The organism is Gordonibacter pamelaeae (assembly GCF_003340385.1).
GTDB lineage: Bacteria > Actinomycetota > Coriobacteriia > Coriobacteriales > Eggerthellaceae > Gordonibacter > Gordonibacter pamelaeae.
On the sequence record NZ_PPTS01000001.1, the window covers coordinates 517,322 to 574,211 of the forward strand.

Here is a 56,890-nt window from a genome sequence, read left to right on the forward strand (position 1 = left end):
TCGGCATCGAGTCGCTGCCCGTGGCATCGAAGCGGGTGCTCGTGGCCGAGCCGTTCGCCGGATCGGTGGTCTGGCGGCCCGACCGATCGGGCGGCGAGGTGTTCGAGCTGGCCTCCGGCGCCGAACCGACGGCGCTGGCGCGAAGGGGCTTCGACCGGCTGGACGACGGCCCCGCTGAATTGGAACGCGAGGTCCGCGCTGCCGTTGCGGCGGCGGGCGGGCCGGCAGAGAGGAAGGGTCCATGATCATGCAACGGGCAAGGGAGTGGACAGGCACGCCGTCAGGCTATGCCAGCCGCGCGGCCGCATCGGCGGCGACGGAGGGGCAGCCGGCCTCGACCGGGGGAGCGCGTGCGCGGCCCGATCGGCCCCCGGCGCCGCGCAGCCCGCAAGACCCCCGAAGGGTCAAGAGCCTGGCCGCCGTTGCGGCCGCCTCGGTGGCGGTCGCGCTGGTTGCTGCGGCCTATGGCACCTGGGCGGCGCTGTCCGCCCAGGCGGCGGTGGAGGCCGCGAACGCGGATGCGCAGCCCACGCTGGTGGCCGCCGACGACATACCGGCGGGGGAGGTGCTCGCGGCCTCGTCGTTCGAGGTGCGCTCGGTGCCGCGCAGCCTGCGCGTGCAGACCGCGCTCGGCGCCGATGCCCTCGAGGGCGCCGCATCGATCGTGGGGCAGCGCGCGCTGGCCGACTTGCCAGCTGGCACCCAGGTCACGCCGGCGGCGGTGTCCGGACGTGCGGAGGGCGCGCGCCTGTCGGCCGCGCTCGCGGCGGATCGGCAGGCCGTGACCGTGGCGGTGGACGCCGAGTCGGGTCTGGCGGGCCAGCTGCGCCCGTCGGACCGCGTGAGGGTGGTCGCCCTGGAAGGCGCGGCTTCGGGAGAGGCCTTCCTCTCTACCATCTGCGATGACGTGCGCATCGTCTCGCTCGACGGCGACCGCGTGGGCGGGGACGGCGCCTACACGTCCGTGACTTTGGAGGTATCGGCGGAGCAGGCCGATGCCGTGCGCGCCGCGCAATGGGCCGGGAAGGTGAGCCTCGTGCTCATGCCGGCGCTCGCGGAGCCTGCGGCAGCGGATGCTGCGGAAGACGGTGCGGCGAAGGAGGCCTCCGATGGATAAGATGCTCGAGCGTGCGCTCAAGGCCTCCGTGCGCGACGAGGTTGCGGCAAGGCTCGGAGGCGTAGCCGCAAGTCCCGCCCAGGTAGAGGAACTGGTGGCCGAGAGCGTAGGCGAGCTGAGGCTCGACTACGGCGCGCAGCTGGATCCTTCCGAGGCCCATGCTCTCGTCCGCGCGCTCATCGACGATTTCCTGTACTACGGCCCGCTCCAGCCGCTGCTCGACGACGGATCCATCACTGAGGTGATGGTGAACGGCGGCGGCGTGGACCTGTCCGATCCGTCGCTGCCGTTCCTGCCGCCCATCGTGTACGTGGAGCGGGCGGGACGGCTGGAGTACCGGCCGGACATAGCCTTCGACGATGCGGGCCACGTGCGGCGGATCATCGACAAGATAGCCGAGCAGGCCGGCGTCCGCTGCGACGAGGCCCACGCCATGGGCTGCGCCATGCTGCCGGGCGGCCGGGCGCGCGCCACGTTCGTCGTGCCGCCGCTCGCCCCCGACGGCCCGGCGCTCAACCTGCGCATGTTCAAGGAGGACCTGATGGGAATGGGCGACCTGGAGCGCGCAGGAGCGCTCACGCCCGCCATGTCCGACTTCCTCCGCTCGGCCGTTGCGGCGCGCTGCCCCATCGTTATCTCGGGCGGCACCGGCTCGGGCAAGACCACGCTTCTGAACGCGTTGTCGGAGTTCATCCCCGCGGGCGAGCGCGTGATCACGCTGGAGGACACGCCCGAGCTGCGCCTTCGCACGCCGCACACCGAGCGCATGCAGACGCGCGAGGCGAACGTGGAGGGCGAGGGCGCGGTGGGCATGCGCGAGCTGGTGGCCATCGCACTCAGGCGCCGCCCCGACCGCATCATCGTGGGCGAGTGCCGGGGCGCGGAGGCCTACGACATGCTGCAGGCCATGCAGACCGACCACCCCGGCTCCATGACCACCGTGCATGCGAACGACCCTGGCAACGCCATCAGCCGCCTGCGCACCATGGTGGGCTATGCCGACGGCGACTTGAACCGCGAGGTGATCATGCAGCAGATAGCCGAGTCGCTCTCCGGCGGGCTCATCGTGCACGTCGAGCGGCTGCAGGACGGGAACCGCCGGGTCACGAGCATCGTGGCCGTCGACCCGCTGCCCGAGGGCGGCGCGGTCATCCCGCGCGCGGAGCTGTTCGCCTACGACGTGGCCGGAGTGGACGACCACGGCTGGGTGGTGGGCGCCTGGCGGGCATGCGGCATCCAGCCCCAGCATATCAAGGAGCGCATGGTGGCCGCGGGCGTCTGGTACGACCCCGCATGGTTCTTCGCGGAGTAGCGGCCCCGGTTTGCCGAAGGCCCGCGCGGCAAGCCGGGCGAGGGTGCCGGATCGCCCTGCCGCTCTGGGCGGCTGGTGGTCGGCAAGGCTGTTTTGGACGAGGGAGGAAACGATGGTCTACCTGGTTGCATCGACCGCCATCGTGGCGGTATGCGCCGTCCTGGCGGCGAGGGTGATCGGCTGCGTGAGGGAGGAACGGCTCGCGCAGCGGGCCTGGGCTGCGCCAGCGGTCTCGGGCGGGACGTCCGGCGGCCCTCTTCGGGACGCGCACCCGGCCCGACGCGCGGCTGCCGGGCAGGAGCGCGACACGCCGCTTGGCAGGCGCCTCTGCGCCGCGGGCGTCGAATTGGCGCCACGGCAGTGGATCGCCGTCGTCGCCGGCGCGGCGGTTCTGGCAGGAGCGTGTGCGTGCGCGGCGAGCGGGGTTGCCGCGTTCGGGGCGATCGCGGCAGGCGCCGTGCCCGCGCTGGCCTGCGTGCAGGTGCGCCAACGTGCCCGCAAGCGCAGCGAGCTGCTGGACGTCCAGCTCGCCCACGCGCTTCCGCAGATAGCGGCCAGCCTGCGCAGCTCTCTCACGCTGGAGCGTGCGCTGCGCGTCGGCCTCGTGCATATGGACGACCCCCTGCACGGCGAGATCGCGCGCGTGCTGGCCGACGCGACCTACGGCACGCCCCTGCATGAGGCGCTGGAGGCCATGGCGCGCCGCACCCAGAGCGAGGACGTGAGGACCCTCGCCTCGGCGGCGCGGATGCGCCAGGGCAGCGGCGGCAGCGTGGCGGCAGCCCTCGCCCTGGTCTCGTCGCGCGTGAACGCCCGCCTGAAAGCGGCGCGCGAGCTCAAGGTAGAGGTGGCGGGGACGCGCCTGGCGAAATGGTTCGTCGCCGGGGCCATGCCCGCCATCTTCCTCATCATGTACGCGATGAACGCCGATTTCGCGCGCTTCTACACGACCGAGCCGCTCGGCTGGGCCGTGCTCGGCGCGGCGGCGGTTCTGGAAGCGGTCGGCCTCGCGTTGGCGCATGCCGTGACATCGCTCGATCGAAGGTAGGGGTCCGCGGGGCGGGCGGGAAGCGGAGGTGCGGAAGTGACGGGATCAGGGATAGCAGTCGTCGTGCTGCTCGTGTTGGGCGGCGGGGTGGCATGCGCCGTATACGAGGTGATGGTCAGAAAATTCGCCCCTCCGCGCACCGGCCGGGCGGCGGCGGGAGAGGCATCGGCCGGCAATCGGCCGCAGCCGCCGCATGAGGGTGCAGGTGCGCAAGGAGAGGAGGCAGGCGCGTCGTGCCGGGCGGCCGGGAGAGCGCATGATACAGGTGGGCGGAGAAGGGGTTGGAAAAGCGCCTTGCGAGGGCGCTCGGAGGCTCGGAGCGGCGCTCCCCGGCCAGGGGTCGGCGTGCACGGTGCATCGGGCGATGCCCGAACCCGCTTCCTCGGTGCAGCAACGCGGTGCGTGGAGCGCCTGCTGCCCATGGCCAGCGCCGACGGCGAGGCGTACCGGGCCGAGATAGCGCGTGCCGGGTGGGGTATCGAGCCTGAGACGTGGCGCGTGCTGCGCATCGTGGCCGCGGCAGGATGTGGGGCGATGGCGGGCGTTGGGGCGATGGCCTCGGGCGCGGCGCCGCCTGCATCGGGCACCGCCGTGGGCATGGCGGCCGTTGTCGGATGGACGGTGCCGCGCTTCGCCATCGCGCGGGCGGCTGACCGCCGACGTCGGGCGATCGAGGCGCAGCTACCCGACGCCATGGAGCTGCTGGGCATCGCGATAGCGGCCGGATCGCCGGTGGAGCAGTGCTTCAGGGAGGTGGCGCAGAACCTCCGGCCGCCGCTCTCGGGCGAGTTCGAGGCCGTCGACCGCGAGGTGAACCTGCTGGGCCATTCCCGCGAGCAGGCGCTCGACCATCTGGCGGCGCGGTGCGCGAGCCGGGACGTCTCGGCGTTCGTCGCCCAGCTCGCCCAGGCGGTGAGCCAGGGCTCCTCCATCGCCGAGGGCCTGTCGTCCCAGGCGGCCCTCGCCCGCGAGACGGCGCAGGCGGCGGCCCTCGAACGTATCCGCAAGATGCCGACCAAACTGGACGTGGTGCTGTCGTTCTGCTTCCTGCCGCCCACCATCGCGCTCGTCGTCGTGCCGACGGTAGTGGACCTGCTGGAGTTTCTGAACGACACGCTGCAATGAGGGAAGGAGGCCGCCATGGCCGGGCAGAAGGGGAACGGTGCGGCTTTCGATGCCGTGCAACCGCGTGATCGCGCCATCGCACGGCGCAGATTTTTAGGCTTAGGGGGTGCGGCGGCGCTTTCGCTCTTGCTGGCGCCGCGTCTGGCCTGGGGCGGCGTGGGGGGTGGCAGCTGGGGGAGCGCCGGAGCGACTGCGCACCCCGGATCCCATTTCGGCTACGACGGGGGCTGGGGGTATTCCAGCAACGGCAAGGTGTGGCTCGCGGTGAGCTGCAACGCCACCGTCGGGCGCATGACCGAGCTGTTCTTGGAAGTGAGCGTGACCTCTTACTACGCGAACGGCGGGGTGTGGTCGCCCACCTGGTTCACCGATTACCCCGACACGCACGTCGACTCGTTCGTGCGCAACGGGGCGGGGGTCTGGCTGTCCTCCACGAGCGGCTTTTACGACACCACGTACGATTGCGCATGGTTCCAAGGTCCCTATGCCACGCACCGCCTGCGCGTGGCACGGGAGGCCTGGGACTGGTGGTCGTGGGCCGGGGTGCGCGCCTGGTGCGACTCTCCCGACAGCGCCTACGGCATCAACACCACGGCCGAGGCATCGCAGCTGATCCCGCACCATCCGCTCGTCGACGACCGCTCGTGGCAGGGCAGGATCGTCACCTTGCGCCCCGAGGCTGCGCCCCACCTGCGTCTCGACGCCGCCGGGGGAGGCACGGCGAACGGGACCAACATCATAGGCTGGAGCGCGTCGGACTACACGAACCAGCACTGGCTCGTGCTCACGAGCGCCCAGGGCCGCACGTGCCTCGTGCCCGTGCACACGGGCGAGGCGCCGCTTTTCGCCGATGTGTCCAGCAATGACTGGAACGACGGCGACAACGTGCACCTCTGGAGCGGCACGGGCGGCTGGAACCAGTCGTTCTGGCTGCATGACCTGGGCACGGGCTACCATATGATCGTGCCCGAATGCTCTGGCTGCGCCCTCGACCTGGAGGGCGGCGGGCAGGGCAACGGCACGAACGTGGCGCAATGGAACTGCTATGGCGATTGGGGCAACCCCAACCAGCACTGGGCCTTGGAAGAGCCGCTGTTCCGCGAGCGGGAGCCGGGCGCGCTGACGCTCTCGGCAGCAGGCGGCACCGCCGATGCGGGTGCGGGTGGGGCCGGGGAGGTTGAGCCGGGTGCGGCGCTCTCGCCCACCGACCCCGACCTCGCTTGCCTGCCGCGCAACTACCCAGGAACGGCGGGCATGGGCTACCGGTACGCCTGGTATCGCGGTGGGGCGCCGGGGGAGCGCGCGGAATGCGTTCGAGGCCCGAGCGAGGAGCCGGCGTACGAGGTGGCCGAGGTTGATGAGGGCGCGTACCTCGTCTGCGTGGTGACGGCCTATGCGCGCTACGGCAACGTGTCGTACCGGGGCGAGGCCGAAACCGCATCGGTGCACGTCCGCTCCCTCCGTGCACGCGTGCGCTTCTTCGCCGACGCCGATGCAGAGCCGTGCTTTGCGGACCAGCTGGACCGCGGGAGCGCTTATACCGTGCCGCAAGCTGCCTGGCAGGCGGCGGCGAAGCCCGACTGTGCTGGCGTGGACGGCTGGTACCGCGATGCGTCCTGCACTGAGGCCTTCGTTGGGGGCGCTCTGGTCGAAGACGACCTCGACCTGTTCGCGTGCAACCGCGTGGAGCTGACGTACGCCCAAGCAGACCGCTCCTGCCTGCTGGCCTCGCCGCGCGCGTACTACCTCGACGAGGCATGCGAGCACCCGCTGCCCGACCCGTCGGCCTTGCTGCCGCCCCAGGCAATGCTCCGTTACGGCGGCCGCGTGTCCTTCGCCCGCGGGGCGAGCGCATGGTACGAGGATATGGGCCGCGTTCGCGAGGCGTCGTGCGCCCTGGGCGCCTACGCCGCCCCCGACGCGGCCGACCTCCCGCTCCGCAGCGCCCGACTCACTCGCAATACGACGGCCTACCTTTTGTGGCGCACCCCCGCCTACGACGGCATCTCGCTCTCATGATGTAAACCTTACTCTTGAGAAATACTTACTCGTGCGTTATAGTAAAAGGAGCGAAAAATGCCGCCTAAACCATCAAAAGTGTACCGTCGTCTTCTCAAGGAGGGTTGGCGGGATTCAGGATTGGGCAAAGGCTCGCACAGAGTGCTTACCAAAAACGGCGTAACGATAACCATTCCCTATCATGCCCGCGAGTTCAAAAAAGGGCTTTGGGAGACTATCAAGAAGCGCGCTGGCTGGCGATGAGGGTTTTGCTGAAAGGAGTCGACATGCGCTACACCTATCCAGTGCTCGTCATCGAGGACGAGCTTGGTGGCTACTGCACGTACCTGAACGATTTTGACCAGGTGACGCAGGGGGACAACATCGCCGAGGCCATCGAGATGGGGGCGGATCTTCTCGAGATCATGCTCGACGACTACCTCCAGCTCGACAAGCCCCTCCCCAAGCCGACGTACCCGACGGAGCACGAGGGTCTGCTCGTGGCTATCTCGGTTGACGTGAACACCGAGCGCGGTCTGCTCACCACGCGGATGGCCGCGATCGAGCTCGGCGTGAGCGACGCTCGCGTGCGGCAGATGGTGTGCTCGGGCCAGCTGGCCTCCAAGAAGATCGGCCGCGACAACTACGTCTACCTGTGGAGCATCCGCGAGCGCCAGGCCAACCCGCCGAGGCCCGGCCGCCCTAGGAAGAAGGCCGCCCCCGCCCCTGCGAAGGAGGCGGGGGCGGCAAGGTAGCGGCCGTCCGTCGGCGCCGGAAAAGCCCGCGCCGACGGACGGCGGGCCCCGGCGAAGCCCCGGCGCGGCCCCTTACGCCCCCGTCAGGCTCGCGGCCGCGTTGCCGCCGGCCTCGGCCGAGCGCATGCGCACGCGTCCCGCGGCCAACGCCACGGCGAAGACGGCGGCTGCGAACAGTACGATGACCCCGAGGTTCGCCAGAATGGGCGCGGCGGTCTCCCAGGTGACTTCGGCGAGGTGCGCGCTCTCGGTGACCGCCTGGGTGTACCAGTACGTGGGGAAGAACTTCGCCGCCGTCTGCATCTCGGCGCCGAGCAAGTCCAGGCTGATCCATGCGCCGCCCATGAACGCCATCACCATGCCGCCGATGTTGCCCACGGCGTTCGTGGTCGCCTCGCCCACGCCCAGCTGGCCCAGCAGGAAGCCCACCGCCAACGGCACGAGGGCCAGCGCGAACGCCGCCGCCAGCATGAGCGCGACGGCTCCGCCGGGAACGCCTTCCAGCGTGTATCCGAACGCCGCCAGCCCGATACCGCAGGTCACCGCGCACACCGCCACGGTCACCAGCAGGCTGGCCGCCGCTTTCCACAGACCCAGCCGCACGCTGCTCTGGGGCCCCACCTGCGTGCGCCGCAGCACGTCGGTGCGGTTGAACGCGCCCATGAGCAGGCTCACGCATACGATGATGGAGGCCATGAGCGTGTAGGAGCACCACATGAGGTAGAACGCGAAGCGGTCGGCCGGGATGGCCCCGTCCTGCGTCTTCACCGTCTCGACGGCGGCCGTCTGCGCGGCGGCATCGTCGGCGCGCGCCATCACGTCGGACGCAGGGGCGTCCGGCTCGAGCGCGGCCTCGGCCCGCACGAGCCCCAGGTACTGGTTCGCCTGCTGGTCGAGCAGCGTGCCGGCCATTGTCCCGTAGCTGTACGCCACCTCTACGGCGGGCGCGTCCTCGCCCGAGCGCGCGGCCTCCAAAAACGCGCGCTCGTACCCCTCGGGCACCACGAGCACGCACTTGACCTGCCCCGTGGCCACGGCGTCCTGCATCGCGAAGGACTCGTCGGCCACCTCCACCTGCTCGCCGTGCTCTCCCAGAAACGCGGCCAGGCGCTCGGAGAGCACGCTGCCGTCTCGGTCGACGACGGCGAACGGCGCCTTCACCGCCTCATAGCTTCCCGCGTTCGTGTCAGGGGCGACGCCCATGGCCACGAACAGCCCCAGCAGGCTCAAGAATCCCACGTACACGACCACGTACACGGGGTGCGTGAGCACCACGCGCAGGGCGGTTTTAAATACTTGCATAGCGCTGCCTCCTTATGAACAGGGCGGACACGGCGAACACGACGGCGGTCATCGCCAGCAGAAGCCCAACCTTGCCGAAGAAGGGCTCAAGCGAATCGTAGTAATACAGGCTGTAGAACGTGTCGGTGACCACCTTCGCAGGGTTGAGCGAGGCGAGCAGCGGATAGTCGCGCGCCAGCTGGTCGGCCATGTTCATCACGGGCTCGCCGTAGAGGCCCGCGAACAGCGAGAGCAGGCAGGTCGTGCCCGTGAGCAGGCCCGTCTTCACGCCGAATCCCACCTTGGGAAGCGATCCCAGAAGCGTGCCGAACGCGGTGGAGAACAGCGCGCACACCGCGATGGCTCCGATGCAGGCAACCTCCCTGCCTGCGAAGTCGATGCCCGCCGTGAAGCGCATGTAGGCCAGCGCCGCAAGAAGGCATGCCGTCGCCAGCACCCAGCTGGCCGCCAGCGCCGCCGCGAGCGTCTTGCCCCGGCTCACGGCGCCCACGGCCCGGCGCGCGCCGAGGGCCGAGAGGTTCGGTTGCGCCTCGCACACGGCCACCATCCCTATCTGCGCGCAGAACAAGCAGGCCATGCCCAAGAGCGCGTAGTAGAACCGCACCGACTGCGAGGGCTCGTTGTGCGTCAGCGACACCTGCACGGTGGCATCGCCCTGCGAGAGCGCGCGTTCCACCAAGCCGAGGTCGGCCAACGCCATCGGGTTGTCGTGCGCGATGCCCTGCAGCAGGTCGGCGTTGCGCACGTACGTGTCGGCCACCGTGTTCAGGATGGTGCGGCCGACCTGCATCGTGCTCACGCCCATGCCGTCGGAGACGGGCGACACCGCCAGGTGCGGCATGCCCTCGCTGTCCACGGACAGCACGCCAACCACGTCGCCCGCCTTGAGCGCCCCCCGCGCCTCCTCGGCGGTGGCGAACTCGCGCACGTCCAGCAGCTGGTCGTCGCCGGGCTGGGACAGCTCGTCCACCAGGGTGGAGAACCCCTCGTCGGCGCGGTACGCGTCGTCGGCCACCACCGCCGTGGGAACGGCCTCGAACGCCGTCGACTCGTCCAGGTTCGCGAACATGAACATGAACAGGGTGGACAGGATGATGGGGAAGATGAGCGCCCACATCGCCAGCTCCGTCTTCCGCGTGAGCACCGCGAGTGCCCCTCTGAATGCGTTCCACATGGCCGGCCCCCTAATCCCTCAAAGCCTTGCCGGTGATCTCGAGGAACACGTCGTTCAGCGTGGGAGGCTCGGCGTAGATGCGCCCCGTCGCCACGCCGCGCGCCGCCAGCACGCCCAGCACGTCGGCCACGTTGTGCGCGCCGTTGCCGCAGTCGGCCTCGAGCATCGTCCCGTCGAAGGACGCCCCCAGCACGCACGGCAGCGCCCGCAGGGCGGCCAGCGCCTCGTCGTCGCAGGCATCCACCTCCACGCGGATGCGCTCGCCCGTGCCGATCATGGCCTTGAGCTCGTCGTTCGTGCCGGTGGCGAGCGCCCGCCCCGCGTCCATGATCATGATGCGCGTGCAGATGTCCTCCACCTCCTCCATGTAGTGGCTCGTGTACACGATGGTCGACCCCTGCGCGTTCAGGCGCAGGATGCCCTCGAGGATGGAGTTCCTGCTCTGCGGGTCCACGGCTACGGTGGGCTCGTCGAAGAAGATGAGCTCGGGCTTGTGCGCAATGCCGCACGCGATGTTGAGGCGGCGCAGCAGGCCGCCCGATAGCTTGCGCGGGCGGAACTTCGTGTAGTCCTCCAGCCCCACGAACGCGATGGCCTCCTCCACGAGCTCCTGGCGGCGGCGCCTGTCGTCCACGTAGAGCGCGCAGAAGTAGTCGATGTTGCCGCGCACCGTGAGCTCCTCGAACACGGCCACGTTCTGCGGCACCACGCCGATGCGCCGCTTCAGGTCGTAGCGCGACGGCTTCATGTCCTCGCCGAACAGGCGGATGGCGCCCTTGTCGTAGGTGAGCAGCTGCAGCATGCAGTTGATGGCCGTGGTCTTGCCCGAGCCGTTGGGGCCCAGAAGGCCGAACACCTCGCCCGGCGCGATGTGCAGGCTGAAATGGTCGAGCGCGACCATGTCGCCGTAGCGCTTCACCAGGTTGTCGACCGCGATGATGTCTTCCATGGGGGATCTCCCTACCTTCTCCTCGATGATGCCTCCATAATGCCCGGTCTGCGCCCGCACCGCCAGTGAGCGCCGTCACCGATCGTCGCTGCCGGTATGACAAATGTCACGGATTCGCCTGCGGCCGCCCGTGCGGCGACGTGCGACCTGCTACCATGGCCCCATGGAGAGAATCGTCGACAAGGTCGTCGTGCTCGCGTGCTGCCTCGCATGCTTCGCCGTGCTGCCATGGGGGGTCGCGCTGCTGCTGGCGCTGCTGTGCTCCGTGGCCGCCTCGGCGCTCGGCGAGGTGCTGCCGCGGAGGCTCGCCTCCGTTCCCGCGCTCGCCTACGCGCTCGCGGCGCTCGTGTGGCCGCCCTTCGCGGCGTTTCTGGCCCTCGCGGCGTACGACCTCTCGCGCGACGACCACCCGCTGGTCCGCTGGTGCTGGCTGCTTCCCGCGCTCTCCGCGCTCGTGCGGCTCGATGCCGTGCTCGCTCTCCTCATGGCGCTGGCCTGCGCCTTGGCCCTTCTGCTGTCGTACCGCACGCGCCGCTTCCAGGCCGAGCTCGCCGCGTACCGCCGCCTGCGCGACGACGTGCAGGAGACGTCGCTCGCGCTCGAGGAGAAGAACCGCGGCCTGCGCGACAAGCAGGATCTCGAGGTGAGGCTGGCTACGCTGGCCGAGCGCGGGCGCATCGCGCGCGAGATACACGACAACGTGGGGCACCTGCTCACGCGCTCCATCATGCAGGTGGAGGCGCTGCAGGTGGTGCACCGCGACGACGAGCGGGTGCGCGGCGAGCTCGCCCAGGTGGGCGACACGCTGCACGAGGCCATGGGCTGCGTGCGCGCGAGCGTGCACGACCTGCACGACGACGCGTTCGACCTGGAGACGCAGATCCGGGAGGCGGCGGACGCCTGCGCGACGCTCGCCGTGGACATCGACTACCGTGCATCCGACGTGCCGCCCGACGTGGGCTACGGCTTCATCGCCATCGTGCGCGAGGCGCTCTCCAACGCCGCCAAGCACTCCGACGCCAGCCGCGTGTCGGTGTCGGTGGCCGCCTACCCGGCGTTCTACCGGCTGGTCGTGCACGACAACGGCTCGGTCCCGCCGCCGTCCGACATGCTGGGCGACGCGCCCCGCGCCGACGGGGGCATCGGATTGTCCACCATGGCCGATCGCGCCCGCGCGCTCGGCGGCCGTTGCCGTTTCGACTACGACCGCGGCTTCAAAGTGTTCGCCACCGTTCCGAAGGGGGACCCCGCATGAGCGAAGCGCCCGCCGCCGAGCCTCTCCGCGTGTGCGTCGTGGACGACGACCCGTTCGTCACCGCGTCGCTCGCCACCATCCTCTCCGCCGAGCCCGACATCGTCGTGGCGGGCGAGGGCCATGACGGCGAGGAAGCCGTGGCGCTGTTCGAGCGCGAGCGCCCCGACGTGCTGCTCATGGACATCCAGATGCCGGGCGTGGGCGGCCTCGAAGCGGCCGAGCGCATCCTGGCCGCGCACCCGGAGGCGCGCGTCGTGTTCCTCACCACGTTCTCCGACGACGAGTACATCGTGCGCGCCCTGCGCCTGGGCGCGAAGGGTTACCTTATCAAGCAGGAAGTGGCCACCATCGCCCCGGCGCTGCGCTCGGTGACGGCCGGCCAGAGCGTGCTCGGCGGCGAGGTGCTCGGCCGCGTGGACGCCCTCATGCGCGGAGCCGTCCCGCCCGCCCCCGAGCCCGCACGCCTCGAAGCGCTCACCGAGCGCGAGCGCGCCATCGTGGGGCTTGTGGCCGAGGGCCTGGACAACAAGGAGATCGCCGCGCGCCTCTACCTGAGCGAGGGCACCGTGCGCAACCACATCAGCGCCATCCTGCAGAAGCTCGCCCTCAAGAACCGCACCCAGCTGGCCATCGCGTTCTACCGAGGCGTGACAGAGGGACGTGACAGAGGGACGGGGATAATGTCACATTCTGCGACGCGGTAGGGCTTTGGCAGACATATTGGAATGTGACATTATCCCCGTCCCTCTGTCACGTCCCTCTGTCACGCCTCGCCCGCCGCAGCCGCCCTCCGTCCTGGCTGCCGTTGCCCGGCCGTTGCCGGAAACCTCCTGCGCGCCGCGCGCCGTTGTGCTATGATGGCCCCGTAAATGATACTAAAACTATACCATTTAAAGGAGCCATCATGTCCCAGCAGATCGAACTGAAGGTTTCCGGCGTCGACGTCGCCATCTCCTACGCCAACGAGCACGACAAGCCGGTCACGCAGCGCGAGATCGAGGCGTACCTCGACCGTGCGCACGCCCAGCACCCCGGCCAGGTGCTGCAGTCCCTCAAGCTGGACGTCGACGGCGAGGACGTAGGCATCTCCTACGGGTTCGAGGCCGTTCCGTTCGACCGCATCCGCCGCATAACGGGCTATCTGGTGGGCACGATGGATCGTTGGAACGATGCCAAGACGGCCGAGGAGTCGGATCGCGTCAAGCACGGCCTCTCCCGCGAGGATCGCGCTTTCACCTGCTCGAACGGCTGCTAGCAAGTCCGCAACGCACGCGAGCCCCGAGAAGCGGCCGCCCGGCTCCCCTCCGGGCAAGCGCCTCTCGGGGCTCGCTGTCTTCTCCTGTCGCCTCGCCTGCTTAGCATGCGAGGCGCTTCCCGCTAGCCGAGGATGCGGGCGAACTCCTTCTCGGCGTCTTCCTGCAGCTTCTTGTCGATGGCCACGTAGGCGTCGAGCAGCTTGTCGCCGGCCTCGGTCAGGGTGGATCCGTGCGCGCCGTCGCGGTCGAGCAGCTGGATGCCCAGCGCCGCCTCGGTGTCCTTAACGATGCGCCACGCCTTGCTGTAGGCCATGCCCATGCCCTTGGCGGACGCGTTGAGCGAGCCCGTCTCGCGCACGCCCAGGCACAGGTTCGCGATGCCGCGCCCGAACAGCGAGCCGCTCTCGGAGTCGGGGTTCATGATGGAAAGCCGGATGGTCGGCTTCAGGTTCGCAAGTTCGCTCATAGTCTGTCCTCGTCCTTCTCTTGTCGCGTCCGCCGCCGTTGCGGGGGACCGTCAGTCTCGATCGTCGCGTCCGGGCGCCGCTGCGCCCAGCTCCTCCAGGAAGCGTGCGGCCGCCGCCTCGATGCTGTCCGTGCCGCCCTCGATCACCTCGTCGAAGCGGATGGGCAGCGCGTCGAGCTCGGCCAGGCCGCGGGGGATGTCATGCTTGCCCGTCTCCTGCGCGATGAGCTCGTTCAGCTCGCAGCCGGAAAGCGCGGCCACGTCGGCGGGCAGCGCGGCACCCGGCTCAAGCCCGTGCAGCGCGCGGTACACGTTGTCGCCGAACTTGGCCCAGTGCGCCGTGCTCGCGATGAGCACGGGGTTCTCGCCCCGCAGGTTCTCGGCGGTTCGGTAGGCCACGGCCGTGTGCGGGTCCAGCAGGTAATCGTGCTCGTCGAACACGCGCTTGATGGTGTCCAGGCACGTGGCGTTGTCGATGGAATCGGAGGCGAACTGCTCCCTCACGCGGGCGAACGTGCCCTCGTCCACGCGGAAGCGGCGCTGCTCGCGCAGGTCGGCCATCCAGCCGGCGATGGCCTCGGCGTCGCGGCCCGTCAGCTCGAACAGCTGGCGCTCCAGGTTCGACGACACGAGGATGTCCATCGAAGGCGACGGCGTCAGCACGAAGGGGCGCTCGGAGATGTCGTAGGTGCCCGTGTTGATGAAGTCGGTGAGCACGCGGTTCTCGTTGCTGGCGCAGTACAGCATGCCCAGCGGCACGCCCATGCGCTTGGCGTAGTAGGCGGCCAGGATGTTGCCGAAGTTGCCGGTGGGCACGCACACGTCCAGCTCGTCGCCCAGTCCCAGTTTGCCATCGGCCACGAGCTGCGCGTAGGCCGACACGTAGTACACGATCTGGGGCATGAGGCGCCCCCAGTTGATGGAGTTCGCGCTCGACAGCGCCACGCCGTGCGTATCCTGCAGCTTTTCCGCGAAGGCCTCGTCGCCGAACACGTTCTTCGCGCCGGTCTGGCAGTCGTCGAAGTTGCCGCGCACGCCCCACACCTGCACGTTGCGGCCGCGCTGCGTGGCCATCTGCTTGAACTGGATGTCGCTCACGCCCCCGTCGGGGTACATCACGCCGATGGACACGCCGTCCACGTCGCGGAAGCCCTCGAGCGCGGCTTTGCCCGTGTCGCCCGACGTGGCCACGAGGATGAGGAAGTCGTGGTCGAGCTTGCCCTGCTCGCGCAGCTGGGCGGCGCTTGCGGAGAAGAACCGCGGCAGGCACTGCAGCGCCATGTCCTTGAACGCGCTCGTGGGGCCGTGCCACAGCTCCAGCACGTGGGTGTCGGCCGTGAGCGACGTGATCGGGCAGATGCGCTCGTCGTCGAAGTTGCTGCCGTAAATCTGCGCCATGAGCGCATCGACGGTCTCGGCCGGCAGGTCGGTGTCGAACGCCCGGTAGATGCGCGCCGCGCGCTGGGCGTAGGGCAGCTGCGCCAGCGCCGCGATGTCCTCCAGCGTAAGCTCCGGGATACGCTCGGGCACGTACAGCCCGCCGCCCGCCGCCAACCCGTCGACGACGGCTTCCGTGAACGTGACCGGACGGGGCCCTGCGCCCCGCGTGTCGATGTAGAGGTTCAAAGCCTTGTCCTGCGCTTTCTGCTCGAATTCGCACGTTTTGATTATCCATCCTAAGTATACTATGTTCCGAAAACAACCGGCGCGACGCGAGACCCTGTTTTTCTCCCTGAAAACTTGATTTGCCATGAACCATCTTGTCCGCTTCAGTTCGTGGTTGTCATGCGTCACGTGATGCGTTACACTCTCGCTATGATAAAATCGTTTGTCGATAAAGCTACCGAGCAGCTCTTCTGCGAGGGTTCTTCGAAGAAGCTCCCTGTGGATGTTGCCGGGCGCGCGTTGCGGAAGCTGGACATGTTGGATGCCGCGGTGTCGGTGGGCGATATGCGGGTTCCACCAGGAAACAGGCTTCATGCCTTGCAAGGCGATCGTGCTGGCCAGCACGCGGTGTCGGTGAATGGCCAATGGCGCATCTGCTTCAGGTTCGATGGTGAAGATGCTTACGACGTTGAAATCTGCGATTACCACTGAGGAGGTGGCGAATAATGGCCGAATCGAGGAACATGCTGATCGTCTCGCGGAAGCCCACGCATCCGGGCGAGGTGCTACGCGAGGAGTTCATGCCGGACTACGAGTTGAGCGTGGCGCAGCTGGCGAAACGGCTGGGCGTCTCGCGGCAGTCGGTGAACGAGCTCGTGCGTTGCCGTCGCGCCGTGACCTCCGATATGGCGCTGCGTCTGTCGCGGCTGTTCGGCACATCGCCCGAGTATTGGTTGAACTTGCAGCGCAACACCGATTTGTGGGAGTCGCTCGACCTCCATCGCGATGATCTCGAGCGCATTGAGCCGCTCGCCTTGGACATGGTGGGCTGAGCCCCTTTCGCCCGTCCGACCGCCTCGTTTCCGCTGCGCAACGGTTCGCCCTCGTACCGCGCGGTGCTGCTGCCCTGTCCTACGCTGGTGCCGATTAGGCAGGCGAGGCAACCGATGAAGGTGAGGCGAAGCGGATGGGCGGGCACGACGGAGTACGCGAGGACGGGCGGGGCGGTTCTTCCGGAAAGGGCGCCTCCGAAGGCGGCATGGCGATGCACGGGTCGGACCTCAAGCGGCGCTTCTTCGCGAGCCTCGTGCTCACGGTGCCTATCCTGCTGTTGTCGTCGCCCATGGGGCTTACGCTCCCCATCACGCTCACGTTCCCCGGGTCGGACTGGGTCGTGGCGGTGCTCGCCACGGTGCTGTTCGCCTACGGCGGCTGGCCGTTTCTGCGCGGTGCGGCCGACGAGCTCAAGCGCCGCCAGCCCGCCATGATGACCCTGGTGGCGCTCGGCATCACCACGGCCTACGCCTACAGCATCTACGCCTTCGTCCAGCGCTCGGTCCTGCACGCGGACGGCATGCACATGGACTTCTTCTGGGAGCTGGCCACGCTCATCGTCATCATGCTTTTGGGCCACTGGGTGGAGATGCGGGCTGTGATGGGCGCGGGCGACGCGCTCAAGGAGATGGCCGAGCTCCTGCCGGCGCAGGCGCACGTGGAACAGCCGGGCGGCTCTTTCGCCGACGTGCCGCTCGACGAGGTGCAGGTGGGGCAGACCGTCATGGTGGAGGCGGGGGAGAAGGTGCCCGCCGACGGCGAGGTCGTGCGCGGCGAGTCGCAGGTGAACGAGGCGCTCGTCACCGACGAGGCGCGCGACGTGGCCAAGGGCGCGGGCGACTCCGTGTTCGGCGGATCGCAGAACGGCGACGGCACGCTGTACGTGCGCGTGACCGGCACGGGGGAGTCGGGCTACCTGGCCCAGGTCATGAAGCTGGTGTCGCAGGCGCAGCAGGAGAAGTCGCGCGCCGAGGTGCTGTCGGACAAGGTGGCGCGCTGGCTGTTCTACGCGGCCGTGGGCGTGGGCATCGCGGCCTTCGCCGCGTGGCTTGCCGTCACGGGCAGCGTGGGCGACGCGCTCACGCGCATGGTCACGGTGTTCGTCATCGCGTGCCCGCACGCGCTCGGCCTGGCCATACCGCTCGTGGCGGCGCGCTCCACGTCCATCGGCGCGCGGAACGGCCTGCTCGTGCGCCGCCGGCGGGCGCTCGAGGTGGCGCCGCGCGTTAACGTGGTGATGATGGACAAGACCGGCACGCTCACCGAGGGCGACTTCCGCGTGGCGGAGGTGCGCGCGGTGGGGGAGGGACGCAGCGACGACGAGGTGCTTGCGATCCTCGCCGGGCTCGAGCAGTCGTCGTCTCATCCGCTGGCCGCGAGCATCGTGGCCGCTGCTCGCGAGCGGGGCGTGCGCCCCGAGCCCGTGCGCGACGAGCGCGCCGTGGCCGGCGTGGGCGTGGAGGGCGTGCTCGAGGACGGCCGGCAGGCGCTCGTCGCGAACGCGCGGCACCTGGACGAGCAGGGGATTCCCTACGATCGCGACCTGTTCCAGTCGCTCGCGGGCCGCGGCCTCACGGTGAGCTTCCTCGTGATCGACGGTGCCGCAGCCGGCGTGGTGGCGCAGGGCGACGAGGTCAAGCCCACGGCGCGCGAGGCGGTGCAGCAGCTCAAGGAGCGCGGCATCGCGCCCGTCATGCTCACGGGCGACAACGAGGAGGCCGCGCGCGCCGTGGCCCGCGACCTGGGGATCGACGAGTTCCATGCCGGCCTCGTGCCCCAGGACAAGGTGCGCCTCGTGCAGGAGCGCCGCGCGGCGGGGGACACCGTGATGATGGTGGGCGACGGCATCAACGACGCGCCCGCCCTCGCGAAGGCGGACGTGGGCGCCGCCATCGGCGCCGGCACCGACGTCGCCATCGACTCGGCCGACGTCGTGCTGGTGAAGAGCGATCCCGAGGACATCGTGCGGCTGCTCGACCTGGGCACGAGCACCACGCGCAAGATCAAGCAGAACCTCTGGTGGGGCGCCGGCTACAACATCGTGGCCATTCCGCTCGCCGCCGGCGTGCTCGCGCCCGCGGGCATCCTGCTCAGCCCCGCCGTCGGCGCCGTGCTCATGAGCCTGTCCACCGTCATCGTGGCCGTGAACGCCATGACGCTCAAGGCCGGCGACGAAGGGTAGGCTGGCGGCGCACGCGCCCCCCCCGAAAGGCGCGGGCAATCAGCTGCGCGGGCATGTGAGAGAAAAAGTTAACCAAGACTTCCATTTCTTAAAAGTTTGCTATAGAATACTTTTTGTTACATGAAGCTAACTGATGGGAGCCATATGGGCAATGCAACGGCAGCGGGCATGGGTAGGCAGGCGGGCGTGCGAGCCCGCGCGCATGCCGGCACGGGTATCGCATGCGTCGACGCGGGCACGATGCCCGGCGCCGCGTGCCGCCAGATGCCGCTCTCGTTCCTCGGGAGTGGCGAGACGGCCACGATTGCGAAAGTGCGCGGCAAGGGCGACCTGCACCACCATCTGGAGAACCTGGGGTTTGTGGAAGGTGCGCGCGTCACGGTGACGGCCGAGGCGGCGGGCGACCTCATCGTGGAGGTGAAGGGCACGCAGGTCGCGCTCAACAAGCAGATCGCGTCCCGCGTCATCACGAACGCCGTCGCTTAGGCGCTGCGGGTGCGTCCGGGTGCTTGCGCGCACGAGTCGCCGTCCATTTTTCCGTTACCCGATTTTTCGTACAAATGTTTCACGTGAAACATTCGAAAGCGGAAATTCGGGCTAACGGTAGCCGGATGGTCGACGGTGCGCTTCGGACGCCCCAAAGCCCTGCATGCACCCAAGGTCGCAAGCATCGCACGCGCCAAGGTCGCAAGCACCTAGGTCGTACGCGCCAAGGTCGCACGCTCGGCTTGCATACCTATTTCGCAGGTCCGACCGCCCAGGTCGCGCACTCGGCCGAAGTGTCCAGGCCTCATAATCCGGCCCGGTGCCCAGGACGCGCATGCGGACATGCCCGCGGGTTTCGCGTCTCCTGAAGTTGGCGAAGTCAGAAAGGGCCGGGCGCTGCAGGCGCCTGGCGAGGAAGGAAGGAGCGGTACATGGCAGAAGGCCAGGGCAAGACGCTGCGCGATGTCGCCATCGGCGAGTCGGCCACGGTGCGCCGCCTGACGGGCGAAGGCGCCGTCAAGCGTCACATCATGGACATGGGTATCACGAAGGGCACGGAGGTGTTCGTGCGCAAGGTGGCCCCGCTGGGCGACCCCATCGAGGTCACGGTGCGCGGCTACGAGCTGTCGCTGCGCAAGAGCGAGGCAGGGAATATCTTGGTGGCCTGACGCCCGACGGCTCGGAGAAAAGGCCGACGCCGCGGCTCGTCTCCGCCTGCCCGACGGCCAACGAAACGGGTCGACGCTGCGGCTTTCCGTGGCACTCCATCTTGCCGCGCTGGCTTGGGCTCACGTGCAAAAGCACGCTTCGCCCAACCCATCACGCCAATCTGGAGCACCACGAAAACCCTTGCTGGCATCGGCGGACCAGCGGCTTTGTTTTTTGGGATTGAGTTAGTTACAGTTAACTTTGTAGGGCACAGGAAGATAGAATCTTCCGGCGAGGGAAACGCCGGATGGAACGGAACAGCCGCACGGCGCGGGAACCGCCGGGCGGCACGGAGCGGGAAAGGCAGAACATGGGAATTCGCATAGCGCTTGCCGGCAATCCGAACTGCGGCAAGACGACGATGTTCAACGACCTGACCGGGGCCTCGCAGTACGTGGGCAACTGGCCGGGCGTTACCGTCGAGAAGAAGGAGGGCACCTACGCGCACGCTTTGGACGTCACCATCACGGACTTGCCGGGCGTCTACTCGCTCTCGCCGTACTCGCCCGAGGAGATCGTGACGCGCGACTACCTGCTGGGCGATGCGGCAGCTGCGGGCGGGAAGGGCTCCGGCCGTCCCGACGCGGTCATCAACCTCGTGGACGCCACAAACCTCGAGCGCAACCTCTACCTTACGACGCAGATCCTCGACCTGGGCCTGCCGGTGGTGGTGGCGCTGAACATGATGGACCTGGTGGAGAAGAACGGCGACAAGATCGATGTGGCCAAGCTGTCGGCCAGGCTGGGCTGCCCCGTGGTGGAGACGTCGGCGCTCAAGGGCCGCGGCATGGACGAGCTGCTGAAAACCGCCATCGACGCGGCGAAGAAGGGCACGCCGGCCGCGTCTGACCTGCGCTTCACCTCCGAGGTGGAAGAAGCGCTGGGCCGTGTCATCGACGTGCTGGGTACGCGCGTGACCCCGAACGTGGCGCGCTGGTACGCCATCAAGCTGCTGGAGGGCGAGCAGAAAACCATCGACAAGCTGGGCCTGCCTGCCGGTGACCTCTCGGCCGTTGCAAGCATCCGCGAGGCGCTCGAGAACAGCCAAGACGACGACGCCGAGAGCATCGTCACCGGCGAGCGCTACGACGCCATCGGCGACGTGGTGTCGGAGACGGTGAAGAAGTCGCTCAAAGGCGCCACCACCACGCAGAAGATCGACCGCGTGGTCACGAACCGCTGGCTCGGCATCCCCATCTTCATCGTCATCATGACGCTGGTGTACTACATCTCCGTGTCCACCGTGGGCACGCTGTTCACCGACTGGGCCAACGACGGCGTCTTCGGCGACGGCTGGCTCTACACCGGCACCGAGCAGTACGACGAAGCGGTCGGCGTTTGGGAAGAGAACGTGGCAGCCGCCGAAGAAGCCGGCGCAAGCGAGAGCGAGCTGGCGCTCTTAGCCGAAGAGGAGCCCGATCCCGCAGAGTTCGGCGTGTACATCCAAGGCCTCACGCCTGTGGCTACTGAGGCGCTGGAGTCCATCGGCACGGCACCGTGGCTCATCAGCCTCATTGTGGATGGCATCATCGCCGGTGTGGGCGCGGTACTCGGCTTCGTTCCCCAGATGATCGTGCTGTTCTTGCTGCTGTCCATCCTAGAGGCCTGCGGTTACCTGGCGCGCGTCGCGTTCATCATGGACCGTATCTTCCGCAAGTTCGGCCTGTCGGGCAAGAGCTTCATCCCCATGCTCATCGCGTCGGGCTGCGGCGTCCCCGCCGTCATGGCCACGAAAACCATCGAGAACGAGAAAGACCGTCGCATGACCATCATGACGACGACCATGATCCCCTGCGGCGCGAAGTTGCCCATCATCGCACTCGTGTTCGGCGCCATCGCTGGCGGTGACGCGGGCACCACCTGGTGGATCGCGCCCGTGTTCTACTTCTTAGGCGTCATCGCTATCATCGTGTCCGGCATCATGCTGCGCAAGACGAAGATGTTCGCCGGCGAGGCCACGCCGTTCATCATGGAGCTGCCGCAGTATCACATCCCCGCCGTGAAGAACGTGCTTATGGCCACGTGGGAGCGTGTGAAGAGCTTCATCGTGAAGGCCGGCACGATTATCTTCCTGTCGACCATCGTCATCTGGTTCCTCATGAACTTCGGCTTCTACGAGGGCGCGTTCGGCCTTCTCGACACGGAAATGGAAGGCTACATCCAGTACAGCCTCATGGCCGGCTTGGGCAACGCGCTGGCGTGGGTGTTTGCGCCGCTCGGCTTCGGCAATTGGGAGTCAACCGTCACCTCCATCACAGGCCTCGTGGCCAAGGAGAACGTCGTAGCCACGGTGGGTATCCTCACCAGCCTGGGCGATGCCGGCGAGGCCGACCCGTCCATGTGGATGGCGTTCGGGGCGCTTATGGGCGGCAGCGTGCCGGCGATCATGGCCTTCTGCGCCTTCAACCTGCTGTGCGCCCCGTGCTTCGCCGCCATCGGCACCATCCGTCGCCAGATGGCGAGCGCGAAGTGGACCTGGTTCGCCATCGGCTACATGACGGTGTTCGCGTGGGCCGTGGGCCTGATGATCTACCAGTTCGGCATGCTGCTGAGCGGTGGCGAGTTCAGCGTGTGGACTGCCGTCGCCGTCGTGGTGCTGGTGGGCATGCTGTTCCAGCTGTTCCGCCCCCTGCCCGAGTACAAGGACAAGGGCGGCGCGCCGCAGGCCGAGGCCGAGCAGGGTGTTGCGTAAGGCTCCTGCAGGAACCGAACGGCGGGCGCATCCTGCGCCCGCCGTTCGGTGCGTTCGGACTGACGCGAGCGCGTGAGGATATTTCTCGCGAATCATCTGTGCGAAAAGCAATGCGCCGGAAAGCGGCGCCGTGGAAAGGAGGCGGCTCGTGCTGCCATTGGAGATAAGTCCGGCAACCGTCATCATCGGCCTTGTTATTGCGGTGCTGGCCGTGCTAGCCGTGCGACGCCTGGTGCGCCGCGGCACCTGCGACTGCCACGACCACGGAGGAGGCCCGGCGAAGGGCGGCTGCGCGGCAGGAGGCTGCGCTGGGTGCACCGGGTGCGGAGTCGCAGATGCCCTGGTCGCCGACATTGAGCGCGCCGCCAAGCAGGGAAGCGCTCGGTAGGCGCTCGGCAGGCGCGGGCGCAGGGAAATCCAATATATGGAGGAATTGTAAACCAAGGCAAACTATCGCCCAGCACCCCTTGACCTCGCACGTAAGTTAGCATAGACTAACAAATGTCAGAAAGCGACAGCGAAGCTCCTCAAGCGCAAGGCAGGCGCCAACGGAACGCTCGAGCTCTCTGCCTCCTCTTCTTGCTGACACGGCGGCGAAGGCTCCTCTCGTCTGGTCATTCGCCGCACAGCATCGCCGACGGGGGATCCCCCCCCCTCTTCCCCCGTCGGCACTCCTCCCTTTCAGCCTCTTCTCATCTTCGCCTTCGGCGTTCTCTCGGATCTGCGTTTTCCTGTGGCAGGCTGTCAAACTTCGCGGCCCACCGTTTCGAGTGCGACCGGCCGCGACGCTTTCTGCCTCCCGGCGTGCAACGCTCGGGGACTACGGGGGGGGGCTGATGCCGCCCTTTCGGAGGGGGCGAGGGGTGTGGTACCATGGGCGAGGCGCGAAGGAGGGTTCCTGTGGAAAAAATGTCCATGTCGCACGAAGATTATCTCGAGGCCATCGTCATGTTGGGCGGTACGACGGAGGCGTCGGTTCGTTCGGTCGACATCGCGACGAAGCTCGGCGTGTCCAAAGCGTCGGTCAACAAGGCCGTGACGTCCCTGAAGGAGAAGGGCCTGGCCGACCAGCCGTACTACGGCGACATCACGCTTACCGAAGAGGGCTACGCCTATGGAACGTCGGTGCTCGACCGCCATCACATGCTGTTCTCGTTCCTCACGAAGGCCCTCGGCATTCCCGAGGAGCAAGCCGAGCGCGAGGCGTGCCTCATGGAGCATGCCATCAGCGACGAGTCGTTCGAAAAATGGAGTTCTTATATTAAGAAGCTCGATCTCTAGTCCTTGAGAACGCCGCCCTCGAGCGGCGTTTTTTACGGTTTCACCCGCGCTTCGGGCCGCGATTCAACGGTTTCTCAACGGGCCGGCTGTGCGCCTGCGTCCGGTGGCGGGGCCCCTGCTTCTGTGGTATCCTTGAGCAAGCTTCTGGCATTACACCCACCATCAACGAACCACGATGCTAAGAGGAGCGCACTCCATTGGGCAACCAAGCGAATATACTTTCGTTTGACGAGGTAAAACGCGATTCGGGCGCAAGGCGCTCGTCTGTCGCTGCGCCTTTGCGGCCCTCGCGGAGGCGCCCTGCCGGCAGCGTGGAGCAGGGCGTTTCCGCATCGGTGCGCCCAGCCGGGCGCGCGGGCGCCTCTGCCCGTTACGCGGCCTCGCGGCCCCTCTCGGATGCCGCGCGCATCTCCGGCACCGCACCGCGCACGGCTTCCCTCGTAAATCCTGCCCGGCCGCGTTCTATCGTCGATGATTTCCCCGCCTCCTCGGCGCGGGCCGCCGTTACCGCGTACGCCGACCGCGGTTCCCGCATCGAACCTGCCGGCACCGCGCCGCGCCGTTGCCGGGGCGCCCATGCCAGGCAATCCTTCGTCGACCTCGACGAGCCCGACGAGCGTTCCGCTGATCGCGGCGAGGCGGAGGACGAAGCCCCCGATAAGCGCTCGCGCCTGCAGGAGTTCCGCCGCAGGCGCCAGAAGGACCGTGCCGACAAGAAGTTCGACAAGCAGTTCGGCGGCAGCCGCGCAACCGATGCGCCGTCCGCGGGATCGCGCGCGGCCGTGTACAAGGGCGAGATGGGCTCCAACCACAAGCGCGCCGCGCGCATGCAGAACGACGCAGCCGGCAAGGCGCGCACGTTCTCGCTCGCATCGCTCAATCCGCTCGCACTGCTCTCCTCGGGAAAACAGTCGCCGAAGGCCATCGCCGGCCTCGGTTTTGTCGCGTGCCTTCTGCTCACGTGCTGGTTTTTGTACACTCCGACGCAGCAGCTGTACCATTCGGTACGCGAGCACGACCGGCTCCAGGCGGAGTACGCGGCCATCGAGCAGCGCAATGCCTCGCTCGAGTCCGAGGTGGGCACGCTGCAGACGGACGCCGGCATCGAGGACCGCGCGCACGAGCAGTTCGGCTGGGTGCCGGAGGGCGAGCAGACCGCCAACGTGCACGGCCTTGCCGCCGACGCCGGCAACGACGAGGGCTCGAACTTCACGGCGAACATCGTGGCCGGCAGCGTGGAGGCGCCCGAGACGTGGTACTCGCCGGTGCTCGACGCCCTGTTCGGCGTGAAATAGCCCCGTATTCGCGCGCGCCCGGCCCGCGCACGGGGCGGCCCGTGCGACCGAAGCATCCAAGGAGGAAGCGACCCTATGGCAACCCATCTGACGGATCCCGCGCCTACCTGCACGGCCCCCGGCACGCTGCGTCCCGGCCGCTATGCTGCCATCGACATCGGTACGGTGACGTGCCGCATGCTCGTGGCCGACATCGACGAGGCAGGAGCGCTGCACGAGCTGCGGCGCGAGTACGCCATCACGAACCTGGGCGAGGGCGTGGACGCCTCCGGCGTGTTGAGGCCCGAGGCCATGCAGCGCGTGGCCGACGTGGTTGCCCGCTACCAGGCCATCCTCGACGCGTGCGAGCCGGAGGACGGCGGCGGCATCACCGTGACGGCCGTGGCCACGTCGGCCTCGCGCGATGCCCGCAACGCCGACGAGTTCGTGGCCCTGCTGGCCGAGGCGGGCATCACGCTGACCGTCGTGCCGGGCGAGCGCGAGGCGGCGCTGTCGTTCGCGGGCGCGTCGTGCGACTTCGCGGGCGAGCGCATCCTCGTGGTGGACGTGGGCGGCGGCTCGACTGAGCTCGTAGCCGGGCGGGCGGGCGAGGCGCCCGTTCAGGCGCATTCGTTCGACATCGGGTGTCGCCGCGTGACCGAGAAGTTCCTGGAGGCCGATCCGCCTTCCGACGAGGAGCTCGGCCGTGCCCGCGCGTGGATCGCCGAGGAGATGCGCTCCTACTTCGACGACCTGGGCGCCGGCGGGTTCGCGCCCGAGCGGGTGGTGGCGGTGGCCGGCACGGCCACGAGCGTGGTGGCGGTGCACGAGCGCATGGCGGAGTACGACTCGTCGCGCGTTCATCGGTCCGTGGTGGAGCGCGCCGTGCTGGACGAGGTGTACGCCCAGCTGGCCAGCGTGGGTCTGGATGAGCGCCGCCGCACGGCAGGCCTCGATCCCGGCCGCGCCCCCGTGATCGTGGCGGGCCTTGTGATCTTGCAGGTGGTGCTGGACCTGGCCGGCATGCCGTCGTTCACGGTGAGCGAGTCCGACATCCTGCACGGCATCGTGCTGGAAGCCGCGCGCGCAGCCGTGTAGCATGCGTTGCGGCCGCATTGCCCCGTCCCGCCCGCGCCGAAAGTTTGCTACCATATACCGTACGCGCCGCCTGTTCGGGGAAGAGGCGCACGCGAAGGCGGAGCTACGTGGGGACGTGGCGGAATTGGCATACGCAGCGGACTTAAAATCCGCCGGCCTCGGTCTTGTGGGTTCGAGTCCCACCGTCCCTACCATTCTCCCGGCCGCCCTCGCCGCTTAGGTGCTTTTCGCGGCCCGCAAGGCTCCATGCACCGGTTTCGCATACTCCACCCCAGCCATGCAGTTTTCACGTAGATGATGCTGCCGGTCGCCTCGCCTGTTCATAGTGCGCGAAAACCTTGTGGTACGATTGCTCAAGCTATCGCGGCGAGCGCGATGAGCGCGTTTTGGGGCAGAGCCTATCCGTCGAGCGAAGAAAGCGTTATGGACAACATCAACGACATCATCGCGGCCATCGAAGAGCCGCCCGAGACCTTCGAAGAATACCTCACCCGCTACGCCGCCCAGGTGGGAACGCTGGTGAACTCGTACATCCCCCAGGGATCGCACCCCGACATGGACCGCTACCTGTACGAGCCGCTCAACGCGTACAGCCAGAACGGCGGCAAGCGCCACCGTCCGCTCATCTGCTTCGCGGCCTGCCGTGCGGTGGGCGGCGACATGGCGCGCGCCACGAGCGCGGCGGCCGCCATCGAGCATTTCCATACGGCGGCACTTATCCATGATGACATCGCCGACGAGGCCGAGCTGCGCCGCGGCGAGCCCTGCCTGCACCTCACCGAGGGCATGGGGCTGGCCATCAACATGGGCGACCTTGCGCTATCGTTGGTGAACGGCACGGTTATCAACGACCCGCTGCTCGACGATGCCACCAAGGTGCGCGTGGTGAACGAGCTCATAGAGATGACGCGCCGCACCATCGAGGGCCAGGCGCTCGACATCGGCTGGGCGCGCGACGGCCGCTACGACATCACCCCCGAGGACTACCTCGTCATGGCCACTCACAAGACGGCGCATTACTCCGGCGCCGTGCCGCTGGCCATCGGCGCCATCATAGGCGGCGGCACCGAGGCCGAGATCGAGGCGTTGCGCAACTACGGTCTGGACACGGGCCTGGCGTTCCAGATCCAAGACGACCTGCTGAACCTCATAGGTTCCGAGGAGTCCACGAAGAAGGACTTCCGCAACGACATCACCGAAGGCAAGCGCACGCTCATGGTGGTTCACGCGCTGCAGCACTCCGACGACCGCGACCGTCTCATCGACATCCTGTCGTCGAAGGAGAAGGACCAGGCCGTGCTCGCGGAGGCTGTGGACATCATGGAGACGTCGGGCAGCATCGAGTACGCCCGCAACTACGCCGAGAACCTCACGAGCATAGCGAAGAACCGCCTGGTGGACATGGTGCGCCCGTCCTCCTCGCGCGAGCTGCTCATCTCCATGGCCGACTGGTTCGTGAACCGCTTGAAGTAACGGGTTCCGGCGGCCTGCCGGCCCGCGGGACCCCGCCTACAGAAAGCAGCTCGCCACGATGACGATGGCGGTGGTCAACAGGCCCGACACGGCAATGCTCACGCCGCTCATGGCGCCTTCCAGCTCGCCCATCTCAAGCGCCTTCGTCGTGCCCACCGCATGGCTGCACGTGCCGATGGCCACGCCCTTGGCGATGCCGTCGCGCACGCGGAACAGGCGCGCCATGAGCGGGGCGGTGATGGCGCCTAGGATGCCGGTGACGATGACGGCTGCCACGGTGATGGACGTCACGCCGCCCAGCTGTTCGGACACCGCGATGGCGATGGGGGTGGTCACCGACTTCGGGATGAACGACAGCGCCAGCGCGTCGTCCAGGCCCAGCAGCTTGCACAGCGCATAGGCGCTGGTCATCGAAACGACCGATCCCACGAGGCACCCGGCGAAGATGGGCACGAAGTGGTCCTTGAGCGTCTGGCGCTGGCGGTACACCGAGTAGGCCAGCGCCACCGTGGCCGGTCCCAGCAGAAACGAGATGAGCTGCACGCTCTGCTCGTACGACTCCAGCGGGATGCGCAGCGCCACGAGCGTCGCGATGATGAGGGCGACCGTGACCAGCAGCGGGTTGAGCAGCGGTGACTTCACGCGCTCGTACAGCAGCACGGAAAGCCTGAACACCGCGAACGAGGCCGCGGTTCCCAGCAGAAGGGTCAGCCCGAGGTGCGCCATCGCCTCCATCTCCTACGCCTCCCCGTCGGTCGTGCTCACGTTGTGCTTCGCCAGCAGGCGCGACACGAGCATCACCGTGTACGAGGTTGCCAGGAACACGAGCACCGTGGTCACCACGCAGACGAGTGCGAACTTCGCCGCATTGCCCTCCAGCAACGACACGCATCCCAGGATGGCCACGCCGGCGGGGATGAAGAACAGCGACATGTTGTCCAGCAAGCAGTCGCACGCATCGCCCACGTGCCGCGCTTTCAGCAGGCCCGTCCCCAGAAGCACGAGCAAGAGCACCATGCCCACGATGTTGCCCGGCAGGTGGATGGGGAGCACCGACGCGAGCGCGCATCCGGCGGCGTACACCGCCACCACGATGGCGAGCTGCGCCGCGAACCGCGCGCCGCGCCTGCCGGCGCGCCCGGCCCTCGCGCGCCACGAGGCATCGTCGGGAGAGGATGCGCAAGCGCATCCGGAGACGCCCGAGACGGCGTCGTTCAGCTGTTCCATGATACGGATTCCTCACCTGTATGCGGGGGATATGCAGTGCTTCGTGCCGCACGCCCCGCCCGTTTTTTCCGCGCCTATTGTACGGCTGCACAAAAATATATGCGCGGCAAGCGCCCAGAATCCACGTAAAACGAAAGCGGCACCGCCGAAACCCGGCGATGCCGCGCGCAACCCGATGGCGTCCCTGCGCTAGTCTTTGCCTACCAAGGCGTTCACCAGGGCCGATACGATGCTGATAACGATGGAGGCCACGAACGCGCTGCCGAACGAGTCAATGACGAGCCCCACCTGGAAGATCTCGTTCGCCAGCCACGCGGCGATGTAGAGCATGAGCGTGTTCACCACGAGGTAGAAGATGCCGAGCGTGATCACGCTGATGGGCAGGCTCAGCACCTGCATGATGGGCTTGATGCTGATGTTGACGAGCGACAGGATCAGGCCGAAGATGGCGATGCCCACCCATGCGTCCGTGCCGCCGAGGAGCTCCATGCCCGGAACGAGCCACACGGCCACGCCCACGGCGACGGCGGTGACGAGCCAGCGGATGATGAAGTTCATGACGGGTCCTCTTTCTTGATGGCTGCATACGGATCGCACTATAGGGGCGAAAGGCAAGGCCGCGCGAAACGGTGGGGAAACCGTTACTGCGCGGCCTCCTTCGGGGCGCTTGCTAGAAGCGCAAGGAAAGGCAGCTCAAGCCGCCGTCGAGCTTGCGGTACTCGGACGTGTCCACGGTGATGGTCTCGTAGCCGGCATCCTGCACGGCCGCCAGGACGGCGGGGTAGCCCTCGGGCACGATGACGGTGCCGTTCACCCAGATGCAGTTGGCGGCGTAGGCCTCGTCCTCGGGGATCTCGATGCGGTGGTACTGCTCGAAGTCGGGCTTGGTCACGAATTCGCCGGACACCAGCATGTTGCCGTCCTCCAGGTAGTTCACGCCGGTCTTCAGATGCAGCACGTGCTCCAGCGGCACCTCGGAGCCCTCGAGGCCCCAGCCCTCCAGGATCTCGAAGAACTGGCGGATGCCCTCCTCGTTCGTGCGCGCGGAGCGCCCCACGTAGAAGTGGTCGCCCACCATCATCACGTCGCCGCCGTCGAGCGTGCCGGGGCTCACGATGTGCTTCACGCGGCTATCGTCGAAGAACTGGCGCACGGCGGGCTCGATCTCGTCCTTCTCGCCGTTGCGGCTGGCTGCGCCGGGGTTGGTGATGATGGCGCCGCAGCGCGTGACGACGGCCGGGTCCTCCACGAAGCAGGAGTCGGGGAACTGCTCGAGCGCAGGCAGCACCGTCACCTCCACGCCGCAGTCCTTGAGGGCCGCGATGTAGTCGTCGTGCTGCTTGCATGCCAGCTCGTAGTCCGGCTTGCCCAGCTCGGGTGCCGACGTGATGCCCTCCACCATGCTCTTGGCGGGGCGGCGGACGATAACGTTGGTGAACTTGGTCATGTGTGCTCCTTCAGTTGCGCGGTACGGGTACGCGTTTCGATGCGTATACTATAGTGTAGCCTTCCGCGATGACGATAGACGGGTTCGAAAATGACGAAACGGTTGCAAGACGCGCACGCCCCCCACGGTTCCGGCCGCCCTCGGGACGGCTCCGCGAGCGCCGGCGCAGGGACGCCCGCCTGCCCCCATGCCCGGGCGTGCGGCGCCTGCCAGCACGTGGACGAGCCCTATGCGGCCCAGCTCGCGCGCAAGGACGCGCGCGTGGCCGAGCTGTTCGGCGGGTTCGAAGGCGCCGAGCTGCGGCCTATCTTGGGCATGGACGACCCGTTCCGCTACCGCAACAAGGTGGTCTCCCCGTATGCGCCGGGCAAGAAGCTGCCAGGTGCGCCGGGCGGCAGGGCCGAGAAGGGCAAGGGCTCGCGCGGCGACCGCACCCGCGAGGCGCGCGACCGCCGCGCGAAGGGGCGGGCGCGCCACGAGATACTCTGCGGCATGTACGCCGCCCACTCGCACCGCATCGTGCCGACCGACGGGTGCCTCGTGGAGAACGAGCAGGCCAAGCAGGTGATCCTGGCCATCCGCTCCCTCATGCCCCGCTTCGGCATCGAGCCCTACCGCGAGGATGCGCACAGCGGCTTCCTGCGCCACGCCGTGGTGCGCGTGGGGCACACGAGCGGCGAGATGCTGGTGACGCTGGTGACGAACGGCCGGGAGTTCCCCGGCTCCCGCGCGTTCTGCCGCGAGTTGGCAAGGCGCTGCCCCGGCATCACCACCGTCGTGCAGAACGTGAACGAGCGCCAGACGAACGTGATCCTGGGCGAGCGCGAGCAGGTGCTGTACGGCCCCGGGTTCATCCTGGACCAGCTGTGCGGCTTGAGCTTCCGTATCTCGTCCCAGTCGTTCTACCAGGTGAACGCCGTGCAGACCGAGGTGCTGTACCGGCAGGCCGTGGAGCTGGCGCGCTTCTCCGGTACCGAGCGCGCGGTGGACGCGTACTGCGGCACGGGCACCATCGGCCTGGTGGCCGCCAAGCACGGCGCGGCGCAGGTGGTGGGCGTGGACTCCGTGGCGTCGGCCATCCGCGACGCGCGCGAGAACGCCCGGCACAACGGCGTGGAGAACGCCCGGTTCGTCGTGGGCGATGCGGGCGCCTTCATGCGCGAGGCCGCCGCCGGCGGCGAGCAGGTGGACGTGGTGCTCATGGACCCGCCGCGCGCGGGCTCGAGCGAGGAGTTCTTGGAGTCGCTGGCGGCGTGCGCGCCCGCGCGTGCCGTGTACATCTCCTGCAATCCCGAGACGCAGGCGCGCGACGTGCGGCAGCTCGAGCGCCGCGGCTATCGCCTGCGCACGCTGCAGCCGGTGGACATGTTCCCCCACACGGACCACATCGAGACGGTCGCGCTCCTGGAGCGCGAGGGAGGACGGTAGCCATGGATGGGCAGACGAGGGCCGGCGGTCCGGACGGCGCGTCCCCGGGCGCCGGGCGCACGGACGGGGAGCGGGCCGACGCCTACCGGTTCGCGCTCGACACGGTCCTCGACGGCATGCGCGCCAACGTGTACGTCACCGACCCCGCCACCGACGAGATCCTCTACATGAACCGCTACATGAGGGAGGACTACGGGCTGGACCGGCCCGAGGGCACGCTGTGCTGGCAGACGCTGCAGCGCAACCTCGACCGCCGCTGCCCGTTCTGCCCCGTGGACAAGCTCGAGGCCGCGGAGCCGGGCCGTTTGGTGGAATGGGAGGAGACGAGCTCGAAAACCGGTCGCGTGTACCGCAACTGCGACAGCCTCATCCGCTGGTTCGACGGCTCGCTCGTGCACCTGCAGCAGTCCGTGGACATCACCGATGTGAAGACGGCCAGCATCGACGAGCTCACCGAGCTGCTCACGCGGCGCGTCGGCAAGGGTCGCCTGCAGGCGCGCATGGACCGCGAGCGCGACGAGGACGACGTGTTCAGCGTGTGCCTGTTCGACATCAACCGCCTGAAGGAGATCAACGACCGGTTCGGCCATGCCGAGGGCGACGTGGTGCTGCGGGCTGCGGCCGACGCGGCGCGCAGCCAGCTCTCGGGCGAGGAGTTCGCCTTCCGCCTCTCGGGCGACGAGTTCGTCTGCGTGGTGGAGGGCGATGCCGCCGAGGCGCGCGGCAAGATGGAGCGTGCCGACGACCTGCTCTCGAGTCGCGTGAAGGGCGACCTTAGGGAGACGGGCTTCTGCTTCGGCATCGTCGAGGTGCACGGAAGCGACACGTCCGAGGTCAACGAGGTGCTCACCATGGCCGACGAGCGCATGTACGAGCAGAAGCGCCGCCTGCACATCGGGCGCAGCGAGGCGCGTGCACAGGAGGCGTTGGAACGCAACAGCGCCCTGACCGACGAGGACGTGGGCGCGTTCGCGTTCGACGTGGACTTGCTGTACGACGCCTTGGTGGACAGCACCGACGACTACCTCTACGTATGCAACATGAAGACGGGCGTGTTCCGCTACCCGCAGGCCATGGTGGAGGAGTTCGGCCTGCCGGCGCAGGTGGTGGCCGATGCGGCGGCCGTATGGGGCTCGCACGTGCATCCCGACGACCGCCAGGCATTCCTCGAGTCCAACCAGGACATCGTCGACGGGCGCACGACGCGGCACTGCGTGGAGTACCGGGCCCTCAACCGTGCGGGCGAGTACGTGTGGCTGCGCTGCCGCGGCATGCTCATGCACGACGGCAGCGGCGAGCCCAGCCTGTTCGCGGGCTTCATCGCCAACCTGGAGAAGAAGAACAAGGTGGACCACCTCACCGGGTTGTTCAACAAGTTCGAGTTCGAGGACGTGGTGCGCCGCGCCTTGGAGACGCGCCCCGACGAGCGGCTGGGGCTCATGGTGCTGGGGATCGACGATTTGCGCCACATCAACGACCGCTACGACCGCGGCTTCGGCGACGACGTCATCCGCATCATCGCGCATCGCATCCAGAGCGCGCTCGTGGGGCGCGCGCATGTGTACCGTCTGGATGGCGACGAATTCGCCGTCGTGGCGCGCGGGGACGACGCCGCCACCTTGCCCGACGTGTACCAGGCGCTGCACCAGTCCTTCCGCCGCCAGCAGACGCACGAGGGCAAGAAGTTCTACTGCACGCTCTCGGCCGGCTGCGCCCAGTACCCGGCGGACGCCGACACGTACGAGGACCTGGTGAAGTTCGCGAACTATGCGCTGGAGTACGCCAAGGCGCACGGCAAGAAGCGCCGCGTGCCGTTCTCGCCGGGCATCCTGGCGGAGCGCTCGCGCACGCTGGAGCTGGTGGAGCGCTTGCGCGACAGCATCGAGCACGGCTTCGAGGGCTTCCGGCTGGTGTTCCAGCCGCAGGTGAACGCCGCAGACGGGCGCGTGATCGGCGCCGAGGCGCTGGCGCGCTGGAGCTGCGACGCCTGCGGGGAGGTGCCGCCGCTGGAGTTCATCCCGCTGCTGGAGGAAAGCGGCCTCATCGTGCCGTTCGGCGCGTGGGTGCTGCACCGCGCCATGGAGACGGCCGCGCGCTGGCGCGCGTGGGACCCCGGCTTCGTCATGAGCGTGAACCTGTCGTACCGCCAGCTCGACGAGGCCAAGCTTGTGCCCAGCATCGCCGAGGCGCTGGCCGCCACGGGCCTGCCGCCGGCGAACCTGGTGGTGGAGATGACCGAGAGCTGCTTCGCCAGCAGCAGCGAGGCGGCGCAGAAGCTGTTCGCCGGCGTGCGGGCGCTGGGCGTGCGCATCGCCATGGACGACTTCGGCACGGGCTACGCGGCGCTGGGCATGCTGAAGCAGTCGCCGGCCGATATCGTGAAGATCGACCGCACGTTCGTGCGCGACATCCGCGACAGCACGTTCGATGCCACGTTCATCCGGTTCGTGGTGGAGCTGTGCCACGACGTGGGCATCCGCGTGTGCCTGGAGGGCGTGGAGGTGCCGGAGGAGTACGAGGCCGTGAGCGGGATGGGCCTGGACAGCATCCAGGGCTTCCTGTTCGGCCGCCCCTGCCCGCCAGACGAGTTCGAGCGGAAGTTCCTGGGGAAGGGGTAGGCTTCGAGGGCGCGGGGCGGATCGCGAAGATTCCGTGATGGCGCCTTCCCTTGCGCGACCGACGTGGTACGATTTCCTAAAACCCAGTAAAACACTAGGAGATTGACATGGCAGACCATATTTCGAAACTCATCGGCGAGACCCCGCTCGTGCTGCTTGACGCGCTCTCGCAGGAGACGGGCCTTCGCGTGCTCGCCAAGTACGAGGCGGCGAATCCCGGCGCGTCCATCAAGGACCGCGCGGCCCGCTCGATGATCGATGCCGCCGAGGAGCGGGGCGAGATAGCGCCGGGCCGCACGGTGCTCGTGGAGCCCACGAGCGGCAATACCGGCGTGGCCGTGGCCATGATCGGCGCCGCGCGCGGCTACGAGGTGGTCATCGCCATGCCCGAGTCCATGAGCCGCGAGCGCCGCGCGCTCATGGCCGCCTACGGGGCGCGGCTGGAGCTCACGCCGGCGGCGGCGGGCATGGCCGGCGCCGTGGCGCGTGCCGAGGAGATTGCGCGCGAGGTGCCGGGCGCGTGGATCGTCGGGCAGTTCACGAACCCGGACAACCCTCGCGCCCATGAGGAGACCACGGGGCCCGAGATCGTGCGCCAGCTAGGCGGCTTCCCCGACTACGTGGTGGCCGGCGTGGGCACTGGCGGCACGCTTTCGGGCGTGGCGCACCATCTGCGCGCGCAGGGGGCGCCCACGCGGTTCTTCGCCGTGGAGCCGGCGGAGAGCCCGCTCGTCTCGCAGGCGCTGTCCGGCGAGGAGCTTGCGCCCGCGCCCCACGGCATCCAGGGCATCGGCGCGAACTTCATCCCCGCCACGCTCGACCTGGACGTGCTGGACGGCGCGCTGGCGGTCTCGGCCGACGACGCGCTGGCCGCCGCGCGCGACCTGGCGTCCCGCGAGGGCCTGCTCGTGGGCATTTCGTCGGGCGCAAACGCCGCCGCCGTGCGGAAGCTCGCGGCCGAGCGCCCCGAGGCGCGAGGCGCGACCGTGGTCACCTTCGCGGTGGACACGGGCGAGCGCTACCTGTCCACCCCGCTGTTCGCGTAAGGAGCCCCCATGCCCGTGCCAGCCGTCATCGACCGCATGCGATCCACCCTCGCCGCGCGCGCCCTCGCCGGCCCGGACATGCCGGCGCTGCTCATGGTGTCGGGCGGGTCGGACTCCACGGCGCTCGCCTACCTGGCTGCCGGGCTGCGCGAGGCCGGCGAGCTGGGGCCGCTGGCCATGCTGCACGTGAACCACCGTCTGCGCGGCGACGCCGCCGATGCCGATGCGCGCTTCGTGGCGCAGCTGGCCGAGCTGCTGGGCATCCCGCTGTTCTCCTGCGAGATCGATATCGCGCGCGAGGCCGGGCGCACGGGCGAGAACGTGGAGGCCGTGGCGCGCCGCGAGCGCTACCTGGCGGCGAACGAGGCGCTGGAGAGCCTGTGCCGCCACGCGGCCGCACCGCTGGCCGACGGCCGCATCGTCACGGCCCATACGGCCGACGACCGGGTGGAGAGCTTCTACATGCGCTCCATCGTGGGCACGGGGCCGGGCGGCTTCCGTGCCATGCGGTACCGCAACGGGCCGGTCGTACGCCCGCTGCTGGATGCGAGCCGCGACGATCTGCGGGCCTACCTGGTTGAACGGGAACGGGCGGGGGAACCGGTGGCCGTGGACGCGGAGGGGGCCCTGTGGCGCGAGGATGCCACGAACGCCCACACGGACCGGTTCCGCGCCTACGTGCGCCACGAGATCGTGCCCCGTGCCAAAGAGCGCAACCCGCAGCTGCTCGACGTGCTGTGCCGCAGCATGAACCTCATCGCCGACGAGGACGATATGCTGGAGGCGCAGGCCGAGGCGCTTACGGACCGCCATGCGGCGTGGATCGAACGGTCGGAGGCCCTGGGCATCGATCACGGCGCCGGATGCGTGCTGGCCCCCGCGTTGGGCATCGAGCCGCGCCCGCTGCAGCGCCGCGCCGTCCTGCGCGTGCTGGGCCTCGTGCTGGGCGCCGAGGCGCGCGTGGAGGCGGCGTCGGTGGAAGCCGTGCTGGCCGCCTACGACGATGCCGGCGCCCCCCGCGGCGGCTACGTGGCGAACATCCAGGGAGACCTGGCCGTCAGCGCCAACAAGCGCGGCGTGCGCATCGAGCCCATGGCCGCGTTCCGCGCACGCCGAAAGCGGAAGTGACGGGAAGCCGGGTTCGCGCCCTTCTGCACCCGGCCTTGCGTTACAATACCGGGCATGGATAACGAACAGAACACCCACGAGGCGGCCGCGTGCAGCGCGGGGGCCGCCGCTTCCGGCGGGGAGCCCGCCCCCGACATCATCCTGGCCAGCGGCTCGCCGCGGCGCAAGCAGCTGCTGGAGGACGCGGGCATCGCGTTCTCCGTGCGCGTGTCCGAGGTCGACGAGACCTTGGAGCCCGACCTTTTGGCCGACCCGCCCGAGGCGGCGAAGAAGCTGGCCGAGCGCAAGGCCGGCGCCGTGGTGCAGGAGGTGCTGTCCGAGAACTACCTGGGCATGGCGGCCGTGCTGGGCGCCGATACCATGGTCGTGCTCGACGGCGAGATATTCGGCAAGCCCGCCAGCCTCTCGGACGCCAAGCGCATGCTGCGCCGCCTGTCCGGCCGCACCCACGAGGTGGTCACGGCCGTGTCGCTGTGGATGGTGGCCGCGCCGACCATCGAGGACATCTCCGTGGGCTTTCGCACGTTCGTCGACCGCTCCGCCGTCACGTTCCGCAGCCTCACCGACGAGGAAATTGCTGACTACCTGCGGAAAGGCGAGTCGTTCGACAAGGCGGGCGCCTACGCCGTGCAAGGGGAGGGGGCCAGCCTCGTGGAGGGCGTCGACGGTGCGCTCGACACGGTCATCGGCCTGCCGGTCGGCCGCCTGCTGGACGAGTTCCCCGACCTGTTCGCCGCTCGCTGACGGCTGGCTGACGAAAACGAAACCCGCTGCTTTTTCAACCTATACGCCCTGTTCCCGCAGCGAAATGTAAAAATCGTGGCCCTTGGCCCGGCGTTACCGTCTCGTCTCCTTTTATGAAGGGTGCAATGGTACACTAACCGAATCTCAAGGTAAGCGTGACGCCTCCGCTCACGTATCGCGCCTCGGCGCGGGACGGGGCGCGGCGGGCGCGGATGTGACGAAGAGGATGCGAACTGTGCACAACGACCTAGCCGAGGTGCTGTTCACCGAAGAGGAAATCGCCGGGCGCGTGGGCGAGATGGGACGCGCTATCACGCGCGACTACGCCTGCACCGCGGACGAGGGCGGCATCGTCCTCGTGTCCGTGCTGCGCGGCGCGGCTATCTTCATGGCGGACCTGGCCCGCAGGATCGAGCTGCCGGTGGAGATGGACTACCTGGCCGTCTCGTCGTACGGCAACGGTGCGAAGAGCTCCGGCGTCGTACGCATCCTGAAAGACCTCACGTCCGAGATCGAAGGGCGCCACGTGATCGTGGCCGAGGATATCCTCGACTCCGGTCTCACCTTGACGTACTTGCTGAAAAACCTGTCGTCGCGTCATCCGGCCTCCCTCGAAGTGGCCACGCTTCTGCGGAAGAAGACGCCCGCGCAGGCGAAGATCGACTGCAAATACCTCGGTTTCGAGTGCCCCGACGATTTCATCGTGGGTTACGGGCTGGACTACGCGGAACGCTATCGCAACCTGCCCTGCATCGGCATCTTGAAGCCGGAGATCTACCAATAACGACGTACCCGCGGCGGACGGAGGCGCACCGAACGGGTGCCGTCCAGCCCGCCAGGTAAGCGTGCGGAGGCGGCTTTAGCAGGCGGCGGATGGGAAGTCCGCGCCGGAAGCCGCAGCCGGCCGTTCGGGAAGGAAAGTCAGGCTCCATGGCACAGGATAACAAGAACAACAACAAGAAGTCGCAGTTCCAGCAGCCAAGTCCTCGGACGACCATCATCTCGGTCGTCCTGTTCCTGATCGTGGCCTTCTTCGTGGGCCAGCAGTTCATGAACATGTCCAGCACCACGCAGACCGACGGCCTCATCACGTCGGAGTTCGTGCAGGCGGTGGAGCAGGACCGCGTCACGAAGGTCGTGTACGACGCCGGCGGGCATACCGTGTCCGGCTCGTACTACCCGGCCGTCACGGCAGGCTCGACGGCGGCCAACGCGTTCAACGACGCGTTCCAGGCGCTCAACGCGCGCATGGCCACGCTCAAGAACCCCGACACCGGCAAGGCGCTGGGCGGCGTGGGCACCACCGACGTCAACGCGGCCACCCTCGGCAGCGAGCGCAACTTCACGTCCACCTACGTGGGCCAGGACTCGCTCGGCGAGCTCATGGCCGCGCACCCGAACATCCCCTACCAGGTGAACCTGCCGTCCGGCTTCATGGACCTGCTCATCACGCTGCTGCCCATCATCGCCATCGGCGCGCTGCTGTTCTTCTTCTTCAACTCCATGCAGAAGGCGAACAACTCGCAGATGTCGTTCGGCAAGGCCAAGACGAAGAAGTCCATCGAGGAGCGCCCGGACGTGAAGTTCTCCGACGTGGCCGGCGTGGACGAGGCCGTGGAGGAGATGCAGGAGATCAAGGACTTCCTGGCGAACCCGGCGAAGTACCAGTCCATGGGCGCGAAGATCCCCCGCGGCTGCTTGCTTGTGGGCCCTCCGGGCACCGGCAAGACGCTGCTCGCGCGCGCCGTCGCCGGCGAGGCGGGCGTGCCGTTCTTCAGCATCTCGGGCTCGGACTTCGTGGAGATGTTCGTGGGCGTGGGCGCCTCCCGCGTGCGCGACCTGTTCCAGCAGGCCAAGGACGCGAGCCCGGCCATCATCTTCATCGACGAGATCGACGCGGTGGGCCGCCAGCGCGGCACGGGCCTGGGCGGCGGCCACGACGAGCGCGAGCAGACGCTCAACCAGCTGCTCGTGGAGATGGACGGCTTCGAGAGCAACGACTCCGTGGTGCTCATCGCCGCCACGAACCGCGCCGACGTGCTCGACCCCGCCCTGCTGCGCCCCGGCCGCTTCGACCGCCAGATCGTGGTGGACGCGCCCGACGTGAAGGGCCGCGAGAAGATCCTGCAGGTGCACAGCAAGGACAAGCCCATCGGCAGCGACGTTGACCTGGCGAAGGTGGCCAAGCTCACGCCGGGCTTCACGGGCGCCGACCTGGCGAACCTCATGAACGAGTCGGCGCTGCTCACGGCGCGCCGCGGCAAGAAGATCATCACGCAGCGCGAGGTGAGCGAGTCCATGGAGCGCGTCATCGCCGGTCCGGAGCGCAAGGGCCGCGTGCTCGACGAGCAGACCAAGCACACTATCGCCTACCACGAGAGCGGCCACGCCCTGGTGGGGCATTTGCTGCCGCACGCCGACCCCGTGCACAAGATCTCGATCATCTCGCGCGGCCGCGCGCTGGGCTACACGCTGTCCATCCCCAAGGAGGACAAGGTGCTCAACTCGCTCGGCGAGATGCGCGACGAGCTGGCCGTGTTCATGGGCGGCCGCGTGGCGGAGGAGATCTTCTGCGACGACATCACCACGGGCGCCTCGAACGACCTCGAGCGCGCCACGAAGATGGCCCGCGCCATCGTCACGCAGTACGGCATGAGCGCCGAGCTGGGCACGCAGGTGTTCGGCCAGCCGAACCACGAGGTGTTCCTGGGCCGCGACTACGGCAACACGCAGGACTACTCGGAGGAGACGGCCAAGCGCATCGACGACGAGGTCGCCCGCATTATGAAGGACGCGCACGACCGCGCCTACGAGATCCTCGTGAGCCATCGCGAGCAGATGGACCTCATGGCCAGCGTGCTCCTGGAGCGCGAGACGGTGGAGGGCGAGGCGTGCCTGGCGCTGCTTGACAACACGTGGGATGACTACCTGAAGCACGAGGGCGAGATCAACGCCCGCAAGGAGGCCGAGGAGCAGTCGGCGCGCGAGCGCGATGCCAAGCTCGCCGACCCGAACTGGAAAGAGGAGCCGGTGGAGCCGGGCGACCAAAACCCGAACCCCCCGTTCCGCGAGCCCTCCGATGAGGATGACGGGGCCGCAGCCGGTGCGCAGGCGTCGGGCGCGGCCCCTGCAGAGCCCGCTGACGGCTCGAAGAGCTTCCTCGACGAGATGGAGAAGGGCTTCCGCGAGATGATGGGCGACGGCAAGGGCGCGCCGCAGGACGGGAAGCCCGCCGACCGCACCGACGACGAGAAAGGCGACGGAGAGCGTAAATGATCTGGCGCTGTGCTGATTTCGAGTTCGACACCAAGATGCCCATCGTCATGGGCATCTTGAACGTTACCCCCGATTCCTTCTCCGACGGCGGCGAGCACGAGGACAGGGATGCCGCGCTCGCGCACGCCGAGCGGATGGTGGAGGAGGGAGCCGCCATCGTGGACGTGGGCGGCGAATCCGCCCGGCCCGGAGCCGCGCCCGTGAGCGTGGACGAAGAGCTGGCGCGCGTGCTGCCCGTGGTGCGCGCGCTCGCCGAGCGCGGGATGTGCGTGAGCATCGACACGCGCCGGCCTGCGGTGGCGCGCGCGGCCGTCGAGGCGGGCGCGGCCATCGTGAACGACGTGTCCGGCTTCCGCGACCCCGCCATGGTGGACGTGGCGCGCGGCTGCGACGCCGGGCTCGTGGTCATGCACATGCAGGGCGAGCCGGCCACCATGCAGGACGATCCCGTGTACGACGACGTGGTGAACGATGTGCGCGACTACCTGCGCGACCGGGCAGCCGCGCTCGAGGCGGCGGGCATCGCGCACGACCGCATCTGCGTCGATCCCGGCCCTGGCTTCGGCAAGACGCCGAAGCAGACCATCGAGCTCGTGCGCAACTTCCAGGAGTTCGCACGGCTGGGGTACCCGGTGATGGCGGCGCTGTCGCGCAAGAGCTACATCGGCTACGCGTACCGTATCGACGAGCCGCGCGAACGCGACCAGGCGTCCGCTGCCGAGGCGCTCATGGCCTGCGAGCTGGGGGCGAACGTGGTGCGCACGCACAACGTTGCCGAGACGGCCAAGGCTCTCAAGGACCTGCGCCCCTACGCGCTGCTGGGCCTGGGTTGCAACGTGCCGCTCGTAGCCGAGCCGGGCGAGGAGCGCGAGGGCAAGATCGCGCTTCTGAACCAGGCCGTCACCGAGCTGTGCGCGCTGCCGGACTCGCAGATCGTGGACATCTCCAGCTTCTACGAGAGCGAGCCGGCCTACTATCTCGACCAGGACGTGTTCGTGAACTCCGTCGTGCTGCTGCGCACGGGCCTGGCGCCCAAGGAGCTTTTGGGCTACCTGCACGCCATCGAGAACAGCCTGGGCCGCGTGCGCGAGAGAGAGAACGGGCCGCGCACCTGCGATATCGACATCATCGACTACCAGCTGTACGTGACGGACAACGACCTGCTCACGCTGCCGCACCCGCGCGCCCTCGAGCGCGACTTCGTGGTGCAGCCGCTTCTCGAGCTGCTGCCGGGCCATGTGCTGGCCGACGGCTCCTCTGTGACGCGCGACCGCGTGGCGGTGGGGAAGGCCACGCGGCTGTGAGCGAGCCGCTCGCGTTCCGCCTGCGCGTGCTCGACGAGGTCACCTCGACGAACGACGAGGTGAAGCGCGCGCTGGAAGCCGGCGAGCCCGAGGGCTTGGCTGTGAGCGCCCGTCGCCAGACGGGCGGCTACGGCAGGCAGGGCCGCACCTGGGCGAGTCCCGAGGGCGGCCTGTACCTGTCGCTGCTGCTGCGTCCCTCGGTGGACGCCGCCCTGCTCCCCACCTTGAGCCTCGTGACCGCCCTGGCCGTCCGCCGCGCGGTGGCCGGGCTGCTCCCCGCCGAAGCCGCGGAAAGCGTGCTGGTGAAGTGGCCGAACGACCTGGTGGTTCCGGCGGCCTCCCGGCCGCCGGAACTTCTCGACGCTGCGGCCGGTCGCGGCACCCGATCTCGCGGCGATGCCGGAGACTCGCGTACCGAAGTACGCTTCGCCTCCGCCATCCCCACGATCTCGGGCACCACGGACGGCCTCGCTGACTTACTACGCCAACCTGCGAGTTCGTCTTCGCACCTCCGGCGCGAAGGGGCGCTCTGCGAGCGCCCCGACCAACCTGCGGTCGCCCAACCCGTCTTCCGCAAGCTGTGCGGTATCTCGCTCGAGGCGCATGCGGGGGGCGTGTGCGTGGGCATCGGCGTGAACGTGGAGCCGCCGGATGCTGTCGACGCCGCGGCGGTGGGCGGCAAGAACGTTCCCGTCTACCTACCCGAGCTGGGCTTCGAGGGCAACGTCGACGACGTGGCCGCCGCGGTCTTGCACGCGTTCGCGCCGCTGTACCGCGCTTGGCTGGCCGAGGGCTTCGCGCCCCTCGCAGGTGAGTACGCCGCCCATGCCAGCCTCACAGGGCGCAGCGTGCGCATGGTGAACCGTGCGGGCGAACCGGTGGCCGAGGGGACGGTGGCCTCGGTGGACGCGTTCGGCCGCCTTGTCCTGCGCGCGTCCGACGGGTCGCGCGTGCCGGTGGCTTCCGGCGAGGCGCATCTCGTGTAGATCATCCGCCCGTCGGCGGAAAAGCGCCTTTGGCGGCGCTTCGCTGTGGTTGCTTTGTGTATCCGCCGACAGGGTATTCTCCTTTCTCTGCGCGCGCGAGTAAAATATCTCGTTCCGCAAAAATGAGAAAGGCCCCGCAGACATGGCAGCAGCGACAGCGACGAAGGCGAAGCTCCCCCTCGACCTCAACGAAGAAAGCACCGGCGCGCCCCTCGGCAAGGACCCGAAGAACCCCGGCCGCGACAGCAAGGTCAGCCGCATGGGCGCGGCGTCCATCCCGCGCCTCATCACCGAGTTCGCCATCCCCGCCATCCTCGGCATGGTGGTGAACGGCGCCTACAACGTGGTGGACTCCATCTTCCTCGGGCAGGCCATGGGCGAGATCGGCCTGTCGGCGGCAACCGTGGCGAACCCCATCATGATCGTGTTCATGGCCATCTCCATGCTCATCGGCAACGGCGGCAACGCGCTCGCGGCGCTGCGCCTGGGCGAGGGGAGGCGCGTGGACGCCGAGATCAGCCTGGGCAACACGGTGCTGCTGAGCGTGGTGGTGTCGGCTATCGTGGGCATCGCGGCGCTGAACCCCGCCATCCTCGACAGCCTGCTCACGCTCTCGAGCGCCACCGACGACGTGCGCCCCTACGCGCGGGCGTTTTTGCAGATCATCTGCTTCGGCTTCATCTTCCAGTGCATCGGCATGGGCGTGAACAACTTCATCCGCACGGCCGGCGCGCCCAACCGCGCGCTCGTCACCATGCTCATCGGCCTCGTGGTGTCCACGGCGCTGAACTACCTGTTCGTCCTCCGGCTGGGCTGGGGCGTGGAGGGTAGCGCGCTGGCCACCATCATCGGACAGGCCGCGTCGTGCGCCGCGGTGCTGTGGTACTTCGTGTTCACACGCAACGTGCCGCTCAAGCTGCACTTCCGCTATATGGCGCCGCACCTGCGCGTCATCGGCACCATCCTCTCGCTCGGCTTCGCCAGCTTCGCCGTGCAGGCGGGCATGGCCGTGGTGAACTTCGTGATCAACCACCTGCTGGTGCAGTACGGCGCGTTGAGCCCCATCGGCGCCGACGATGCGCTCGCGTCCATCGGCGTGGTGCAGCGCGTGGCCATGTTCACCGTGCTGCCGCTCGTGGGCGTGGCCGTGGCCATCCAGCCGCTGCTCGGCTTCAACTACGGCGCGAAGCTCATCGACCGCGTGCGCAAGACGCTGTGGTACGGCATCGCCGGCGCCACGGTGCTCGGCGCCCTCATGTGGCTGGTGGTGCACCTGTTCCCCGAGTTCATCGTGGGGGCGTTCGGCATCACGCACGACGGGCTCGTGGACTTCACCGTGTTCGCGCTCAAGGTGCAGCTGCTCATGCTGCCGTTCGTGGGCTTCCAGATCGTCGGGTCGAACTACTTCCAGGCCACGGGGCAGCCGGCGAAGTCCATCGTGCTGTCGCTCACGCGCCAGATCCTGTTCCTCGTGCCGCTGCTGTTCGCGCTGCCCGAGGTGCTGCCGCACGTGCTGCCCCAGTTCACCGGGCTCGACGCGCTGTACTTCGCCACGCCCATGGCGGACTTCCTGTCCATCTTCGTCACCGTCATCTTCATCATCGTGGAGATGAGGCGCCTGCGGAAGTTGGAGCGCGGCGAGATCACCGCGAAGTTCTAGCGGGGCGGTGCGCGGCATCCCGCTCGCCGAACGGTTGTCACCCTGATTGTCAACCCGGGAAGAGCCCGCTGGTTTACGCGAACCGGCGGGCTCTTCTATACTGCGACGCGATCTGACGGAAGCGGCGAGCAGGCCGCATGCAGGAAGGGAACGCACATGGACGAGCAGGCGATGCGGGGAAAGAAGGCGGCGGGCATGCGGGGGAGGACGCGCTCGATCGCGTTCGTGGGGCTCACGATCGCGCTCATGGGCGTGTCCGCGTGGGTTGCCATACCCTTCGGTCCCGTGCTGCTCACGCTGCAGATGTTCGCGCTCATGTTCGCCCTGCTCGCGCTCACGCCGCGCGAGTGCCTGGCAGCTATTGCGGGCTATCTGGCGCTCGGCGCGGTGGGGCTGCCGATGTTCTCGGGCATGCGCGGCGGCATCGGCATGCTGCTGGGCCCGACGGGCGGCTACCTGTGGGGGTATATGCTGGCCGCGGCCGCGGCTCTCGCCGTACGGGCGGCGCTGCGCCGCGCGCTTGGCGGCGGCGCCTCCGGCGGTAGGCTTGCGGGAAGGCGCGCGTGGGCTGTCGACCTGGCCGCCTGCCTCGTGTTCATCGTCGTGACGTACACGTGCGGCTGCGTGCAGTACGCCGCGGTGGTCGGGGTGGACCTCGCCGCTGCGTTCGCCGTCACCATCGCCCCCTTCGCGATCCCCGACTTGGTGAAGGCCGTGGCCGCCGTTGCCTGCGCCCGCGCCGTCACCCGCGCCGTGGGGCGGAGGTAGGCGATCCTTCCCGACACGTAGCAGGCGCCGGTGCAAGCGACGACGGACGTGGTGGTGCTTACGCCTCGTACACCACGGCGCCGCTGGTGAAGCCGCCGCCGAAGGCCACGAGCACTACCTTGTCGCCGGGCTTGATGCGGCCGGCGGCGTACGCCTCGGCCAGCGCCATGGGCAGGCTGGCGGCCGAGGTGTTGCCGGCGTGGGCGATGGAGAGCTGGAACAGGCTCATCGGGCGGTCGAGCTTCTTGGCGGCGTACTTGATGATGCGCTCGTTGGCCTGATGGGGGACGATGCAGGCCACCTCGTCCAGCGCGACGCCGGCGCGGTCGAGCACCTGGTTGACGGCGACGGTCATGGCTTCGGCGGCGAACTTGAACACCTTCTGGCCGTTCATGTAGATGGTCTGGCGCGGGCGGCCGTCCTCGATGGCCTCGCGCACGGCGAGCTCGTCGGCGATCTGCGCGGCCGCCGCGTCCGTGTCCGCGACCGCCGGCGCGATGCCGTTGGCGTCGAACGGTTGGGGCGCGTCGTATGTCGCGGGGCAGGACAGCGCGTTGGTCGCATCGTCCTCGTTCACGATGTAGCTGCCCAGGATGCCGGGGCGCTCGTCGCTCCACTCGAGCACGGCCGCGCCGGCGCCGTCGCCGAACAGCACGCACGTGTTGCGGTCGGCCCAGTTCGTCAGGCGGGTCAGGCGCTCGGCTCCCACCACGAGGGCGCGGCGCACGGGGTTGCGCCCGGCGGCGCCCGGGGTTTTCGGTGCGCTCGCGGCCATCAGGACCTCGGCCACGGTCAGGCCGTAGACGAAGCCCGTGCAGGCGGCGTTCACGTCGAAGGCGATGGCGTTCTCGAGGCCCAGGCGGCGGCGCAGCAGGCCTGCCATCGAAGGCACCACCGTGTCCGGCGTGATGGTGGCGAACACCACGAGGTCGATCTCGCCCGCTTCGAGGCATCGCTCGGCGAAGCCGCCCGCGTCCCAGCCCAGCGCCTCGCGCGCCGCCTGCTCGGCCAGGTCGGCGTTCGACTCGCCTACGGCCACGTGCCTGCTCTCGATACCGGTGCGCGTCCTGATCCACTCGTCGTTCGTGTCGACGAGCGCCTTCAGGTCGTCGTTTTGCACCTCAAGCGCCGGAACCGCCTTGCCGAATCCCACCAATGCACTGCCCACGATGTTTCTCCTGCCTTCGACCAAGATGCGCCTGCCCCACCTACTGCTAACGGGCTTCCGCGTAAGAGTCGACAATACTTCGATAATCAAACTAATTGTCTATTATAGGCTTGCAACTGAGGAAAAGCATGCGGCTCCAAAAAATGCACGAAGCCCCTCGCGCAGTGGATGCTCGGCGCCTCATTGCGAGGGTTTCCAACTGCCCGCTACCCTTGGGAGTGGGCGGATGACGTTCTCGTTGCGTTCTATTGCAGGTTGCCGCATGCGTGCTTGCAGATAAACGGATGAACATCGAGAAGTCGGCATCGAATGGCACAGTAATCACTGGTTTTCTACAACGGGCCCCTCCTTTCTGGCCTCCGTAGGATGTTCCGGCAAAATTTGCTTGACAGTGAAGTAACTCCACCTGGGATTTCTCTGATGGAAGCGTTCTCCTTCGCTGTTGATAGGTCTGGCGATGTGGAAAACCGGTGATTACTGTGTCGGTGGGTGTCTTTCCGAAAGCCAGTACATGATTGACACCGCCACTTTCCTCGCCACATGCGGCGGGCCGAGACATTGCCCGCATTGGCCGCGGTGAAGGCGTCGTCGTGTGGAGCGCCCGACGACGGCCTGTTCATGATGGTGTGCTCGCTCAACGAGGTCGCGACCGTGTGCCGCATCGGAGACTACGACGGCTTGGAAGAGCCTTTGCGTCTTGTGGCGGCCCATCGGCCCCTTTTCCCGGCATACTACCCTCCGCAGTATGCCATCCTTCGTTCCTCATCAATCCCATATCGTGACGCGTGCCGTGCGATTTCACGTCGCGGCGGCGATTCGCGGTCCCGCTCGGCACGGCATGCTGGTTCCAGTGCTTTTCGACGACGAGACAAGGAGGGCGAAGCATGGAGAAATCAGAGGGCATCACCATCCCGCATGAGAAGCCGTGGCGCTACGAGGAAGGCGAGTACACGGTAACGCGCGGCAGCGCGTGGTCGGGGCCGGGATGCCACCTGGGGTGCGGCGTGCTGATGTACACCGACAAGGACGGCAAGCTCGTGAAGGTGGAGGGCGACCCCGAGAACCCGATGACCGAGGGGCGCCTGTGCGTGCGCTGCCTCGACATGCCCGAGATCGTGAACCACAAGGACCGCCTCACCTACCCGATGAAGCGCGCCCGCGCCGACCGCGGCAAGAACAAGTGGGAGCGCGTGAGCTGGGACGAAGCCTACGACATCGTAGAGCGCGAGTTCAATGCCATCAAGGACGAGTACGGTGCCGAGTCCGTGGTGTTCATCCACGGCACCGGCCGCGACATCGCGCCATGGCAGTCGCGTTTGTGCTGGTCGTTCGGCAGCCCGAACTACGGCAACGTGCTCTCGGGCAACGCGTGCTATCTGCCGCGCGTGGCCGGTATGGCCGCCACGACGGGCTCGTTCTGGATCGCCGACGTGGCCCAGCATTTCCCCGACCGGTTCGACCACGAGGGCTGGACCATGCCCGAAGTCATGTTCGTGTGGGGCAACAACCCCCTCATCGCGAACTCGGACGGCTTCTTCGGCCACTGGGTCATCGACCTCATGAAGCGCGGCATGAAGACCGTGGTCATCGACCCGCGCGTGACGTTCCTGGCGGCGAAGGCGAACCTGCACCTGCCCATCCGCCCCGGCACCGACGCGGCGCTGGCGCTCGGCATGTTGAACGTCATCATCAACGAGGAAATCTACGATAAGGAATTCGTCGACTGCTGGTGCTACGGCTTCGACGAGCTGAAGGAGCGCGTGCAGGAGTACCCGGCCGACCGCGTGGCCGCGATCACCTGGATCCCCGAGGACAAGATCGTGCGCGCCGCCCGCATGCTGGCCGCGGCGAAGCCGGCCACGCTGCAGTGGGGCCTTGCCATCGACATGACGCGGGAGGCGATCCCCGCCGGCCAGGCCATCGCGGCGCTGTTCCAGATCACGGGCAACATCGACTGCCCGGGCGGCCTGGTGCCCCCCGCGGAGATCATGGCGTACTCCGGCGGCTGGGGCCGCGACCTGCTGCCCCCCGAGCAGGAGCCGAAGCGCCTGGGCCTCGACCGCTACCGCCTGCTGCAGATGGGCTTCAAGCAGTCCTCGCCCGACGTGCTCATCGAGACCATGGAGACGGGCGTGCCCTACGAGATCCACGGCGCGCACTTCCAGACCACGAACGGCATCGCCTGCATGGGCGCCGACCCGCACCGCGTGTACAACGCGTTCAACAAGTGCGACTTCATCGTGTCGGTCGACCTGTTCATGACGCCCACCATCATGGCACTGGCCGACGTCGTGCTGCCGGCCGCCACGTTCGCCGAGCGCAACGGCATCCGCGTGGGCGACGGCCCGCAGCGCGGCGAGGTTATCAACAAGGTCACGCAGATCGGCGAGTGCAAGTCCGACATGCAGATCAACCTGGAGCTGGGCAAGCGCTTCAACCCCGAGGCCTGGCCCTGGGAGAAGCCGGAGGAGATGTTCACCGAGCTGCTGAAGCCCACGGGCTACTCGTGGGAGGAGCTGCGCGAGGAGGCGCCGGTGTACCTTCCGGTGGAGTACTACAAGTACAAGACCGGCAAGATGCGCAACGACGGCCAGCCCGGATTCCAGACGGCCACGGGCCGCATCGAGCTGTGGTCGACGTTCTACAACGCGGCCGAGCTCGACCCGCTGCCGTACTTCGAGGAGCCCGATCCGGGCCCCGGCTCCACGCCGGAGCTGTTCGAGCAGTACCCGCTCGTGCTTACCACGGGCGCGCGCAACTGGAGCTACTTCCACTCGGAGCACCGCCAGATCGAGCGCTTGCGCCGGATGCACCCCGACCCCATCGTGCAGGTTCACCCCGACAAGCTGGCGGAGCTCGGCATGGAGGACGGCGAGTGGGTGTGGATCGAGAACCAGAACGGCCGCGCCAAGATCAGGATCGAGTCGACGCCCATCCTCACCGACCCGCGCATCGTGGCCTGCGACCACGCGTGGTGGCGGCCGGAGGGCGACCCGGAGAAGTTCTTCGACGTGTTCGAGTACAACATCAACAACCTCATGGTGTACAGCCCCGGCAAGAGCGGGTTCGGTTCCAACTACAAGACGAGCATCTGCAGGCTCTACAAGCTCGAGGACGGTGAGTAACAATGGCCCAGTACGGAATCTTGGTTGACTACGAATGGTGCACGGGCTGCCATTCGTGCGAGTTCGCATGCCAGATGGAGCACGGCTACCCGGTGGGGCAGACGGGCATCCTGGTGAACGAGATCGGCCCGTGGAAGATCGACGAGGACGTGTGGCAGCTGGCCTACATGCCGGTGCCCACCGACCAGTGCGACCTGTGCGCCGCGCGCCGGGAGCTGGGCAAGGTGCCCACCTGCGTGCAGCACTGCCAGGCGAAATGCCTCGAGTACGGCCCGCTGGAGGAGTTGAACGCCAAGCTGGCCGCCAAGACGAAGCAGGCCGTGTTCGCCCTGGGCGACTAAGGAAGGGCCCCGCACCCCGGCCGCATGCCGGGGTGCGGGGAGGCGGTCGGCCGCGGACGGACGGCAACCTGCCTGCCGGCCGGCCAACGGCATGCCGACGGCGGTTGGGTTGCGGATGCCGTCGAAAATGGCAGCTTTTGGAAGTTATTCGTCGTACCCTGAAGACGGCTCGACAGGAGCGCCATCAGGACGGGCCTGCGAACTGGGACGACAGGAACGCTTTGGAAACAGCGTTCCGATCGCTGCGGGTGCGGGCGGTGAGATCGACGAATATCCTTCAAAATCTGCCAGAATTCGAGGAATCAGGTGCGCAGGACTGGGAAGAGGCGTCCCGCACCGACGCGAAAGCCCGTTCTGATCGAAAGGGGCCGTTATGGAAACCATCGTGCTGCTCGTCGCGGTCGTGGCGGGCCTTGTGGCGCTGGAGCTGCTGGGCATGCACGCGTACCGTCGTTATCGGGCGCGCAGGCAGGCGGCGTTCACGCGGGAGAACGTGGGCGCGGTCTACGACGACTTGCAGGCCGCGCGCGCCCGGTGCCTGGCGGAGAAGCGCGCGATCGTCCTGTTGGCCGATGCCGCCCGCTCGGCCGGCCGCCCGGAGGACGGTGCCGTGCTGGATGCGCTGGCGGCTGGCGAGCGGGCCCACCTGGTCGCGCTCGAGGCCTTCCGCGGGCCGCTGCATGCCGAGAGCGTGGAGCCCGAGCCGCGCTCGCCCCAGCCGTCGAGCCTGGACGACGCCCTGCGCGCCGCGGCCGGGCGTCTCGATGGCTGGAGCACGGGCCCCTGCCGCGAAGCCGCCGCACGCGCCCGCGTGCGCGGCTACCGCGACATCGCGAAGCTCTACCGCCAGCTGCAGGAGGTGGAGCAGGCCGCCGCGCACCTCTGCCTCGACCTGGCGGAGGGTGCCCGTCCTTCCGGGCTCCTCTCGTCCTGCCCGGCCTGCGGCCTCATCGTGACTGGCCGCCGTCCCGCCTTCTGCACCGTGTGCACGAAGCCCGGCTTCGAGTTCGAGGACGTGGAGGCGCCCGCGGCACCCGGCGATGCGTCTGCTGCGCTGAAGCCGGAAGGCGCCGCGTAGCGGCGAGCGACGGTTTCGCGGGCGGCGGTTCTGCAGAGCGGCGACGGGCATCGACTTCGCGAGCGACGGCTTGCGGGGCCGTCGCGCTAGGCCGAGGCCTCCACCATCTCTGCGAGTTCCAGCAAGTTCGTCGCCTCGTAATCCGCGCGCACGCCCAGCTCCTCGGGCGGCAGGCCGCGGCGGTTGAGCCAGCCCACGGTGAAGCCGAACGCCTTCGCGCCGGCCACGTCCCAGCCGTTCGACGACACGAACAGCAGACGCTCCCGCGCGACGCCCAGATGGTCCACGGCCAGCTGGTACACCTCGGGCCGCACCTTGAACAGCCCCGTCTCGTCGGCGCTCAGGCAGGCGTCCAGGTGCGCGCCCAGCCCGGAGCGCGCGACCAGCGGCTCGATCATCCCCAGGTTGCCGTTCGTGAGGATGGCCTTCTTGCGCGTGCCGAACCGGGCCATGGCCTCTATGACCTCGGGGTACATCTCAAGCTCCAGATAGGTTGCCATGATGGCCGCGATCTTCTCCTCGTCGCCCTCCAGGCCCAGCTCGGCCAGCGTGTAGCGCAGCGCGTCCTCGGTGACGTGCCAGAAGTCCGCATAGCGCCCCATGAGCGTGCGCAGCCACGAGTATTCCAGCTGCTTCTGCCGCCACAGACGGCTCATGGCCGCCCCGCTGGCGGGGTACTCCTCCTCGCACTTCCGCTCAACCGAGTACACGTCGTACAGCGTGCCGTACGCATCGAACGCGATAGCCTCTATCATGTCGCTTTCCTTCCCCTGACTTCCCCTGTGCGGCCGCCGTCGTTGCGACCCGGATCTATTGTGCGCCGAAACCGCGGGCCCGGCAAGCGCCAAAAGGGAAGGGCCCGGACCCCTTGCGGGGTCCGGGCCCTGGAAACGCGAGTCCGCAGAGAGCTCGAACGTTGCGAATCAGTACCCCACCAGGCCCACGAGCGGGGCGAGGATGGTGGCGTGAAGGATCATCATGGCGATGGTCGGCGCGATGCCGGCCTTGAAGAACTCGCCCATCTTCCACTGGCCGTGCTTGAACGTCATCATGTTGTTGCTGTCCACGCCCAGAAGGAACGTCGTGTTGGCGTTGAACGCGATGATGATGGCGAACACGGCGGCCGACACGCCCATGGCAGGTCCCATGCCCGCAAGCGGGATGAGGCTGATGGCGATGAGCGCCGGGCCCACCGGGATGATCAGGCGCATGAGCGGCAGCGCCACGGCGGTGGCGGCGACCACGGCGAACGCCGACACGGCCATCTTGCCCACGGTTGCGCCGAAGAGCCAGCTCGCCGCGCCCTGCTCCTTGATGCCGCCTGCGATGGACTGCACGCAGCCGATGAGCAGCACGATGGCCCACTGCACGCTGGCGATGTACTCTTTCCAGGTGAGCACGTCGATGCCGGGCAGGAAGAACAGCGCCAGGCCCGCGACGGCGATGGCCGTGGCATCCCAGCCCGTCCAGTTGCTGGCCACCCAGGCCACGATCATGAGCGCCAGGATGGCGAGCACCTTCTTGTCGAACCCGTCGAGCTTGCCCACCGAGGCGCCCGACTTCTCGATGGCGAGCATCGTCTCTTCGGAGATGCGATCGGTCTTGAAGATGAACACCACCGACAGCCAGCACACCACCAGAAGGATGAGGGCGATGGGCGCGCAGATGATGACCCAGTCGAGGAACGAGATGGTGAAGCCCGCGTTCGCGCCCAGCATGTTCAGCGTCATGATGTTGAGCGCCGAGCCGGCCGGCGTGATCATGCCGCCCATGCACGAGGCGTACGCGATGCCTATCATGAGCGCCTTGCCCAGGTTGGCGGCGTGCTTCGCGGTGCCGTTCTTCTGCTCCACCTCGATGATGCTGGACATGGCGATGCCCGCGAACAGCGCCGTGCAGGGCAGGTTCGACACGAACGCCGAGATCACGGCCGTGGCGATCATGAACATGAGTACCGTGAGCTTCGCGTTGCCCTTCGTGATGTGCATGAGCGTGAACACGATCTTCGTGGGGATCTTCGTCTTCAGCAGCGCCGACGTGATGCCGAACGACGCCAAGATGAAGAAGATCACGTTGCTGATGAAGTTCGCCCATACGCCGGGCGTGCCGTTGTACGGGAAGATGCCGAATCCCGGCATGAGGCACATGAGCGCCAGGCCCGAGATGGCCATGGGCACCGGCTCCGTCACCCAGAGCACGATGCCGGACACCATGAGCGCGATGGCCATCTTGCCCGCGTAGGACAGGCCCTCCGGCGTGGGCAGGAAGTGCGCGATCACGATGATGGTCACGGCCACGCCGATGAGCGCCAACCGCTTGCCGAGCGACGTGCCTTGTTGCTTGTTGTTGTCGGACATGAGATGAATCAACCCCCTTGCTTTTCCAGTAGGATCCTTGTTCGATCGGAGCTTCGGACGATCCCCCTTTCTTCGCTGTCCCTCGCGCGAGCGGCGCGCCTCTTTTCCGAATGCTCGCATCCCACTATCTCCGAGCGCGCAAGGCCGCGAATCGAGTAGCCGTTGCTAAAACCGGGGGAAGTCATCGAAAAATCCGTATGAAGAGCCTGCACGAAGGGGGTCATACGCACAGTAGTATGGCGTTCGTGCGCTTTCCTTTCAGGCGTCCGATTCGCGGGCAGCGCGTTCACGTTATGGTGGGCGCCTGTTCGAGGGCTCGACGTGCGAGGGGGAGGTAGACGATGGGCGGAGACGGGCGGGATACGCGACGCAGCCAGGCGCCTGCTGGCGGCGCGGCGGCCAAGAGGGCCGCGTGCGTCGCGGTGGCGGTGGTGCTGGTTGCGGCGGCTTGGCTGGGGCCCACGCCGGAGGGGCTTACCGAGGCGGGGAAGATGTCGCTCGCGCTCATGGTGGCGGGCATCTTCCTGTGGGTGACGGAGCCGGTGCCCGTGGCCATCTCGGGCCTCGTCATGATGGTGCTCATGCCCGTGTTCGACGTGCTGGAGTTCAACGGCGGCGTGTGGAGCGGGTTCATCAGCAGCGTGATCTTCTTCATCTTGGCGTCGTTCGGCATCACGGCGGCGCTGCTGAAGACGAAGATCCCCACGAAGATCGTGTTCGCGCTCATGCGTCTGACGAAGGGCAACGCGCGGGCCACGGTGGGCGCGTTCATGGTGTCGGCGGCGGTGCTGTCGTTCTTCATCTCCGACCTGCCGTGCACGGCGCTGTTCGCGGGCATCGCGGTGTCGAGTATCCTCAAGATCGAGGGGTGCGAGCCCGGCAAGTCCAACCTGGGGCGGGCGCTCATGATAGGCATCACGTACGCATCGGTGGTGGGCGGGCAGTCCATCCCGTCGGGCAGCGCCATGAACATCATGGCCATGAACGTGCTGGCCGCCAACACCGGCATCGAGATATCGTTTCTGGACTGGACGGCCATCTGCATGCCCATCGCGCTCGTGCTGCTGGCGGCATGCTGGCTGTCGGTGACGCTCGTGTTCCGCCCGGAGCCCATCTCGGCGGCCACCATGGCCTGCATCGAGGAGAAGGGGCGGGCCGTGGGCCGGCTGGAGACGCTGGACTGGAAGGTGCTCGGCATCATGGGCGTGACGTTCGCGCTGTGGATCGCCAGCAACTGGACGGGCTGGGACGCCACGGCTATCGCGGTGCTCTGCCTGGTGCTGTTCTTCCTGCCGGGGCTGGACGTGCTCACGTGGCGCGAGTACACGGCGTCGGTGTCGTGGAGCATCGTGCTGCTCATCGGCTGCGTGCAGTCGCTGTCGGGCGGCGTGAAGGAGCAGGGGGCGGCCAGCTGGCTGTTCGGCTCCACCGTGGGCAAGCTCGCTGTGAGCGGCGGGGCCGTCGTGGGCGCCACGGCGGCGCTGCTGCCGCTTCTGCGCCTGGTCATTCCCGTGGGGCCGGCGTTCATCGCCATCTGCCTCATCCCGCTCGCGTCGCTTTCGACCGCGTTCGGCGTGAGCCCGGTGGTGTTCACGGTCATCGTGGCGGTGAACGCATCCACCACGTTCCTCATGGGCGTGGACAGCAACAACATGCTGTCGTTCCGCTACGGCTACTGGAAGATGACCGACTTCTTCAAGGCAGGCGTGCTGCCCACGCTGGCCATGGTGGCGCTGCACGCCACCGTGCTCGCCCCGCTCGTGGCGGCCGTGGGGTACTAGGCGGGCACGAGCACCCTGCGGCGTCCGAGGGCGCGGCAGGCGGCGTGCGTCGCACGTTCGGCTCGCCCGCCTGCAAGCTCCGTTGGCGCCCTACTGGTACACGACCTCCGTGGAGTCCACGATGCTGATGAGCTCCTGCTGCGAGTTGATGCCCATCTTCTGGTAGATGTGGTACACGTGCGTCTTGGCCGTGTACGCCGAGATGTTCAGCTCGTCGGCGATGAACTGGGCGTTGCGCCCTTTCGCCAGGTAGTACAGGATCTCGCCCTCGCGGTTCGACAGCTTGTAGGTCTGCGCCGCCTGGTTGCAGCGCTGCTTGAAGTAGCCGCCCTCCGCGATCTCGGCCTTCACCGTCTTGTCGGCGAACGTGTTGTCCTTGAACGGCACGAACGCAGCCAGCAGCGCCAGGGCGAGCAGCAGGCCGAGCGCCAGGTACGGCACGTAGGCGAACAGGCTCGGGTCGGTGCGCTCGATGGCCATGCACGCGACCCAGCTCACGATCATGCCCGCCGGCAGCACCAGCTGGCCGCGCGCGATGCGCCAGAACGGCGAGGGGTGGCCGCTCGCGAAGCCCACGAGCGCGCTCATGTTCGAGAAGTCCAGGTACACGTACACGCCGACGATGAACAGGCAGCACGCCAGCATGAGCCCCGGCCCGAGGAACGCGAGCCCCAGGAATCCCACCACCAGCAGCAGGAGCGCCACCTTCTCCGCGGTGCCGAACGGCACGTAGCGCTTCACCAGCACGCTCAGCGCCAGGTGCAGGCCGGCGCCGCATGCGATGGCCGCGGCGATGGCCAGCGGGTCCACGGCGTCGAGGTTCGCGCACAGCAGGTAGAGCGCGATGCCGAACAGCGCGCCGAACACGGCCACGGTGAAGCCGGTGAGCGGGAACAGGCGCGTCTGCTCGAGGGGTGCCTCGGGTTCCTGCTCGCTGCCCACGATATGGGTGCGCACGTAGTGGAGCACGGCCAGCGACGCCAGGGGCAGCAGTACGAGCGCCACGTCGCCGTAGGGCGGGCGCAGCTCGCACGCGAACAGGTAGATCACGGCTCCTGCCAGGGCGCTTGCCGACAGGTACGCCCCCACGTCCTTCTGCCAGCCCACCATGAACACCTTGGGCCACAAGAGGAAGACGAGCGAGAACCCGCAGCCGCCCAGGAACCAGGCGGCGAAGAACGCGGCTGGAGGGACGGCCAGGTAATGCGCTGCGAGGTTGAGCAGCCCGAGCGGCAGCGACAGCAAGGCCGCCGCCCAGGGGAGCGGGTCGTGCTCGGTGCGGCCGAAAAGGTCGCGCTTCAGGTACACGAGCAAGAGCACGGCCAGCACGCCCACGAGGAACGCCAGCTTGAGCGCAAGCGACAGGTCGCCGGCATGGCTGGCCGGATAAGGGCTCAAGAGCACGAGGTAGAACCAGGCCCAGAAAGAGGCGAACCCCGCCGAGGCCACTGGAAGCATGGTTCTCACATGCGCTTTCTTCACTTTCATAGTGCGTTGCCTTCCCCTGAATCTCTGCATAGGCCGCCTGCGCCGGCGGCGCGTCGTTCCATTATAGGCAAACCGCTGCGATGGAAGGCGCAGACCGTGGCCGAGGGCAACGTTGTTCCGACGCCGTTGCGCAGCGGTGCTCCCGGTGTCCCTAGGCTTTCGCCGGGACTGCCTCCGCCGGGATGGACGGCAGCGCCACGATGAAGCAGGCGCCGCCCTCGGGCAGGTTGATGGCCTCGACCGTGCCGTCGTGCGCCTCCACCACCGATTTCACGATGGCCAGCCCCAGCCCCGTGCCGCCCGTGCCGCGGCTGCGCGAGGCGTCGGCGCGGTAGAAGCGGTCGAACAACAGCTTGGGGTCGGCGTCGCCGAAGCCGGGGCCGTCGTCCTTCACGGCCAGGATGGAGTTGCCGCGCAGGCCGAACAGCTCGATCGTGATGTGCCCGCCCGGGTCGATGAAGCGGCTCGCGTTCTCCACGAGGTTCGTCACGGCCTGCTTGAGGCGGTCCGGGTTGCCCAGCACGTCGGGC

The 56,890-nt window shown here is 68.0% G+C and carries 51 protein-coding genes and 1 tRNA gene (2 of these 52 cut by a window edge); 38 read left to right on the forward strand and 14 right to left on the reverse strand.

What is annotated here, in order from left to right:
* The 8 genes from C1877_RS02230 to C1877_RS02265 all read left to right on the forward strand — a co-directional run.
* Positions 1-245, forward strand: the end of a protein-coding gene (locus C1877_RS02230) for a hypothetical protein (RefSeq protein ID WP_244909767.1). Its footprint begins 403 nt before the window's first position; the window shows 245 of its 648 coding nt (coding positions 404-648); its start codon lies off the left edge, out of view; it ends in the stop codon at positions 243-245.
* Positions 242-1,117, forward strand: a complete 876-nt coding sequence (cpaB, locus tag C1877_RS02235) for a Flp pilus assembly protein CpaB (protein ID WP_114568241.1) — start codon at positions 242-244, stop codon at positions 1,115-1,117. The genes C1877_RS02230 and cpaB overlap by 4 nt, the downstream gene beginning before the upstream one ends.
* On the forward strand, positions 1,110-2,429 hold the full coding sequence (locus tag C1877_RS02240) for a TadA family conjugal transfer-associated ATPase (protein ID WP_114568242.1): 1,320 nt from the start codon (positions 1,110-1,112) through the stop codon (positions 2,427-2,429). The genes cpaB and C1877_RS02240 overlap by 8 nt, the downstream gene beginning before the upstream one ends.
* 112 nt (positions 2,430-2,541) lie before the next feature.
* Positions 2,542-3,477: a type II secretion system F family protein gene (locus C1877_RS02245; RefSeq protein ID WP_114568243.1), complete on the forward strand. Its 936-nt coding sequence runs from the start codon at positions 2,542-2,544 to the stop codon at positions 3,475-3,477.
* A gap of 402 nt (positions 3,478-3,879) precedes the next feature.
* A complete protein-coding gene (locus C1877_RS02250; protein WP_244909768.1) occupies positions 3,880-4,602 on the forward strand; it encodes a type II secretion system F family protein in 723 nt (240 codons plus the stop codon).
* Positions 4,603-4,617: 15 nt separating this feature from the next.
* Complete coding sequence (locus C1877_RS02255) at positions 4,618-6,621, forward strand: RICIN domain-containing protein (RefSeq protein WP_041239219.1); 2,004 nt, start codon at positions 4,618-4,620, stop codon at positions 6,619-6,621.
* A gap of 57 nt (positions 6,622-6,678) precedes the next feature.
* On the forward strand, positions 6,679-6,864 hold the full coding sequence (locus C1877_RS02260; protein ID WP_083808963.1) for a type II toxin-antitoxin system HicA family toxin: 186 nt from the start codon (positions 6,679-6,681) through the stop codon (positions 6,862-6,864).
* A 23-nt stretch (positions 6,865-6,887) separates the two neighbouring features.
* Entirely contained in the window at positions 6,888-7,355 is a 468-nt protein-coding gene (locus tag C1877_RS02265; protein ID WP_114568244.1) for a type II toxin-antitoxin system HicB family antitoxin, read from the forward strand.
* Positions 7,356-7,427: 72 nt separating this feature from the next.
* Here the strand turns inward: C1877_RS02265 and C1877_RS02270 are convergent, their stop codons facing one another.
* Genes C1877_RS02270 through C1877_RS02280 form a run of 3 tightly spaced genes read right to left on the reverse strand, consistent with a single transcriptional unit; the run spans position 7,428 to position 10,780 of the window.
* A complete protein-coding gene (locus tag C1877_RS02270; RefSeq protein ID WP_114568245.1) occupies positions 7,428-8,657 on the reverse strand; it encodes an ABC transporter permease in 1,230 nt (409 codons plus the stop codon).
* On the reverse strand, positions 8,644-9,831 hold the full coding sequence (locus tag C1877_RS02275; protein ID WP_114568246.1) for an ABC transporter permease: 1,188 nt from the start codon (positions 9,829-9,831) through the stop codon (positions 8,644-8,646). Before C1877_RS02275 ends, C1877_RS02270 begins: the two co-directional genes overlap by 14 nt.
* A 10-nt stretch (positions 9,832-9,841) precedes the next feature.
* Entirely contained in the window at positions 9,842-10,780 is a 939-nt protein-coding gene (locus C1877_RS02280; protein WP_114568247.1) for an ABC transporter ATP-binding protein, read from the reverse strand.
* 163 nt (positions 10,781-10,943) lie between these two features.
* Between C1877_RS02280 and C1877_RS02285 the strand changes: the two genes are divergently transcribed.
* The 3 genes from C1877_RS02285 (at position 10,944) to nrdD (ending at position 13,290) form a co-directional block, all read left to right on the forward strand.
* Entirely contained in the window at positions 10,944-12,035 is a 1,092-nt protein-coding gene (locus C1877_RS02285) for a sensor histidine kinase (protein ID WP_114568248.1), read from the forward strand.
* Positions 12,032-12,739: a response regulator gene (locus C1877_RS02290; RefSeq protein ID WP_114568249.1), complete on the forward strand. Its 708-nt coding sequence runs from the start codon at positions 12,032-12,034 to the stop codon at positions 12,737-12,739. The genes C1877_RS02285 and C1877_RS02290 overlap by 4 nt, the downstream gene beginning before the upstream one ends.
* 200 nt (positions 12,740-12,939) lie before the next feature.
* Positions 12,940-13,290, forward strand: coding sequence for an anaerobic ribonucleoside-triphosphate reductase (gene nrdD / locus C1877_RS02295; protein ID WP_015539428.1), 351 nt, complete (start codon positions 12,940-12,942; stop codon positions 13,288-13,290).
* Positions 13,291-13,412: 122 nt separating this feature from the next.
* Here the strand turns inward: nrdD and C1877_RS02300 are convergent, their stop codons facing one another.
* Together C1877_RS02300 and thrC are read right to left on the reverse strand one after the other, a co-directional pair.
* Positions 13,413-13,757 (reverse strand): winged helix-turn-helix domain-containing protein, encoded by a 345-nt coding sequence (locus tag C1877_RS02300; protein ID WP_015539429.1) that lies wholly within the window; start codon positions 13,755-13,757, stop codon positions 13,413-13,415.
* A gap of 51 nt (positions 13,758-13,808) precedes the next feature.
* On the reverse strand, positions 13,809-15,383 hold the full coding sequence (gene thrC, locus C1877_RS02305; protein ID WP_181813774.1) for a threonine synthase: 1,575 nt from the start codon (positions 15,381-15,383) through the stop codon (positions 13,809-13,811).
* 189 nt (positions 15,384-15,572) lie between these two features.
* Between thrC and C1877_RS02310 the strand changes: the two genes are divergently transcribed.
* The 12 genes from C1877_RS02310 (at position 15,573) to C1877_RS02365 (ending at position 27,390) form a co-directional block, all read left to right on the forward strand.
* On the forward strand, positions 15,573-15,854 hold the full coding sequence (locus C1877_RS02310; RefSeq protein ID WP_041240221.1) for a type II toxin-antitoxin system RelE/ParE family toxin: 282 nt from the start codon (positions 15,573-15,575) through the stop codon (positions 15,852-15,854).
* 14 nt (positions 15,855-15,868) lie between these two features.
* A complete protein-coding gene (locus C1877_RS02315; protein WP_015539431.1) occupies positions 15,869-16,195 on the forward strand; it encodes a HigA family addiction module antitoxin in 327 nt (108 codons plus the stop codon).
* Between the two features lie 212 nt (positions 16,196-16,407).
* Positions 16,408-18,378 (forward strand): heavy metal translocating P-type ATPase, encoded by a 1,971-nt coding sequence (locus C1877_RS02320; RefSeq protein ID WP_244909769.1) that lies wholly within the window; start codon positions 16,408-16,410, stop codon positions 18,376-18,378.
* Positions 18,379-18,522: 144 nt separating this feature from the next.
* Complete coding sequence (locus tag C1877_RS15570; RefSeq protein WP_015539432.1) at positions 18,523-18,864, forward strand: FeoA family protein; 342 nt, start codon at positions 18,523-18,525, stop codon at positions 18,862-18,864.
* Positions 18,865-19,295: 431 nt separating this feature from the next.
* Positions 19,296-19,532 carry a FeoA family protein gene (locus C1877_RS02330; RefSeq protein ID WP_015539433.1) on the forward strand — a complete coding sequence of 79 codons (237 nt, stop codon included), beginning with the start codon at positions 19,296-19,298 and terminating at the stop codon, positions 19,530-19,532.
* A 350-nt stretch (positions 19,533-19,882) separates the two neighbouring features.
* Positions 19,883-22,264: a ferrous iron transporter B gene (gene feoB / locus C1877_RS02335; RefSeq protein WP_114568291.1), complete on the forward strand. Its 2,382-nt coding sequence runs from the start codon at positions 19,883-19,885 to the stop codon at positions 22,262-22,264.
* A gap of 148 nt (positions 22,265-22,412) precedes the next feature.
* A complete protein-coding gene (locus C1877_RS02340; protein WP_087190010.1) occupies positions 22,413-22,652 on the forward strand; it encodes a hypothetical protein in 240 nt (79 codons plus the stop codon).
* A 512-nt stretch (positions 22,653-23,164) separates the two neighbouring features.
* Positions 23,165-23,545: a metal-dependent transcriptional regulator gene (locus C1877_RS02345; protein ID WP_041239223.1), complete on the forward strand. Its 381-nt coding sequence runs from the start codon at positions 23,165-23,167 to the stop codon at positions 23,543-23,545.
* Between the two features lie 311 nt (positions 23,546-23,856).
* The gene (locus C1877_RS02350) at positions 23,857-24,840 is read left to right on the forward strand and encodes an FtsB family cell division protein (protein WP_244909770.1); all 984 of its coding nucleotides are present in this window, start codon (positions 23,857-23,859) and stop codon (positions 24,838-24,840) included.
* A 75-nt stretch (positions 24,841-24,915) separates the two neighbouring features.
* Positions 24,916-25,917: a Ppx/GppA phosphatase family protein gene (locus C1877_RS02355; RefSeq protein ID WP_015539436.1), complete on the forward strand. Its 1,002-nt coding sequence runs from the start codon at positions 24,916-24,918 to the stop codon at positions 25,915-25,917.
* Between the two features lie 109 nt (positions 25,918-26,026).
* Positions 26,027-26,111, forward strand: a tRNA-Leu gene (locus C1877_RS02360).
* Between the two features lie 229 nt (positions 26,112-26,340).
* Entirely contained in the window at positions 26,341-27,390 is a 1,050-nt protein-coding gene (locus C1877_RS02365) for a polyprenyl synthetase family protein (RefSeq protein WP_015539437.1), read from the forward strand.
* Positions 27,391-27,426: 36 nt separating this feature from the next.
* On the opposite strand, the gene C1877_RS02370 is transcribed toward C1877_RS02365, so the two are convergent.
* The 4 genes from C1877_RS02370 to C1877_RS02385 all read right to left on the reverse strand — a co-directional run bounded on the left by C1877_RS02370 (position 27,427) and on the right by C1877_RS02385 (position 30,064).
* Complete coding sequence (locus C1877_RS02370; protein WP_114568252.1) at positions 27,427-28,125, reverse strand: LrgB family protein; 699 nt, start codon at positions 28,123-28,125, stop codon at positions 27,427-27,429.
* 3 nt (positions 28,126-28,128) lie between these two features.
* A complete protein-coding gene (locus C1877_RS02375) occupies positions 28,129-28,617 on the reverse strand; it encodes a CidA/LrgA family protein (RefSeq protein ID WP_114568253.1) in 489 nt (162 codons plus the stop codon).
* A gap of 189 nt (positions 28,618-28,806) precedes the next feature.
* The gene (locus C1877_RS02380; RefSeq protein ID WP_114568254.1) at positions 28,807-29,175 is read right to left on the reverse strand and encodes a phage holin family protein; all 369 of its coding nucleotides are present in this window, start codon (positions 29,173-29,175) and stop codon (positions 28,807-28,809) included.
* A 112-nt stretch (positions 29,176-29,287) separates the two neighbouring features.
* On the reverse strand, positions 29,288-30,064 hold the full coding sequence (locus C1877_RS02385; protein ID WP_114568255.1) for a dimethylarginine dimethylaminohydrolase family protein: 777 nt from the start codon (positions 30,062-30,064) through the stop codon (positions 29,288-29,290).
* Between the two features lie 90 nt (positions 30,065-30,154).
* Between C1877_RS02385 and rlmD the strand changes: the two genes are divergently transcribed.
* The 11 genes from rlmD (at position 30,155) to C1877_RS02440 (ending at position 45,022) form a co-directional block, all read left to right on the forward strand.
* Complete coding sequence (gene rlmD / locus C1877_RS02390; RefSeq protein WP_114568256.1) at positions 30,155-31,492, forward strand: 23S rRNA (uracil(1939)-C(5))-methyltransferase RlmD; 1,338 nt, start codon at positions 30,155-30,157, stop codon at positions 31,490-31,492.
* Between the two features lie 2 nt (positions 31,493-31,494).
* Complete coding sequence (locus C1877_RS02395) at positions 31,495-34,110, forward strand: bifunctional diguanylate cyclase/phosphodiesterase (RefSeq protein WP_015539441.1); 2,616 nt, start codon at positions 31,495-31,497, stop codon at positions 34,108-34,110.
* 107 nt (positions 34,111-34,217) lie between these two features.
* Positions 34,218-35,156: a cysteine synthase A gene (cysK, locus tag C1877_RS02400; RefSeq protein ID WP_114568257.1), complete on the forward strand. Its 939-nt coding sequence runs from the start codon at positions 34,218-34,220 to the stop codon at positions 35,154-35,156.
* A gap of 9 nt (positions 35,157-35,165) precedes the next feature.
* Positions 35,166-36,284, forward strand: coding sequence for a tRNA lysidine(34) synthetase TilS (tilS, locus tag C1877_RS02405; protein ID WP_114568258.1), 1,119 nt, complete (start codon positions 35,166-35,168; stop codon positions 36,282-36,284).
* A 54-nt stretch (positions 36,285-36,338) separates the two neighbouring features.
* The gene (locus C1877_RS02410) at positions 36,339-37,028 is read left to right on the forward strand and encodes a Maf family protein (protein ID WP_015539442.1); all 690 of its coding nucleotides are present in this window, start codon (positions 36,339-36,341) and stop codon (positions 37,026-37,028) included.
* A gap of 235 nt (positions 37,029-37,263) precedes the next feature.
* The gene (gene hpt, locus C1877_RS02415; protein ID WP_041239226.1) at positions 37,264-37,812 is read left to right on the forward strand and encodes a hypoxanthine phosphoribosyltransferase; all 549 of its coding nucleotides are present in this window, start codon (positions 37,264-37,266) and stop codon (positions 37,810-37,812) included.
* Positions 37,813-37,958: 146 nt separating this feature from the next.
* Positions 37,959-40,304 carry an ATP-dependent zinc metalloprotease FtsH gene (gene ftsH / locus C1877_RS02420; protein WP_015539443.1) on the forward strand — a complete coding sequence of 782 codons (2,346 nt, stop codon included), beginning with the start codon at positions 37,959-37,961 and terminating at the stop codon, positions 40,302-40,304.
* Entirely contained in the window at positions 40,301-41,608 is a 1,308-nt protein-coding gene (gene folP / locus C1877_RS02425; RefSeq protein ID WP_114568259.1) for a dihydropteroate synthase, read from the forward strand. The genes ftsH and folP overlap by 4 nt, the downstream gene beginning before the upstream one ends.
* The gene (locus C1877_RS02430; protein WP_114568260.1) at positions 41,605-42,594 is read left to right on the forward strand and encodes a biotin--[acetyl-CoA-carboxylase] ligase; all 990 of its coding nucleotides are present in this window, start codon (positions 41,605-41,607) and stop codon (positions 42,592-42,594) included. Before folP ends, C1877_RS02430 begins: the two co-directional genes overlap by 4 nt.
* A gap of 142 nt (positions 42,595-42,736) precedes the next feature.
* Positions 42,737-44,254, forward strand: a complete 1,518-nt coding sequence (locus tag C1877_RS02435) for an MATE family efflux transporter (protein ID WP_015539444.1) — start codon at positions 42,737-42,739, stop codon at positions 44,252-44,254.
* Between the two features lie 156 nt (positions 44,255-44,410).
* Positions 44,411-45,022: a biotin transporter BioY gene (locus C1877_RS02440; RefSeq protein ID WP_227154927.1), complete on the forward strand. Its 612-nt coding sequence runs from the start codon at positions 44,411-44,413 to the stop codon at positions 45,020-45,022.
* Between the two features lie 58 nt (positions 45,023-45,080).
* Here the strand turns inward: C1877_RS02440 and C1877_RS02445 are convergent, their stop codons facing one another.
* Complete coding sequence (locus tag C1877_RS02445; protein ID WP_041239228.1) at positions 45,081-46,190, reverse strand: 3-oxoacyl-ACP synthase III family protein; 1,110 nt, start codon at positions 46,188-46,190, stop codon at positions 45,081-45,083.
* Positions 46,191-47,074: 884 nt separating this feature from the next.
* Here C1877_RS02445 and C1877_RS02450 point away from each other — a divergent pair.
* The 3 genes from C1877_RS02450 (at position 47,075) to C1877_RS02460 (ending at position 50,734) form a co-directional block, all read left to right on the forward strand.
* A complete protein-coding gene (locus C1877_RS02450; RefSeq protein WP_015539445.1) occupies positions 47,075-49,315 on the forward strand; it encodes a molybdopterin-dependent oxidoreductase in 2,241 nt (746 codons plus the stop codon).
* 2 nt (positions 49,316-49,317) lie between these two features.
* Positions 49,318-49,656 carry a hypothetical protein gene (locus C1877_RS02455; protein ID WP_015539446.1) on the forward strand — a complete coding sequence of 113 codons (339 nt, stop codon included), beginning with the start codon at positions 49,318-49,320 and terminating at the stop codon, positions 49,654-49,656.
* A 373-nt stretch (positions 49,657-50,029) separates the two neighbouring features.
* Complete coding sequence (locus tag C1877_RS02460; RefSeq protein ID WP_114568261.1) at positions 50,030-50,734, forward strand: hypothetical protein; 705 nt, start codon at positions 50,030-50,032, stop codon at positions 50,732-50,734.
* Between the two features lie 86 nt (positions 50,735-50,820).
* On the opposite strand, the gene C1877_RS02465 is transcribed toward C1877_RS02460, so the two are convergent.
* Both C1877_RS02465 and C1877_RS02470 read right to left on the reverse strand, forming a co-directional pair.
* Positions 50,821-51,489: a haloacid dehalogenase type II gene (locus C1877_RS02465; protein WP_015539447.1), complete on the reverse strand. Its 669-nt coding sequence runs from the start codon at positions 51,487-51,489 to the stop codon at positions 50,821-50,823.
* Between the two features lie 168 nt (positions 51,490-51,657).
* Positions 51,658-53,091, reverse strand: a complete 1,434-nt coding sequence (locus tag C1877_RS02470; RefSeq protein WP_181813775.1) for an SLC13 family permease — start codon at positions 53,089-53,091, stop codon at positions 51,658-51,660.
* A gap of 341 nt (positions 53,092-53,432) precedes the next feature.
* Here C1877_RS02470 and C1877_RS02475 point away from each other — a divergent pair, with 341 nt between their 5' ends.
* Positions 53,433-54,872: an SLC13 family permease gene (locus C1877_RS02475; protein WP_049784058.1), complete on the forward strand. Its 1,440-nt coding sequence runs from the start codon at positions 53,433-53,435 to the stop codon at positions 54,870-54,872.
* Positions 54,873-54,962: 90 nt separating this feature from the next.
* Here C1877_RS02475 and C1877_RS02480 read toward each other — a convergent pair whose 3' ends face one another.
* Positions 54,963-56,360, reverse strand: coding sequence for a helix-turn-helix transcriptional regulator (locus tag C1877_RS02480; protein ID WP_015539449.1), 1,398 nt, complete (start codon positions 56,358-56,360; stop codon positions 54,963-54,965).
* A 151-nt stretch (positions 56,361-56,511) separates the two neighbouring features.
* Positions 56,512-56,890, reverse strand: partial view of a sensor histidine kinase gene (locus C1877_RS02485; protein ID WP_114568293.1) — the final stretch only. The gene runs 551 nt beyond the window's last position; the window shows 379 of its 930 coding nt (coding positions 552-930); its start codon lies beyond the right edge, outside the window; the stop codon is at positions 56,512-56,514.

What these genes read in the sequence shown, in the direction of transcription:
- cpaB (WP_114568241.1), top strand. Translation starts at nt 242, where the DNA reads ATGATCATGCAACGGGCAAGGGAGTGGACAGGCACGCCGTCAGGCTAT.
- C1877_RS02240 (WP_114568242.1), top strand. Translation starts at nt 1,110, where the DNA reads ATGGATAAGATGCTCGAGCGTGCGCTCAAGGCCTCCGTGCGCGACGAG.
- C1877_RS02245 (WP_114568243.1), top strand. Translation starts at nt 2,542, where the DNA reads ATGGTCTACCTGGTTGCATCGACCGCCATCGTGGCGGTATGCGCCGTC.
- C1877_RS02255 (WP_041239219.1), top strand. Translation starts at nt 4,618, where the DNA reads ATGGCCGGGCAGAAGGGGAACGGTGCGGCTTTCGATGCCGTGCAACCG.
- C1877_RS02260 (WP_083808963.1), top strand. Translation starts at nt 6,679, where the DNA reads ATGCCGCCTAAACCATCAAAAGTGTACCGTCGTCTTCTCAAGGAGGGT.
- C1877_RS02265 (WP_114568244.1), top strand. Translation starts at nt 6,888, where the DNA reads ATGCGCTACACCTATCCAGTGCTCGTCATCGAGGACGAGCTTGGTGGC.
- C1877_RS02270 (WP_114568245.1), bottom strand. Translation starts at nt 8,657, where the DNA reads ATGCAAGTATTTAAAACCGCCCTGCGCGTGGTGCTCACGCACCCCGTG.
- C1877_RS02275 (WP_114568246.1), bottom strand. Translation starts at nt 9,831, where the DNA reads ATGTGGAACGCATTCAGAGGGGCACTCGCGGTGCTCACGCGGAAGACG.
- C1877_RS02280 (WP_114568247.1), bottom strand. Translation starts at nt 10,780, where the DNA reads ATGGAAGACATCATCGCGGTCGACAACCTGGTGAAGCGCTACGGCGAC.
- C1877_RS02285 (WP_114568248.1), top strand. Translation starts at nt 10,944, where the DNA reads ATGGAGAGAATCGTCGACAAGGTCGTCGTGCTCGCGTGCTGCCTCGCA.
- C1877_RS02290 (WP_114568249.1), top strand. Translation starts at nt 12,032, where the DNA reads ATGAGCGAAGCGCCCGCCGCCGAGCCTCTCCGCGTGTGCGTCGTGGAC.
- nrdD (WP_015539428.1), top strand. Translation starts at nt 12,940, where the DNA reads ATGTCCCAGCAGATCGAACTGAAGGTTTCCGGCGTCGACGTCGCCATC.
- C1877_RS02300 (WP_015539429.1), bottom strand. Translation starts at nt 13,757, where the DNA reads ATGAGCGAACTTGCGAACCTGAAGCCGACCATCCGGCTTTCCATCATG.
- C1877_RS02310 (WP_041240221.1), top strand. Translation starts at nt 15,573, where the DNA reads ATGATAAAATCGTTTGTCGATAAAGCTACCGAGCAGCTCTTCTGCGAG.
- C1877_RS02315 (WP_015539431.1), top strand. Translation starts at nt 15,869, where the DNA reads ATGGCCGAATCGAGGAACATGCTGATCGTCTCGCGGAAGCCCACGCAT.
- C1877_RS02320 (WP_244909769.1), top strand. Translation starts at nt 16,408, where the DNA reads ATGCACGGGTCGGACCTCAAGCGGCGCTTCTTCGCGAGCCTCGTGCTC.
- C1877_RS15570 (WP_015539432.1), top strand. Translation starts at nt 18,523, where the DNA reads ATGGGCAATGCAACGGCAGCGGGCATGGGTAGGCAGGCGGGCGTGCGA.
- C1877_RS02330 (WP_015539433.1), top strand. Translation starts at nt 19,296, where the DNA reads ATGGCAGAAGGCCAGGGCAAGACGCTGCGCGATGTCGCCATCGGCGAG.
- feoB (WP_114568291.1), top strand. Translation starts at nt 19,883, where the DNA reads ATGGGAATTCGCATAGCGCTTGCCGGCAATCCGAACTGCGGCAAGACG.
- C1877_RS02355 (WP_015539436.1), top strand. Translation starts at nt 24,916, where the DNA reads ATGGCAACCCATCTGACGGATCCCGCGCCTACCTGCACGGCCCCCGGC.
- C1877_RS02365 (WP_015539437.1), top strand. Translation starts at nt 26,341, where the DNA reads ATGGACAACATCAACGACATCATCGCGGCCATCGAAGAGCCGCCCGAG.
- C1877_RS02370 (WP_114568252.1), bottom strand. Translation starts at nt 28,125, where the DNA reads ATGGAGGCGATGGCGCACCTCGGGCTGACCCTTCTGCTGGGAACCGCG.
- C1877_RS02375 (WP_114568253.1), bottom strand. Translation starts at nt 28,617, where the DNA reads ATGGAACAGCTGAACGACGCCGTCTCGGGCGTCTCCGGATGCGCTTGC.
- C1877_RS02380 (WP_114568254.1), bottom strand. Translation starts at nt 29,175, where the DNA reads ATGAACTTCATCATCCGCTGGCTCGTCACCGCCGTCGCCGTGGGCGTG.
- C1877_RS02385 (WP_114568255.1), bottom strand. Translation starts at nt 30,064, where the DNA reads ATGACCAAGTTCACCAACGTTATCGTCCGCCGCCCCGCCAAGAGCATG.
- rlmD (WP_114568256.1), top strand. Translation starts at nt 30,155, where the DNA reads ATGACGAAACGGTTGCAAGACGCGCACGCCCCCCACGGTTCCGGCCGC.
- C1877_RS02395 (WP_015539441.1), top strand. Translation starts at nt 31,495, where the DNA reads ATGGATGGGCAGACGAGGGCCGGCGGTCCGGACGGCGCGTCCCCGGGC.
- cysK (WP_114568257.1), top strand. Translation starts at nt 34,218, where the DNA reads ATGGCAGACCATATTTCGAAACTCATCGGCGAGACCCCGCTCGTGCTG.
- tilS (WP_114568258.1), top strand. Translation starts at nt 35,166, where the DNA reads ATGCCCGTGCCAGCCGTCATCGACCGCATGCGATCCACCCTCGCCGCG.
- C1877_RS02410 (WP_015539442.1), top strand. Translation starts at nt 36,339, where the DNA reads ATGGATAACGAACAGAACACCCACGAGGCGGCCGCGTGCAGCGCGGGG.
- ftsH (WP_015539443.1), top strand. Translation starts at nt 37,959, where the DNA reads ATGGCACAGGATAACAAGAACAACAACAAGAAGTCGCAGTTCCAGCAG.
- folP (WP_114568259.1), top strand. Translation starts at nt 40,301, where the DNA reads ATGATCTGGCGCTGTGCTGATTTCGAGTTCGACACCAAGATGCCCATC.
- C1877_RS02435 (WP_015539444.1), top strand. Translation starts at nt 42,737, where the DNA reads ATGGCAGCAGCGACAGCGACGAAGGCGAAGCTCCCCCTCGACCTCAAC.
- C1877_RS02440 (WP_227154927.1), top strand. Translation starts at nt 44,411, where the DNA reads ATGGACGAGCAGGCGATGCGGGGAAAGAAGGCGGCGGGCATGCGGGGG.
- C1877_RS02450 (WP_015539445.1), top strand. Translation starts at nt 47,075, where the DNA reads ATGGAGAAATCAGAGGGCATCACCATCCCGCATGAGAAGCCGTGGCGC.
- C1877_RS02455 (WP_015539446.1), top strand. Translation starts at nt 49,318, where the DNA reads ATGGCCCAGTACGGAATCTTGGTTGACTACGAATGGTGCACGGGCTGC.
- C1877_RS02460 (WP_114568261.1), top strand. Translation starts at nt 50,030, where the DNA reads ATGGAAACCATCGTGCTGCTCGTCGCGGTCGTGGCGGGCCTTGTGGCG.
- C1877_RS02465 (WP_015539447.1), bottom strand. Translation starts at nt 51,489, where the DNA reads ATGATAGAGGCTATCGCGTTCGATGCGTACGGCACGCTGTACGACGTG.
- C1877_RS02470 (WP_181813775.1), bottom strand. Translation starts at nt 53,091, where the DNA reads ATGTCCGACAACAACAAGCAACAAGGCACGTCGCTCGGCAAGCGGTTG.
- C1877_RS02475 (WP_049784058.1), top strand. Translation starts at nt 53,433, where the DNA reads ATGGGCGGAGACGGGCGGGATACGCGACGCAGCCAGGCGCCTGCTGGC.
- C1877_RS02480 (WP_015539449.1), bottom strand. Translation starts at nt 56,360, where the DNA reads ATGAAAGTGAAGAAAGCGCATGTGAGAACCATGCTTCCAGTGGCCTCG.